Source organism: Azohydromonas sp. (genome assembly GCF_035325925.1).
Classification (GTDB): domain Bacteria; phylum Pseudomonadota; class Gammaproteobacteria; order Burkholderiales; family Burkholderiaceae_C; genus Calidifontimicrobium.
Genome location: NZ_DAOKZA010000011.1, coordinates 1 through 55,953, shown reverse-complemented (window position 1 = coordinate 55,953; position 55,953 = coordinate 1). Strand labels below are relative to the sequence as shown.

The 55,953-nt window shown below is 72.1% G+C and carries 54 protein-coding genes and 1 pseudogene (1 of these 55 only partly in view); 37 read left to right on the top strand and 18 right to left on the bottom strand.

From position 1 onward, the window contains the following. Positions 1-155 carry the end of a phosphatase PAP2 family protein gene (locus PKC53_RS06145; protein WP_324427359.1) on the top strand. 556 nt of this gene lie to the left of the window's left edge, so 155 of the gene's 711 nt are visible here — the last part of the coding sequence; its start codon lies off the left edge, out of view; it ends in the stop codon at positions 153-155. Between the two features lie 15 nt (positions 156-170). Here PKC53_RS06145 and PKC53_RS06140 read toward each other — a convergent pair whose 3' ends face one another. Further along, a complete protein-coding gene (locus tag PKC53_RS06140; protein ID WP_324427357.1) occupies positions 171-1,124 on the bottom strand; it encodes a DMT family transporter in 954 nt (317 codons plus the stop codon). Then, complete coding sequence (locus tag PKC53_RS06135; protein WP_324427356.1) at positions 1,121-1,987, bottom strand: 3',5'-nucleoside bisphosphate phosphatase; 867 nt, start codon at positions 1,985-1,987, stop codon at positions 1,121-1,123. Before PKC53_RS06135 ends, PKC53_RS06140 begins: the two co-directional genes overlap by 4 nt. 23 nt (positions 1,988-2,010) lie before the next feature. Here PKC53_RS06135 and PKC53_RS06130 point away from each other — a divergent pair, with 23 nt between their 5' ends. Then, the gene (locus PKC53_RS06130; protein WP_324427354.1) at positions 2,011-2,259 is read left to right on the top strand and encodes a hypothetical protein; all 249 of its coding nucleotides are present in this window, start codon (positions 2,011-2,013) and stop codon (positions 2,257-2,259) included. Positions 2,260-2,272: 13 nt separating this feature from the next. Here PKC53_RS06130 and PKC53_RS06125 read toward each other — a convergent pair whose 3' ends face one another. From PKC53_RS06125 to PKC53_RS06115, 3 genes are all read right to left on the bottom strand, one after another. Beyond that, positions 2,273-3,343 carry a PQQ-dependent sugar dehydrogenase gene (locus PKC53_RS06125; RefSeq protein ID WP_324427407.1) on the bottom strand — a complete coding sequence of 357 codons (1,071 nt, stop codon included), beginning with the start codon at positions 3,341-3,343 and terminating at the stop codon, positions 2,273-2,275. Between the two features lie 126 nt (positions 3,344-3,469). Then, positions 3,470-5,218 (bottom strand): single-stranded-DNA-specific exonuclease RecJ, encoded by a 1,749-nt coding sequence (gene recJ / locus PKC53_RS06120; RefSeq protein WP_324427352.1) that lies wholly within the window; start codon positions 5,216-5,218, stop codon positions 3,470-3,472. Between the two features lie 29 nt (positions 5,219-5,247). After that, a complete protein-coding gene (locus tag PKC53_RS06115) occupies positions 5,248-6,174 on the bottom strand; it encodes a hypothetical protein (RefSeq protein WP_324427350.1) in 927 nt (308 codons plus the stop codon). 62 nt (positions 6,175-6,236) lie between these two features. On the opposite strand from PKC53_RS06115, the gene PKC53_RS06110 reads away from it, so the two are divergent. After that, on the top strand, positions 6,237-7,493 hold the full coding sequence (locus PKC53_RS06110) for a lipoprotein-releasing ABC transporter permease subunit (protein ID WP_324427348.1): 1,257 nt from the start codon (positions 6,237-6,239) through the stop codon (positions 7,491-7,493). Continuing rightward, on the top strand, positions 7,486-8,175 hold the full coding sequence (locus PKC53_RS06105) for an ATP-binding cassette domain-containing protein (RefSeq protein ID WP_324427346.1): 690 nt from the start codon (positions 7,486-7,488) through the stop codon (positions 8,173-8,175). Before PKC53_RS06110 ends, PKC53_RS06105 begins: the two co-directional genes overlap by 8 nt. Before the next feature lie 29 nt (positions 8,176-8,204). Here the strand turns inward: PKC53_RS06105 and PKC53_RS06100 are convergent, their stop codons facing one another. The 4 genes and pseudogenes from PKC53_RS06100 to PKC53_RS06085 all read right to left on the bottom strand — a co-directional run bounded on the left by PKC53_RS06100 (position 8,205) and on the right by PKC53_RS06085 (position 12,356). Then, on the bottom strand, positions 8,205-9,236 hold the full coding sequence (locus PKC53_RS06100; protein ID WP_324427344.1) for a VWA domain-containing protein: 1,032 nt from the start codon (positions 9,234-9,236) through the stop codon (positions 8,205-8,207). A 3-nt stretch (positions 9,237-9,239) separates the two neighbouring features. After that, positions 9,240-10,213 (bottom strand): annotated as a pseudogene (locus tag PKC53_RS06095) (DUF58 domain-containing protein). A gap of 49 nt (positions 10,214-10,262) precedes the next feature. Continuing rightward, positions 10,263-11,279: a MoxR family ATPase gene (locus PKC53_RS06090; protein ID WP_324427342.1), complete on the bottom strand. Its 1,017-nt coding sequence runs from the start codon at positions 11,277-11,279 to the stop codon at positions 10,263-10,265. A gap of 24 nt (positions 11,280-11,303) precedes the next feature. Next, a complete protein-coding gene (locus PKC53_RS06085; RefSeq protein ID WP_324427340.1) occupies positions 11,304-12,356 on the bottom strand; it encodes a trypsin-like peptidase domain-containing protein in 1,053 nt (350 codons plus the stop codon). A gap of 68 nt (positions 12,357-12,424) precedes the next feature. On the opposite strand from PKC53_RS06085, the gene PKC53_RS06080 reads away from it, so the two are divergent. From PKC53_RS06080 to PKC53_RS06045, 8 genes are all read left to right on the top strand, one after another. Next, positions 12,425-13,285 (top strand): TatD family hydrolase, encoded by an 861-nt coding sequence (locus PKC53_RS06080; protein ID WP_324427338.1) that lies wholly within the window; start codon positions 12,425-12,427, stop codon positions 13,283-13,285. After that, entirely contained in the window at positions 13,282-13,791 is a 510-nt protein-coding gene (locus PKC53_RS06075) for a DNA-deoxyinosine glycosylase (protein ID WP_324427336.1), read from the top strand. Before PKC53_RS06080 ends, PKC53_RS06075 begins: the two co-directional genes overlap by 4 nt. Further along, positions 13,791-14,543: a spermidine synthase gene (locus tag PKC53_RS06070; RefSeq protein WP_324427334.1), complete on the top strand. Its 753-nt coding sequence runs from the start codon at positions 13,791-13,793 to the stop codon at positions 14,541-14,543. Before PKC53_RS06075 ends, PKC53_RS06070 begins: the two co-directional genes overlap by 1 nt. Before the next feature lie 70 nt (positions 14,544-14,613). Next, positions 14,614-16,398, top strand: coding sequence for a GspE/PulE family protein (locus tag PKC53_RS06065; RefSeq protein WP_324427332.1), 1,785 nt, complete (start codon positions 14,614-14,616; stop codon positions 16,396-16,398). Between the two features lie 132 nt (positions 16,399-16,530). Next, on the top strand, positions 16,531-16,992 hold the full coding sequence (locus PKC53_RS06060) for a tripartite tricarboxylate transporter TctB family protein (RefSeq protein ID WP_324427330.1): 462 nt from the start codon (positions 16,531-16,533) through the stop codon (positions 16,990-16,992). Between the two features lie 10 nt (positions 16,993-17,002). Beyond that, entirely contained in the window at positions 17,003-18,514 is a 1,512-nt protein-coding gene (locus PKC53_RS06055) for a tripartite tricarboxylate transporter permease (RefSeq protein WP_324427328.1), read from the top strand. Positions 18,515-18,771: 257 nt separating this feature from the next. Further along, entirely contained in the window at positions 18,772-19,479 is a 708-nt protein-coding gene (locus PKC53_RS06050) for a Crp/Fnr family transcriptional regulator (protein WP_324427326.1), read from the top strand. A gap of 46 nt (positions 19,480-19,525) precedes the next feature. Next, positions 19,526-21,136: a gamma-glutamyltransferase family protein gene (locus PKC53_RS06045; protein ID WP_324427324.1), complete on the top strand. Its 1,611-nt coding sequence runs from the start codon at positions 19,526-19,528 to the stop codon at positions 21,134-21,136. Positions 21,137-21,312: 176 nt separating this feature from the next. On the opposite strand, the gene PKC53_RS06040 is transcribed toward PKC53_RS06045, so the two are convergent. Continuing rightward, complete coding sequence (locus tag PKC53_RS06040) at positions 21,313-22,176, bottom strand: GNAT family N-acetyltransferase (RefSeq protein ID WP_324427322.1); 864 nt, start codon at positions 22,174-22,176, stop codon at positions 21,313-21,315. Further along, complete coding sequence (locus PKC53_RS06035) at positions 22,167-22,985, bottom strand: creatininase family protein (protein WP_324427320.1); 819 nt, start codon at positions 22,983-22,985, stop codon at positions 22,167-22,169. The genes PKC53_RS06040 and PKC53_RS06035 overlap by 10 nt, the downstream gene beginning before the upstream one ends. Positions 22,986-23,119: 134 nt before the next feature. Here PKC53_RS06035 and PKC53_RS06030 point away from each other — a divergent pair, with 134 nt between their 5' ends. Both PKC53_RS06030 and PKC53_RS06025 read left to right on the top strand, forming a co-directional pair. Continuing rightward, positions 23,120-24,049 carry a DMT family transporter gene (locus tag PKC53_RS06030; protein ID WP_324427318.1) on the top strand — a complete coding sequence of 310 codons (930 nt, stop codon included), beginning with the start codon at positions 23,120-23,122 and terminating at the stop codon, positions 24,047-24,049. Between the two features lie 15 nt (positions 24,050-24,064). Then, positions 24,065-24,853: an SDR family oxidoreductase gene (locus PKC53_RS06025; RefSeq protein ID WP_324427316.1), complete on the top strand. Its 789-nt coding sequence runs from the start codon at positions 24,065-24,067 to the stop codon at positions 24,851-24,853. Positions 24,854-25,011: 158 nt separating this feature from the next. Here PKC53_RS06025 and PKC53_RS06020 read toward each other — a convergent pair whose 3' ends face one another. The 4 genes from PKC53_RS06020 to PKC53_RS06005 all read right to left on the bottom strand — a co-directional run bounded on the left by PKC53_RS06020 (position 25,012) and on the right by PKC53_RS06005 (position 28,434). Then, positions 25,012-25,632: a hypothetical protein gene (locus PKC53_RS06020; RefSeq protein ID WP_324427314.1), complete on the bottom strand. Its 621-nt coding sequence runs from the start codon at positions 25,630-25,632 to the stop codon at positions 25,012-25,014. A 113-nt stretch (positions 25,633-25,745) separates the two neighbouring features. Beyond that, entirely contained in the window at positions 25,746-26,768 is a 1,023-nt protein-coding gene (locus PKC53_RS06015) for an aldolase/citrate lyase family protein (RefSeq protein ID WP_324427312.1), read from the bottom strand. A gap of 76 nt (positions 26,769-26,844) precedes the next feature. Continuing rightward, positions 26,845-27,246 (bottom strand): DUF3471 domain-containing protein, encoded by a 402-nt coding sequence (locus PKC53_RS06010; RefSeq protein WP_324427310.1) that lies wholly within the window; start codon positions 27,244-27,246, stop codon positions 26,845-26,847. Positions 27,247-27,447: 201 nt separating this feature from the next. Continuing rightward, a complete protein-coding gene (locus PKC53_RS06005; RefSeq protein WP_324427309.1) occupies positions 27,448-28,434 on the bottom strand; it encodes a malate dehydrogenase in 987 nt (328 codons plus the stop codon). A gap of 203 nt (positions 28,435-28,637) precedes the next feature. On the opposite strand from PKC53_RS06005, the gene PKC53_RS06000 reads away from it, so the two are divergent. From PKC53_RS06000 to PKC53_RS05965, 8 genes are all read left to right on the top strand, one after another. Continuing rightward, positions 28,638-29,396, top strand: a complete 759-nt coding sequence (locus tag PKC53_RS06000; protein ID WP_324427308.1) for a GntR family transcriptional regulator — start codon at positions 28,638-28,640, stop codon at positions 29,394-29,396. Positions 29,397-29,526: 130 nt separating this feature from the next. Then, entirely contained in the window at positions 29,527-29,955 is a 429-nt protein-coding gene (gene sdhC, locus PKC53_RS05995) for a succinate dehydrogenase, cytochrome b556 subunit (protein ID WP_324427307.1), read from the top strand. A gap of 15 nt (positions 29,956-29,970) precedes the next feature. Then, positions 29,971-30,333 carry a succinate dehydrogenase, hydrophobic membrane anchor protein gene (gene sdhD, locus PKC53_RS05990; RefSeq protein ID WP_324427306.1) on the top strand — a complete coding sequence of 121 codons (363 nt, stop codon included), beginning with the start codon at positions 29,971-29,973 and terminating at the stop codon, positions 30,331-30,333. Next, positions 30,333-32,141, top strand: coding sequence for a succinate dehydrogenase flavoprotein subunit (gene sdhA, locus PKC53_RS05985; RefSeq protein WP_324427305.1), 1,809 nt, complete (start codon positions 30,333-30,335; stop codon positions 32,139-32,141). The genes sdhD and sdhA overlap by 1 nt, the downstream gene beginning before the upstream one ends. 41 nt (positions 32,142-32,182) lie before the next feature. Further along, on the top strand, positions 32,183-32,887 hold the full coding sequence (locus tag PKC53_RS05980) for a succinate dehydrogenase iron-sulfur subunit (protein ID WP_324427304.1): 705 nt from the start codon (positions 32,183-32,185) through the stop codon (positions 32,885-32,887). Positions 32,888-32,970: 83 nt separating this feature from the next. Further along, entirely contained in the window at positions 32,971-33,273 is a 303-nt protein-coding gene (locus PKC53_RS05975) for a succinate dehydrogenase assembly factor 2 (RefSeq protein WP_324427406.1), read from the top strand. Further along, positions 33,270-34,583 carry a citrate synthase gene (locus PKC53_RS05970; RefSeq protein ID WP_324427303.1) on the top strand — a complete coding sequence of 438 codons (1,314 nt, stop codon included), beginning with the start codon at positions 33,270-33,272 and terminating at the stop codon, positions 34,581-34,583. Before PKC53_RS05975 ends, PKC53_RS05970 begins: the two co-directional genes overlap by 4 nt. A 91-nt stretch (positions 34,584-34,674) precedes the next feature. Beyond that, a complete protein-coding gene (locus PKC53_RS05965) occupies positions 34,675-34,908 on the top strand; it encodes a hypothetical protein (RefSeq protein WP_324427302.1) in 234 nt (77 codons plus the stop codon). A 76-nt stretch (positions 34,909-34,984) separates the two neighbouring features. Here the strand turns inward: PKC53_RS05965 and PKC53_RS05960 are convergent, their stop codons facing one another. Next, positions 34,985-35,656, bottom strand: coding sequence for a GntR family transcriptional regulator (locus tag PKC53_RS05960; protein ID WP_324427300.1), 672 nt, complete (start codon positions 35,654-35,656; stop codon positions 34,985-34,987). A gap of 175 nt (positions 35,657-35,831) precedes the next feature. Between PKC53_RS05960 and scpA the strand changes: the two genes are divergently transcribed. The 5 genes from scpA (at position 35,832) to PKC53_RS05935 (ending at position 43,440) form a co-directional block, all read left to right on the top strand. After that, positions 35,832-37,997 carry a methylmalonyl-CoA mutase gene (scpA, locus tag PKC53_RS05955; RefSeq protein ID WP_324427298.1) on the top strand — a complete coding sequence of 722 codons (2,166 nt, stop codon included), beginning with the start codon at positions 35,832-35,834 and terminating at the stop codon, positions 37,995-37,997. Between the two features lie 244 nt (positions 37,998-38,241). Beyond that, positions 38,242-39,243 carry a methylmalonyl Co-A mutase-associated GTPase MeaB gene (meaB, locus tag PKC53_RS05950; protein WP_324427405.1) on the top strand — a complete coding sequence of 334 codons (1,002 nt, stop codon included), beginning with the start codon at positions 38,242-38,244 and terminating at the stop codon, positions 39,241-39,243. Between the two features lie 33 nt (positions 39,244-39,276). Further along, positions 39,277-40,809, top strand: a complete 1,533-nt coding sequence (locus PKC53_RS05945) for an acyl-CoA carboxylase subunit beta (RefSeq protein WP_324427296.1) — start codon at positions 39,277-39,279, stop codon at positions 40,807-40,809. 133 nt (positions 40,810-40,942) lie between these two features. Continuing rightward, entirely contained in the window at positions 40,943-42,973 is a 2,031-nt protein-coding gene (locus PKC53_RS05940) for an acetyl/propionyl/methylcrotonyl-CoA carboxylase subunit alpha (RefSeq protein WP_324427294.1), read from the top strand. Next, a complete protein-coding gene (locus PKC53_RS05935; protein ID WP_324427292.1) occupies positions 42,970-43,440 on the top strand; it encodes a VOC family protein in 471 nt (156 codons plus the stop codon). Before PKC53_RS05940 ends, PKC53_RS05935 begins: the two co-directional genes overlap by 4 nt. Before the next feature lie 264 nt (positions 43,441-43,704). On the opposite strand, the gene PKC53_RS05930 is transcribed toward PKC53_RS05935, so the two are convergent. Then, the gene (locus PKC53_RS05930) at positions 43,705-44,058 is read right to left on the bottom strand and encodes a heavy metal-binding domain-containing protein (RefSeq protein ID WP_324427290.1); all 354 of its coding nucleotides are present in this window, start codon (positions 44,056-44,058) and stop codon (positions 43,705-43,707) included. Between the two features lie 161 nt (positions 44,059-44,219). On the opposite strand from PKC53_RS05930, the gene PKC53_RS05925 reads away from it, so the two are divergent. Then, positions 44,220-45,941 carry a carboxylesterase family protein gene (locus PKC53_RS05925; RefSeq protein ID WP_324427288.1) on the top strand — a complete coding sequence of 574 codons (1,722 nt, stop codon included), beginning with the start codon at positions 44,220-44,222 and terminating at the stop codon, positions 45,939-45,941. Positions 45,942-45,977: 36 nt separating this feature from the next. Here PKC53_RS05925 and PKC53_RS05920 read toward each other — a convergent pair whose 3' ends face one another. After that, complete coding sequence (locus tag PKC53_RS05920) at positions 45,978-46,685, bottom strand: SDR family NAD(P)-dependent oxidoreductase (protein WP_324427286.1); 708 nt, start codon at positions 46,683-46,685, stop codon at positions 45,978-45,980. Positions 46,686-46,771: 86 nt separating this feature from the next. Between PKC53_RS05920 and leuC the strand changes: the two genes are divergently transcribed. The 9 genes from leuC to PKC53_RS05875 form a co-directional block, all read left to right on the top strand. Continuing rightward, complete coding sequence (leuC, locus tag PKC53_RS05915) at positions 46,772-48,229, top strand: 3-isopropylmalate dehydratase large subunit (protein ID WP_324427284.1); 1,458 nt, start codon at positions 46,772-46,774, stop codon at positions 48,227-48,229. 17 nt (positions 48,230-48,246) lie between these two features. Beyond that, positions 48,247-48,378: an entericidin A/B family lipoprotein gene (locus PKC53_RS05910; protein WP_324427282.1), complete on the top strand. Its 132-nt coding sequence runs from the start codon at positions 48,247-48,249 to the stop codon at positions 48,376-48,378. Between the two features lie 9 nt (positions 48,379-48,387). Beyond that, positions 48,388-49,053, top strand: a complete 666-nt coding sequence (gene leuD / locus PKC53_RS05905; RefSeq protein ID WP_324427280.1) for a 3-isopropylmalate dehydratase small subunit — start codon at positions 48,388-48,390, stop codon at positions 49,051-49,053. Then, positions 49,050-50,141, top strand: coding sequence for a 3-isopropylmalate dehydrogenase (leuB, locus tag PKC53_RS05900; RefSeq protein ID WP_324427278.1), 1,092 nt, complete (start codon positions 49,050-49,052; stop codon positions 50,139-50,141). The genes leuD and leuB overlap by 4 nt, the downstream gene beginning before the upstream one ends. A 93-nt stretch (positions 50,142-50,234) precedes the next feature. Then, a complete protein-coding gene (gene asd, locus PKC53_RS05895) occupies positions 50,235-51,389 on the top strand; it encodes an aspartate-semialdehyde dehydrogenase (RefSeq protein WP_324427276.1) in 1,155 nt (384 codons plus the stop codon). 260 nt (positions 51,390-51,649) lie between these two features. Next, on the top strand, positions 51,650-54,106 hold the full coding sequence (locus tag PKC53_RS05890; RefSeq protein WP_324427274.1) for a FimV/HubP family polar landmark protein: 2,457 nt from the start codon (positions 51,650-51,652) through the stop codon (positions 54,104-54,106). Between the two features lie 19 nt (positions 54,107-54,125). Further along, entirely contained in the window at positions 54,126-54,926 is an 801-nt protein-coding gene (gene truA, locus PKC53_RS05885; RefSeq protein ID WP_324427272.1) for a tRNA pseudouridine(38-40) synthase TruA, read from the top strand. Beyond that, positions 54,883-55,572: a phosphoribosylanthranilate isomerase gene (locus PKC53_RS05880; protein ID WP_324427270.1), complete on the top strand. Its 690-nt coding sequence runs from the start codon at positions 54,883-54,885 to the stop codon at positions 55,570-55,572. Before truA ends, PKC53_RS05880 begins: the two co-directional genes overlap by 44 nt. 12 nt (positions 55,573-55,584) lie before the next feature. Continuing rightward, positions 55,585-55,953: pyridoxal-phosphate dependent enzyme (locus tag PKC53_RS05875; RefSeq protein WP_324427269.1), on the top strand; the 369-nt coding region annotated here is incomplete at its 3' end.

The window sequence follows — 55,953 nt, the reverse complement described above, 5'->3', positions numbered from 1 at the left end:
GCGTCGGGCGGGTGCTGCAGGGCGGCCACTTCGCCAGCGACGTGGTGTTCGCCGCGATCGTCGTCGGTGGCGTGTGCGCGCTGCTGCGCACGGCGTGGCTGCACGCGCGGCTGCGGCGCCGCCGCCGGCGCCTGGCGCCCCGGTGCGCGACCTGAAGGCGCGCGCCGCGGTCAGTCGCCGATCGTGTCGACGGTCACCGGCGACGGCGGGCGCTGCCCCGGCGCGCTGCGCACGTTCAGCCAGGCGCTGGTGGCGCCGCAGGCGGCGATGACCGCCATGCCCAGCGTCGCCCAGCCGTCGGGCACGTGGCCGAACGCGACCCATCCGGCGGCGGTGGCGAAGACGATCTGGAGGTAGGTGAACGGCATCAGCAGCCCCACCGGCGCGGTGCCCATCGCCAGGATCAGCAGCAGGTGGCCGACGGTGCCCAGCAGCCCGACCAGCAGCAGCAGCGCCAGCGTCGACGGGGCCGCGGCGGCCAGCGCCGGCCGGGCTTCGACGCCGGGCAGTGCGATCAGCACCGCCGAGCTCAGCGCGGCGCCGATCAGGCCGGTGTACAGGTGCGTCGTCAGCGGATGCTCGTGGCCGGCGAGCCGGCGCGTGAGCACCTGGAACGCCGCGTAGCACAGCGCGGCCAGCGCCGGGATCGCCGCCGCCCAGCCGAACAGCCCGCTGCCGGGGCGCAGCACGACGAGCACGCCGGCAAACCCGCCGGCCACCAGCACCCAGCGCAGGCGCGAGATGCGCTCGTGCAGCAGCGTCGCGGCGACCACCGTGACGATCACCGGGGTGACCATGATCACCGCGGTGAACTCGGCCACCGGCAGGTGCTGCAGGCCGACGAATCCCAGCGCGCTGACGCTGAGCAGCAGCACGCCGCGCAGCAGCTGGAAACGCGGGTGGGCGCTGCGCCACAGCGACCGCCGCGACGGCACTGCCAGCCACAGCGCCATCGCCAGCGCCTGGAACGCGTAGCGGGCCCACAGCACGACCAGCACCGACATCGTCGCGCCGATGACCTTGACGCTGGTGTCGAGCACGGCGAAGCAGGCCGCCATCAGCGCGATCAGCGTCACGCCCAGCAGCGGGCGCGGTGCCGGCAGCGTGCCGGCGTGCGCGGTCACGGACGGTCCACGCGCTGCGCCAGCGCCTGCCACACCGGCGTCAGGCGACCGGGCAGGTCGGGCAGGGCGCCGAGGTCGGTGCGGCTCTCGTCGGGGTCGTGGAAGTCGCTGCCGCGCGAGGCGAGCAGGCCGAACTCGATCGCAAGCTCGGCGTAGGCCGCGTACTCGGCGGTGCTGTGGCTGCCGGTCACGACCTCGACGCCGCGCCCGCCGTGGGCGACGAACTCGACGAACAGCGCGTACTCCTCGGTCGGCGTGAAGCGATAGCGCGCCGGGTGCGCGATCACCGCCACGCCGCCGGCGTCGGTGATCCAGCGCACCGCGTCGCCGAGCCGCGCCCAGCGGTGCGGCACGTACCCCGGCTTGTCTTCGACGAGGAAGCGGCGGAACACCTCGTGCGTGTCGGCGCAGTGGCCGGCCTCGACGAGGAAGCGCGCGAAGTGCGTGCGCGAGATCAGCTCGGGGTTGCCGACGTACTTCAGCGCGCCTTCGTAGGCGCCGCGGATGCCCACCTGCGCCAGGCCGGCAGCCATCTCGCGCGCGCGGCGCTCGCGTCCGCCGCGGGTGGCCGCGAGCCCGTCGCGCAGCCGGGCGTCGTCGGGGTCGAACCCCAGGCCGACGACGTGCACGGTGCGGTCGGCAAAGGTGACCGAGACCTCGCAGCCGGTGAGGTAAGGCAACCCCAGCGCCAGCGCCGCGTCACGGGCGCGACGCTGACCGCCGACCTCGTCGTGGTCGGTCAGCGACCACAGTTGCACGCCGTTGGCATGCGCCCGTGCGGCCAGCGCCTCGGGGCTGAGCGTGCCGTCCGACACGTCGGAGTGGCAATGCAGATCGGCATTCAGTAAGCTGGGGTCGTTCACCGACGGATTGTAGGGGGATACCCTTGGCCCCACACCCGCAAAGCCCGCCCGAGACGCCCGAGACGACGCGTCGCGCAAGCCGCTCGGCGCTGGTCGACACGTTGCTCGGCGCGATCGCGGCGCTGCCGGTGATCGCCGTGCTGATCGGCTCGGGCGACCTGTTCGTCGCCGTCGCCGCGCTGCTGCCGGTGGCGGTGATGGCGGTGTGCTCGCTCGACCCGCCCGACATCGCGCAGCTCGCGGCGCGGCTGCGCGACCAGCGCCGGCGTTGACGGGTTCTCGCGATCAGCCGTCGCTGCGCTCGAGGCGCACGATGCGCGCGTCGGCGCTGTCGGTGAGCACGTAGATCCAGCCGTCGGGGCCCTGTCGCACGTCGCGGATGCGCGCGTTGAGCGATCCCAGCAGCCGCTCCTCGCCGACCACGCGGGTGCCCTCCAGGCGCAGGCGCACCAGCACCTGCGAGCGCAGCGCGCCGAGCAGCACGCTGTCCTTCCACTCCGGGTAGCGCGGGCTGGTGACGAAGGCCAGGCCGCTCGGCGCGATCGAGGTCGGCAGCCACAGGTGCGCCGGCGCAACGACGTCGGCACGCTCGGTGCCCTCGCCGATCCTCGTGCCGGTGCCGTAGTTGCGCCCGTGGGTGATCACCGGCCAGCCGTGGTTCCTTCCGCCTTCGGTCAGGTTCAGCTCGTCGCCGCCCTGCGGGCCGTGTTCGTGCGTCCACAGCGCACCGGTGGCCGGGTGGATCGCCGCGCCCTGCACGTTGCGGTGGCCATAGCTCCAGATCTCGGGCCGCGCGCCGGCGCGGCCGACGAACGGGTTGTCGGCCGGCACCCGGCCGTCGGGCTCGATGCGCACCACCTTGCCGATGTGGTTGTCGAGCACCTGCGCATCGTCCTTGCGCGAGTTGCGGTCGCCCAGCGTGACGAACAGCCGACCGTCGCGCGCGAACGCCAGCCGCGAGCCGAAGTGGTGGCTGCCCGCGACCTTGGGGTGTTGGCGGAAGATCACCTGCACGTCGGCGAGGCGGCTGCCGTCGAGCCGGCCGCGCGCCACCGCCGTGCCGTTGGCGTCGCCCTCGGCGCCCGGTTCGCTGTAGGTCCAGTAGACGAGGCGGTTGTCGGCAAAGTTCGGATCGAGCGCGACGTCGAGCAGCCCGCCTTGCCCGCCCGCGGCCACCGGCGGCAGCCCGGCCAGGGGCGCGCCGAGGGTGCCGTCGCGTTCGACGATGCGCATGCGTCCCGGCCGCTCGGTGACCAGCATGCGGCCGTCGGGCAGGAACGCCAGGCCCCAGGGGTGCTGGAGGCCCCGCGCGACGGTGACGGGCTTCAGGTCGACGGCCGTCGCCAGGAACGGCATGAACAGCAGCAGGGCGAGGGCGAGCGTTTGCGGCAGGCGCATGGCAGCGGGGTGCAGAAGGTGACGACGACGCAGTTCGACGTCGTCCGCCGCGGGAAGTTCGCACGCGGGCGCGACGCGACGCGTTCAGTCGACGCCGGTGGCGGCCTCGAGCACCATCTGCACGCGCTGCTGACCCTGGTACTCGTCGAGCGCCAGCCGCCAAGCCACCCGTGCGCGCGCCGGCAGCGGCTCGGTGCGGCCGAACCAGATCGCCTCGCGCGGTGCGGCGCGCGCATCGCCCGCGCGCGCGAGGCGCAGCTTCAGGTGGCGCTCGCCGACCAGGCGCTGTGCCAGCACGTCGACGACCTCGCTGAACAGCGGCGGCTCGAACGACGGGCCCCAGACCTGCGCGTCGAGCACGCGCGCGGTCTCGGCGTTGTAGTACTCGACCGGCAGCGCGCCATCGGTGCGCCAGCGCCGCTGCAGCGTCGCGTCGTCGAGCCACTCGGCGGCGACGCGCACGAAGGCGTCGGCGAAGCGCGCGAACTCGGCTTCGGCGAGCGTGCAGCCGGCGGCCATCGCGTGGCCCCCGAAGCGCAGCAGCACGCCGCGCTCGCGCTTGGCGACCAGGTCCAGCGCGTCGCGCAGATGGAAGCCGGGGATCGAGCGGCCCGAGCCCTTGAGCAGCCCGTCGGCGCCGCGTGCGAAGACGAAGGTCGGGCGGTGCAGCCGGTCCTTCAGCCGCCCGGCGACGATGCCGACCACGCCCTCGTGGAACGACGCGTCGAACAGTGCCAGCGCCGGCGGCGGCGCACCGGCTGGCAGCAGCGCGTCGAGACGCAGCTGCGCCTGCTCGCGCATGCCGGCCTCGACCTCGCGACGCTCGCGGTTGATCGCGTCGAGCGCGCGTGCCAGCTCGGCGGCGCGCGCCGCGTCGTCGGTGAGCAGGCACTCGATGCCCAGCGTCATGTCGGCCAGCCGCCCGGCGGCGTTGACGCGCGGGCCCAGCGCGAAGCCGAAGTCGAAGGTCGCGGCGCGCGACGGGTCGCGCCCGGCCACCGTGAACAGCGCCGCCACGCCCGGCTGCATGCGCCCGGCGCGGATGCGCTTGAGGCCCTGCGCGACCAGCCGACGGTTGTTCGCGTCGAGGCGCACGACGTCGGCCACCGTGCCCAGCGCGACGAGGTCGAGCAGCGCGTCCAGCCGCGGCTGCGCGCTGCCGGCGAAGGCGTCCCGCTCGCGCAGCCGTGCGCGCAGCGCGAGCAGCACGTAGAACATCACGCCGACGCCGGCGATCGACTTGCTGGCGAAAGTGCAGCCGGGCTGGTTCGGGTTGACGATGACGTCGGCGTCGGGCAACACGACGCGGCCGTCGTCGACCGCCGGCAGGTGGTGGTCGGTGACCAGCACGCCGATGCCGTGAGCGCGCGCGTGGGCGACGCCGGCGACGCTGGCGATGCCGTTGTCGACCGTGACCAGCAGTTGCACGTCCGGCACGCGCTCGCGCGCGAGGTCGACGATGGCCGGCGTGAGGCCGTAGCCGTGGCGGGCGCGGTCGGGCACCACGTAGTGCAGCGTCGCCGGGTCGGCGCCGAGCAGGCGCAAGCCGCGCAGCGCGACCGCGCAGGCGGTGGCGCCGTCGCAGTCGTAGTCGGCGACGACGCACACCGGCGCGCGTGCGGCGATCGCATCGGCGAGCAGCGTTGCGGCGCGGTCGGCGCCGAGCAGCGTGCCCGGTGGCAGCAGGTGCTCGAACGCGTCGTCGAGTTCGTCGGCGCTGCGGATGCCGCGCGCCGCGAACAGCCGCGCGAGCAGCGGGTGCACGCCGGCCTGCTCGAGGGCGAAGGCCACGCGCGGCGGCACGTCGCGCACTTCGAAACTCGGCGGCGGCATGTCGTCGCGCCCTGGCCCAGACGGTGCGTTCACAGTGACTCCAGCAGTTCGGCCGCATCGGCGCGGCGCGGGCCGAACCAGCGCCGCCAGCGCCCGCGCGGCGCCGGCGCGCAGTGCAGGGCGCTGCGCTCACCGCACAGCGTCAGCGACACCGTGTCGCCGCGGCGCACCGCGGCGTGGATGGCGGCGACCGGGCCGGCGTCGATCGCGCGCCAGGCCTGCCGCCATGCATCCCAGTCCTCGGCCAGCGCGCCGGCGCGCAGCCGCGCATCGACCACCAGGCCGGGCGGCGTCGACGCTCGCTGCAGCGCGCCGCAGCCGCTGAGCCACAGCGCGTTGACGGTGTGCAACCCCTGCGCCTCGCGAGCGTCGTTGACCGGGTGCGTGTACAGCAGCATCTGCGCCTCGTTGAGCAGCCGGCCGAGCGGCGCGGCCGCGCGTGCGTCGAGCAGCCAGCGGTCGACCGGGCGGCCGATCACGCGGTCGGGCGACGCGGTGGGCAGTTCGCGCAGCGACCTGTGCGCCGCGAGCCAGGCGTCCGGGGCGAGCCACAGCATCGCGAACCCTTCGCTGGTGAACAGCGGCGCGACGGCGTCGAACAGCGCGCGCGATGCCGCCTCGTCGAGCGCCAGCGCCGCCGGGTCGAGCAGGCTGACCTGGTCACCCACGTGCAGGTGCACCGGGGTCAGCCGGCCCCAGGCGAGGTCGTCGGTGTCGACGCCGGACTGCGCCGCGGCGTGCGCGGCCCAGGGCAGGCACCCGTCGGCGCCGGCCAGCCCCAGCGCCCGCGCCAGCGCGCGCTCGTGCGGCGGCGACAGCGAGAACTCGTCGCCGTCGTCGCGCGTGCGCAGGCCCAGCAGCGGCAGCAGCGTGTCGAGCGCGGGCAGCGACAGCGAGCGCAGTGCCCGGCGCCCGGCGTCGGACAGCGGCGCGGCGAACGGGACGATCAGGTGCATCGGGCGCGATTATCCCGACGGCGCCGCGGCGCCGCGGAGGGGTCGGTTAGCATGCCGCCGCGATGAACCCCCTGTACGAGCTCCAGGTCGGCTGGCGCTACACGCGCGCCGGGCGCGCCGGCCGGCGCAACGGCTTCATCTCGTTCATCTCCGGGGTGTCGATGCTGGGCATCGCGCTGGGGGTGGCGGCGCTGATCATCGTGCTGTCGGTGATGAACGGCTTCCAGAAGGAGGTGCGCGACCGCATGCTCAGCGTGATCTCGCACATCGAGGTCTACGCCGCCGACGGCGCCGCGCTGGCCGACTGGCAGGCCACCGCCGACGAGGCGCGTCGTCACCCGCAGGTGCGCGGCGCGGCGCCCTTCGTCGCGGCGCAGGCGCTGGTGGCGCGCGGCGACACGATGCGCGGGGCGATCGTGCGCGGCATCGAGCCGGCGCAGGAGGCCACGGTGACCGACCTCGCGGCGCGGCTGCGCGACACCACGCTCGCGCCGCTGCGCGCCGGCGAGTGGAACGTCGTGCTCGGCGGCGAACTGGCGCGCCAGCTCGGTGTCGCGGTCGGCGACAAGGTCACGCTGATCGCGCCCAGCGGCCAGGTCACGCCGGCCGGCGTGGTGCCGCGGCTGCGCCAGTTCACGGTGGTGGGCACCTTCGACGCCGGGCACTACGAGTACGACAGCGCGCTGGCGCTGATCCACCTGCGCGACGCGGCGGCGCTGTTCCGCACCGAGGGGCCCACCGGCGTGCAGTTGCGACTCGGCGACGTGCACGCCGCGCGCAATGTGGCCTACGAACTGAGCGGCACGCTGGGCGGCGACGTGGTGGTGCGCGACTGGACGCGCACCAACCGCAACTGGTTCGACGCGGTGCAGATCGAGAAGCGGCTGATGGCGATCATCCTGACGCTGATCGTCGCGGTGGCGGCGTTCAACCTGGTGTCGACGCTGGTGATGACCGTGACCGACAAGCGCGCCGACATCGCGATCCTGCGCACGCTGGGGGCGAGCCCGCGATCGATCATGGGCATCTTCGTCGTGCAGGGCGCCACCGCGGGCATCGTCGGCACCGCGGCCGGCGTGGCGCTCGGCCTGCTGGTGGCGTTCAACGTCGACGTCATCGTGCCGGCGATCGAGCGGCTGCTCGGCGTCGCCTTCCTGCCGGGCAGCATCTACCTGATCAGCCGCATGCCCAGCGACCCGCAGGCGGGCGACATCGTGCCGATCGCCGTCGTGTCGCTGGTGCTCGCGTTCCTGGCCACGATCTACCCGAGTTGGCGCGCCAGCCGCGTCAACCCGGCCGAGGCGCTGCGTTATGAGTGACGCGCCGGCCGTGCTGCGCGCCGAAGGGTTGCGCAAGCGCTTCCACGAGGGGCCGCTCGACGTGCAGGTGCTGCGCGGCGTCGACCTGGCGGTGCACGCGGGGCAGACGCTGGCGGTGGTCGGCGCGTCGGGTTCGGGCAAGAGCACGTTGCTGCACCTGCTCGGCGGCCTCGACGCCCCCAGCGCCGGGCGCGTGTGGCTGCAGGGCGAGGAACTGTCGGCGATGGATGCCGCGGCGCAGGGCCGCTGGCGCAACCGGCACCTGGGCTTCGTCTACCAGTTCCACCACCTGCTGCCCGAGTTCAGCGCGCTCGACAACGTCGCGATGCCGCTGCGCATCCGCCGCCAGCCGCCGCGCGAGGCGCAGGCCGCCGCGCGCGAGGTGCTCGAGCGCGTCGGGCTGGGCGCGCGCGTGCAGCACCGTCCGTCGGAGCTGTCCGGCGGCGAGCGCCAGCGCGTGGCGCTGGCGCGAGCGTTGGTGACCCGGCCGGCCTGCGTGCTTGCCGACGAGCCCACCGGCAACCTCGACCGCGACACCGCCGACGCGGTGTTCGAGCTGATGCTGGGGCAATGCCGCGAGCGCGGCATGGCGCTGGTCGTCGTCACGCACGACTCGGCGCTGGCGGCGCGCTGCGCGAACGCGGTGCGGCTGGTGGCGGGGCGCATCGGCGGTGACGGCTGACCCGGGCGGGTGCGCCCGGGTCAGCCGCGTCACATGATGCGGTGGAACCACAGCACCGACAAGCCGGCGGCCAGCAGGGTCAGCAGTGCGCCGAGCGCGGCGAACAGGCCGCTGATCTCGGTTTCCTTCTTTTCCATCACCATGCGGCTGGACAGGCTCTCGTAGACCTTCTTCAGGTCCTGCGCGGTGCCGGCGTAGAAGTACTCGGCGCGCGTGATCTGCGAGATCTGCTTGAGCGTGTCCTCGTCGAGGCGAACGCGCATGGTCCAGCCCTCGAAGCCGATCGTGTCGCCCTCCTTGGTGCCGATGCCGACGGTGAACACCTTGACGCCACGCTCGGCGGCCATCATCGCGGCCTCGATCGGGTCGGGGCCGGTGGTGCGCTGGCCGTCGGTGAGCAGGATGATCGCCCCAGACGCGTAGGACCCCGGTTCGACCGGCGTGAACTCCTTCTTCGGCGGCTGCTGGCCCAGCGGCAACGGCATGTTGCGCTGGCCGGTGACCTGGCTCAGGTCGATGCCGGCGTCGGGGAACATCGCCGCCAGCGACAGGATCAGCCCGCTGCCGATCGCGGTGGCACGCTGCAGCTGGAAGCGGTCGATCGCGGCGACCACGTCCTCGCGGCTGAAGGTGGGCGGCTGCACGATCGCCGCAGTGCCGGCGAAGCTGACCACGCCCACGCGCACGCTGCGCGGCAGGTCGACGAGGAACGCCTTGGCGGCTTCCTGGGCGGCAACCAGGCGGTTCGGCTCGACGTCTGCGGCGCGCATGCTGCCCGAGACGTCCATGGCCAGGATGATCGTCTGCTCCTGCAGCGGCAGCGTGATGACGGCGGTCGGGCGCGCGGTGGCGATCAACATCGCCGTGATCGCCAGCAGCAGCAGCACCGGCGGCACGTGGCGGCGCCAGCCGGGGCCCCTGCCCATCGCCTCCTTGACCAGCGCCAGATGCGCGAACGGCAGCGCGACCTTCTTGCGCCGCCGCAGCAGCCACAGATACAGCAGCACCAACAGCGGCACCGCGACCAGCGTCCACAGCAAGGTGGGCCACAGGAACGACATGGCTCAGCCTCCTCGCACGTTCAGGTGGGCCGGCAACGCGCCGCCGGCGGCGAGCTGCGTGCGCCGCTTGCGCAGCTGCACGAAACGCGTCAGCGTGTCGGCGAGGTCGTCGTCGGTGGCGAGTTCGATCGCGTCGACGCCGGCGTGCGACAGGCCCTCGCGCAACTCGGCTTCGCGCCGTCGCGCGGCCGTCGCGAAACGGTGGCGGAAGCCCCGCGCCTGGGTGTCGACGACGATCTGCTCGCCGGTCTCGGGGTCCTGCATCACCAGCAGCCCGAGGTCGGGCAGGTCCATCTCGAGCGGGTCGTACAGCCGCACCGCGATCACCTCGTGGCGCGCGGCCAGCTGCCCCAGCGGCGCGTCCCAGCCGGGCGCGCTGATGAAGTCGGAGACGACGAACACGATCGAGCGGCGGCGCACCGTGTCCAGCGCGTGGCGAAGCAGCGTGGCCAGTTGCGTGCCCCCCGGCATCGGCTGGCGCCCCGCGGCCGGCGTCGCGCTCTAGCCCCTCGCGCGCCCCGCCGCCCGGGCGTCGGCTGGCGCGGCGGGCGGTGCAGCATGCGATGCGCCGGCTCGGGCCCGCGGATGCGCAGGCCGCGCGCCGGCACCACGGTGTCGACGCGGTCGCCGTACAGCAGCGCGCCGACGCGGTTGCCGCGCCGCGTCAGCAGCCGCGCCAGCAGCATCGTGAACTCGACCGCGACGTCGTGCTTGCTGCGGGTCGAGCCGAAGCCCACCGACGGGCTGAGGTCGACGAGGAACCACGCGGTGACGTCGCGGTCCTCGGTGTACTGGCGCACGTGCGGCACCTGCAGCCGCGCGGTGACGTTCCAGTCGATGTGTCGCGGGTCGTCGTGGTGCTGGTACTCGCGCAGGTCGGCCAGGTCCAGGCCAGTGCCGCGGAACAGGCTGCGGTAGTCGCCCTGCAGCGCGCCGTCCAGCCGGCGCAGCACGGTCCAGTCGAGGCGGTGCAGCATCGCCTCGGCGCGGCCGGGCGACCGCGCACGCTGCGCCGGCGCGGCGGCCTCAGGCCGCAACCTGGACATGCGCCTCCAGCGGCCGGTCGGGTGCCGGCACGCGCTGCATGATGCGCGCCACCAGCGCGTCGGCGTCGAGCCCGTCGGCCAGCGCCTCGTAGCTCAGCGACAGGCGGTGGCGCAGCACGTCGGGCGCGATGTCGAGCACGTCCTCGGGCAGCACGTAGCCGCGCCCGCGCAGGTAGGCCAGTGCGCGCCCGCCCTCGATGAGGCTGATCGTCGCGCGCGGGCTGGCGCCGAAGCTGAGGTACTTGTCGATCTCGCCCAGGCCGACCCTGGCCGGCTCGCGCGTGGCCGCGACCAGCCTCACCGCGTACTGCACCAGCGACGGATCGACGTAGACCTTGCGGCAGTCGCGCTGCAACTGCTGCAGCTGCAGCGTGTCGCACACCGGCACCACGTCGATCCTCGGGCCGGTAACCCGGTCGACGATGACGAACTCCTCGTCCTCGCTCGGGTAGCCGACCAGCACCTTCATCATGAAGCGGTCGACCTGCGCCTCGGGCAGCGGGTACGTGCCCTCGGTCTCGATCGGGTTCTGCGTGGCCATCACGAGGAACGGCTCGGGCACCTTGTGCGTCTCGCCGGCGATCGTCACCTGGCGTTCCTGCATCACCTCGAGCAGTGCGCTCTGCACCTTGGCCGGCGCGCGGTTGATCTCGTCGGCGAGCAGCAGGTTGGTGAACACCGGACCCAGCGTGGTGCTGAAGTCGCCGGTACGCTGGTTGTAGATGCGCGTGCCCACCAGGTCGGCGGGCACGAGGTCGGGCGTGAACTGGATGCGCTTGAACTGGCCGCGCAGCGCCTGCGCCAGCGTCTTCACGGTCAGCGTCTTCGCCAACCCCGGCACGCCCTCGACGAGCAGGTGGCCCTGCGCGAGCATCGCCACCAGCACGCGCTCGAGGAAGCGGTCCTGCCCGACGACGACGCGCTTGACCTCGTACAGCACGCGTTCCATCAGCGCGCCGGTCTCGGCGGCCTGGCCGGCCAGCGTGTTCGTGCTCATCGTCGTCAGTCTCCTGGTCGGGGGTCAGAACGGGGGCAGGCCGGCGCCCGCGGCGGCCGACTCGATCGGCACGGCAAAGCCGATGCCGACGAAGAAGCGCTCCTGCACCGGGTTGTAGATCGCGGTGACGATGCCGACCACCTCGCCGCCGTCGGTCACCAGCGGGCCGCCCGAACTGCCCGGGTTGGCCATCGCGTCGAACTGGATCAGGTTGGTCAGCAGGCGCTCGCCGTCGGGCGAGCGGAACTCGCGCTTGAGCCCGGAGACGACGCCGTGCGACACCGTCGGCCCGATGCCGAACGGGAAGCCCACCGCGGTGACGCGGTCGCCCGGCCGCAGGTCGCCGGTGCTGCGCATCGTCGCCGACTTCAGGTCGTCGGGGATGCGGTGCGCGCGCAGCACGGCCAGGTCGTTCTCGGGCATCACGTTGATCACCGACGCCGTCGACTCGAGTCCGTCGGCGAACACCACCTGAATGTGGCGCGCCCCGGCGACCACGTGCAGGTTGGTCAGGATCACGCCGCTGTCGACGATGACCACGCCGCTGCCGACGCTGCTGCCTTCCTCGTCGTCGTCGTGCTGGTCCTCGGTCTTGGGTCTGGCGCTGCCGCCCTTGCCCGGGGCCGGCTTGGCCGCGGCCGGCTTGTCGTCGGGCGCGTGGGCGCGCCCGACCACGCGCACCACCGACGGCGCGACCGCTTCGTACGACTTCGCCGCCGGCGCGGGCAGCGGCTGGGTGTTCAGCGTGTGCAGCACCGCCTGGTCGATGTGCTTCTGCGTGATGACCGGCGACGTGCCACGGACCGCGTCGGCCCACCAGCCGGGCAGCGCGACGGCGAGCGCGCCGACCACCGCCCACAGCCACGGCGGACGGCGCTGCAGCCAGGCGCGCCAGCGGCGCGCCGGCCGCGCGTCGGCAGGCGGGACCGCGCCCGCGGCAGGCGCAGGGGACGCAAGCGCACCCACCGCCGGCGCCTCGGTGGTCGCCGCCGGCGCGGCATCGGAGGTCGCGGCGCCGGGCGTGCGCGTCGGCGAACGGCTGTACAGCGGTGTGCGGTTCGTCCTGCGGATGGTCATCGGCGTCTTCCCGACCGAGGCTCGTGCCTACGGTAGCACGGGCGATGCCATCGTGCATCATCCGGGGCATGCCCGACCCGCAGCCACGGTGGATCGATTCGCACTGCCACCTCGACGCCGCCGAGTTCGCGCCCGACCGCGACACGGTCGTGGCGCGCGCGCGCGCCGCCGGCGTCGATACCATGGTGCTGCCGGCGGTCGACGTGGCGTCGTTCGAGGCCGTGCGCGCGCTGGCGCACCGCCACGGCCTGGCGTATGCGCTGGGCATCCACCCGCTGTACGTGCCGCGCGCCGCCGACGCCGACCTCGACCGTCTGCGCGACGCGCTGCGGCGCTGGCGCGACGACCCGCGGCTGGTGGCGGTCGGCGAGGTCGGGCTGGACCACTTCGTGCCGCCGCCGGCCGGCGACCCGCGCCGCGAACGCGAGACGCGCTTCTACGTCGAGCAACTGAGGATCGCGCGCGACGCGGCGTTGCCGGTGATCCTGCACGTGCGCCGCTCGGCCGACGCCCTGCTCGCCGGACTGCGCCGCATCGGGGTTCGCGGCGGCATCGCGCACGCCTTCAACGGCAGCGCGCAGCAGGCGCGCGGCTTCGTCGAGCTCGGCTTCGCGCTGGGCTTCGGCGGCGCGATGACCTTCGAGCGCGCGCTGCGGCTGCGCGAACTCGCCGCGACGCTGCCCGACGACGCGCTGGTGCTCGAGACCGACGCGCCCGACATCGCGCCGCAGTGGCTGTACCGCACCGCGGCCGAACGCGCCACCGGCGCCGTCGCGCGCAACGAGCCGGCCGAGCTGCCGCGCATCGGCGCCGCGCTGGCCGCGTTGCGCGACTGCAGCGTGGCGCACACCGCCGCGGTGACCGCCGCCAACGTGCGGCGCGTGCTGCCGCGCATGGCGGCGCTGCAGGCGGCAGGGGCCGCGGCGTGAGCCGGCGACGGCCGCCGCCGCTCGTCGGACTGCCGCCGGTGGTCGCCCCCGGCGCGCGGCTGCTCGTGCTCGGCAGCTTTCCGGGCGTTGCGTCGCTGGTCGCGCGGCAGTACTACGCGCACCCGCGCAACCACTTCTGGCCGATCCTCTCGGCCCTGTGGGGCGTCGACCTCGTCGCGATGCCGTATCCGCAGCGTCTCGACGAGGTGCGCCGGCGCGCGCTGGCGATCTGGGACGTCTACGCCGCGTGCCGTCGCGAAGGCAGCCTCGACAGTGCGATCGAGGACGCGCGGCTCAACGACCTGGCCGGTCTGGTCGGGCGCACGCCGACGCTGCGCGCGATCGCGCACAACGGCGGCGAGTCGGCACGCGCGATGCGCGTCACGCGCGCGCTCGGCGTGCCCGTGCTGCGGCTGCCGTCGACGAGCCCGGCCAACGCGAGCTGGTCGTTCGAGCGCAAGCTCGCGGCCTGGCGCGAGGCGCTGCAGGCCTGCGAGGTGGCGTGATGGGCCGCGTCGTGCTGGCCGAGGCCACGGTGTCCGAGCACGAGGGCGTGCGCTACCTGCACCTGGGCACGCCGTGGGTGCAGGGCGCGATGCGGCTGCGCACGCCGCTGCGCATCGAACTCGAGTACGTGCAGCGCATGATGGCGTGGATGCTGTGGCGCGATCCCGCCGAGCTGACCCGGGGCCACGCGGTGCAGCTCGGGCTGGGCGCCGGCGCGCTGACGCGCTACTGCCACCGCGTGCTGAAGATGCGCACCACGGCGGTCGAGCTCAACCCGAGCGTGATCGCCGCGTGCCGCCACTGCTTCCGCCTCGGCGACGACGACGACCGGCTGCAGGTGGTCGAAGGCGACGCGGCGCGCTGGCTCGCCGAGCCGGGCCACCGCGGCAGCGTGCAGGTGCTGCAGGTCGACCTCTACGACCACGATGCCGCCGCGCCGGTGCTCGACGACGCCGCGTTCTACGCCGCGTGCCACGCCGTGCTCGCCGACGGCGGCGTGATGACCGTCAACCTGTTCGGCCGCCGTGCCAGCCACGCGCAGAGCATGTCGCGCATCGCCGAGGCCTTCGGCGCCGACGTGCCGTGGTCGCTGCGCCCGACGCGCGAGGGCAACAGCATCGCGGTGGCCGCGCGCGGCGTGCCGCTGCCGGCGCGCGCGCAGCTGCTCGAACGCGCCGCGGCGATCGAGCAACGCTACGCGCTGCCGGCGCGCAAGTGGCTGAGGATGCTGCGGCCGTGGCCGCCGCCGTAGGCCGGGCGCTGCGGCCGCACGCGCGCACGGCCGATGGCACACTGCACGCGACCGACCCCCGCCCGCCACGATGACCGCCGCCGCCTCCCCGAAGCCGCGTGCCGGCGAGCGCCTCGACTGGCGCTCGCTGCTGCAGTGGCTGCACGACGACGGCCTGGTCGACGCCGACGCCGCGGCGCGCGTGCGTGCGCGCTTCGGCGCCGGCGACAGCCGCCTGCACGCGCTGGTGCGCCTGGGCGGCGCCGGGCTGGCGCACGCGCGCAGCGGCAAGCCGCTCGACGCCGAGGCGCTGACCGAGTGGCTGGCCGCGCGCGTGGGCATGCCGTACCTGCGCATCGACCCGCTGAAGGTCGATGTCGGCCGCATCGCCGACGTGATGAGCGTGCGTTACGCCGAGAGCCGCCACGTGCTGCCGGTGACCGTGGGCCCCGGCGAGATCACGGTGGCGACGTGCGAGCCGTTCGACACCGCCTGGGTCGCCGAGATCGAGTCGCACACCCGCCGCAGCGTGCGTCGCGTGCTCGCCAGCCCCGACGAGATCGCGCGCTACACGGCCGAGTTCTACACGCTGGCGCGCTCGGTGAAGGCGGCGAGCCGAAGCGGCGAGGTCTCGCCGATCGCCAGCTTCGAGCAGCTCGTCGAGCTCGGCCAGGGCAACAAGCAGCTCGACGCCAACGACGCCGGGGTGGTGCAGGTCGTCGACTGGCTGTGGCAGTACGCGTTCGACCAGCGCGCCAGCGACATCCACCTCGAGCCGCGCCGCGACATGGGCGCGATCCGCTTCCGCATCGACGGCGTGCTGCACACCGTCTACCAGGTGCCGATGCCGGTGCTCGGCGCGATGACCGCGCGCATCAAACTGCTTGGGCGCATGGACGTCGTCGAGCGCCGGCGGCCGCAGGACGGGCGCATCAAGACCAAGCGCCCCGACGGCGGCGGCGAGGTCGAGATGCGGCTGGCCACGCTGCCCACCGCGTTCGGCGAGAAGATGGTGATGCGCATCTTCGACCCCGACACCGCGGTCAAGGGCATCGAGGCGCTGGGCTTCTCGCCGCACGATGCGCAGCGCTGGCGCGAGCTGATCGCGCGGCCGCACGGCATCGTGCTCGTCACCGGGCCCACCGGCAGCGGCAAGACGACCACGCTGTACTCGACACTCAAGCAGCTGGCCACCGACGAGGTCAACGTGTGCACCGTCGAGGACCCGATCGAGATGGTCGAGCCGGCGTTCAACCAGACCCAGGTGCAGCCGGCGCTCGACCTGGGCTTCGCCGAGGGCCTGCGGGCGCTGATGCGACAGGACCCGGACGTCATCATGGTCGGCGAGATCCGCGACCTGCCCACCGCCGAGATGGCGATCCAGGCCGCGCTCACCGGCCACCTCGTGTTCAGCACGCTGCACACCAACGACGCGGCCGGCGCGATCACGCGACTGGCCGACCTGGGCGTGCCTTCGTACCTGATCGGCGCCACCGTGATCGGCGTGCTCGCGCAGCGGCTGGCTCGCACGCTGTGCCCGGCGTGCAAGAAGCGCGACGAGGCGACGACACGCGAGACGCTCGACGCGGTGATCAAGCCGTGGCGGCTCAAAGGCGGCGTGCGCCCGTGCCGTCCGGTGGGCTGCCTCGAGTGCCGCATGACCGGCTACCGCGGCCGCGCCGGGCTGTACGAGCTGCTGCTGATGAGCGACGCGGCGCGCGCCGCGGTGCACCCGACGATCGACGTCGCGGCGCTGCGGCGCGTCGCGCTCGCCGAAGGCATGCACCCGCTGCGCCTGGCCGGTGCGATGAAGGTGGCCGAGGGCGTGACCACGCTCGACGAGGTGCTGCGCACGACGCCTGCGTGGTCCGACTGACCCGACGTGGCGCTGCGCCGCGGCTCGCGCGCGAGCTGGGACACCGGCGGCGCGTAAGCGTAATCCACATTCGCCCGCAACAGGCCGCTGCCTAGAATCGTCCGCGATGTCGCAGGCTCAGCAGGGGGGGCGATGAAGATCAAGAGCCAGAAGGACTTCTGGTCGGGTGTGATGTTCATGGCGGTGGGAATCGCCTTCGCGTGGGGCGCCACGTCGTACAGCTTCGGCGCCTCGGCACGCCCCGGGCCCGGCTACTTCCCCTTCGGTCTGGGCGTGCTCCTCGCGCTGCTCGGCGCGCTGATCCTGTTCTCTGCGCTGACCATCGAGACCGACGACGGCGAACCGGTGGGCCGCATTGCGTGGCGGCCGCTGTCGATCCTCACGGCGGCCGTGGTGCTGTTCGGGCTGACGCTGCCGTCGCTGGGCATGGTGGTCGCGCTGCCGCTGATGATCGTCGTGTCGGCGCTCGCCGGCGACGAGTTCCACTGGGGCGAGGCCATCGCCAGCAGTGTCGTGCTGACGGTGGCGAGCTGGTTCATCTTCATCTGGGGTCTGGGCCTGACGATCCCGCTGTGGCCGAAGTTCATCGGCTGAGGGGCACGCCATGGACCTGATCGCCAACCTGTCGCTGGGCTTCCAGACGGCGCTGTCGTTCCAGAACCTCGCCTACGCCTTCCTCGGCTGCCTGCTCGGCACGCTGATCGGCGTGCTGCCCGGGCTGGGGCCGGTGGCGACGATCGCGATGCTGCTGCCCAGCATCTACGCGCTGGACGCGACGCCGGCGCTGATCATGCTGGCCGGCATCTACTACGGCTCGCAGTACGGCGGCTCGACGACCGCGATCCTGATCAACATCCCCGGCGAGTCGGCGTCGGTGGTCACCGCGATCGACGGCTACCAGATGGCGCGCCAGGGGCGCGCCGGTCCGGCGCTGGCCACCGCGGCGCTGGGCTCGTTCTTCGCCGGCACCGTGGGCACGATGATCATCGCCGCCTTCGCGCCGCCGCTGACCGAGGTCGCGTTCAAGTTCGGCCCGGCCGAGTACTTCTCGCTGATGGTGCTCGGCCTGATCGGCGCGGTGGTGCTGGCGTCGGGCTCGCTGATCAAGGCCATCGCGATGATCATCCTCGGGCTGCTGCTCGGGCAGATCAACACCGACGTGATCTCCGGCGTGCCGCGCTTCTCGTTCGACATCCCCGAACTCACCGACGGCATCAACTTCGTCGCCATCGCGATGGGCGTGTTCGGCTTCGGCGAGATCCTGGCCAACCTCAGCCGTCCGTCCGAGCACCGCGAGGTGTTCACGAAGGACGTCAAGGGCCTGTGGCCGACCAAGGAGGACTTTAAGGAGGCGGCGCCCGCCGTGCTGCGCGGCACCGCGCTCGGCTCGATGCTGGGCATCCTGCCCGGCGGCGGCGCGCTGCTGTCGTCGTTCGCCGCCTACACGCTCGAGAAGAAGATCACGCGCAACCCGCGCGTGCCGTTCGGCAAGGGCGCGATCCAGGGCGTCGCCGGCCCGGAGAGCGCGAACAACGCCGGTTCGCAGACCTCGTTCATCCCGATGCTCACGCTGGGCATCCCGCCCAACGCGGTGATGGCGCTGATGGTCGGCGCGATGACGATCAAGGGCATTCAGCCCGGCCCGCAGGTGATGACCAGCAACCCCGACCTGTTCTGGGGGCTGATCGCGTCGATGTGGGTCGGCAACCTGATGCTGGTGGTGCTGAACCTGCCGCTGATCGGCATCTGGATCAAGCTGCTGACGGTGCCGTACCGGTTCCTGTTCCCGGCCATCATGACGTTCTGCTGCATCGGGCTGTACACGCTGAACAACAACAACTTCGACGTGTTCATGGCCGCCGGCTTCGGCATCGTCGGCTACGCGTTCTGGAAGCTCGGCTGCGAGCCGGCGCCGCTGCTGCTGGGCTTCATCCTCGGGCCGATGATGGAGGAGAACCTGCGCCGTGCGCTGCTGCTGTCGCGCGGCGACTGGAGCACCTTCATGACGCGTCCGCTGTCGGCGTCGCTGCTGATCGCCGCGGCGCTGATGGTGGTCATCGTCGCGCTGCCGTCGATCCGCCGCAAGCGCGAGGTCGCGTTCCAGGAAGCCGACTGACGCGACGCAGGCGTTCGGTCGTCGACGCCGCCGCGCGGGCGGCGTCGGTTCGCCTGCCACGGCGCCGCCGCGCGCGCAGCGTGTCCACCGTGCAGCGGCAGCCCCGGACCACGACCGCCATCGACGCGTCGACGCCGCTCAACTCGACGGCGGCTTCGCGTGCCCACGGGGCCGCCGGAGCGCCGATCTCGACGCGGTGGCGCGCCGGCGATGTCCGCCCGGGCGTCGCGGTCGGACCTGCGCCCGATAATCGCCCGATGATTCCGATCAAGACCGCCTCCGCGTGGCGGGGCACGGCCGACTGCCGCAACTGCGGCATCCGCGAGTCGGTGCTGTTCGCCGACCTGCGCGAGGAGGACTTCGCACTGATCCACGCGCCGATCGACGACCTCGCGTTCGACGCCGGTGCGACGCTGGTGCATGCCGGCGAGCCGGTCAGGGGCGTGATGACGCTGCGCACCGGCATGGTCAAGCTGGTGCGCATGGCCAACGACGGGCGCGCGCGCATCGTGCGCGTGCTGCGCACCGGCGACGTGATCGGGCTCGAGGCGCTGGCCGCCGAGGTCTACGAGAGCGACGCCGTCGCGCTGACGCCGGTGGGCGTGTGCCGCATCCCGGCGGCGGTGATCCACCGCCTGAACCAGGACACGCCGCGGCTGCACCACCAGTTGATGCAGAAGTGGCACCGCTCGCTGCGCGAGGCCGACGACTGGCTCGCCGAGCTGAACTTCGGCAGCGCGCGCCACCGCGTCGCCCAACTGGTGCTGAGGATGCGCCACGACGCCGACCCGACGCTGACCACGCTGTTCGCCCGCGACGACATGGGCGCGATGCTCGACCTCGAGCTCGAGACCGTCAGCCGCGCGATCAACCACTTCGTCCGCCAGGGCTGGATCACGGCGCTAGACCGCACCGGCCGCAGCTACCGCGTGCTCGACGCGCAAGCGCTGGCCCTGCTCGAGTGACCGCCGCATGTCCGGCCCACCACCCCGCGCCCGCGGGGCCCCCGCGATGTTCCGCTACGACAACCCCTACCCCAGCGTGCGCGTGCCGGTGTTCGCGCGCAACCTCGTCGCCACCTCGCATCCGCTGGCCGCGCAGGCCGGGCTGCGCATGATCGCCGCGGGCGGCAACGCGGTCGACGCGGCGATCGCCGCCGCGGCCGTGATGGCCATCGTCGAGCCGTGCAGCAACGGGCTGGGCGGCGACGCGTTCTGCATCCTCTGGGACGGATCGCGGCTGCACGGCCTGAACGCCTCGGGCGGCGCGCCGGCGGCATGGACGCCCGACTACTTCCGCTCGAGGCACGGCGCCGCGGCCACCACCCCGCCCAAGCACGGCTGGGACTCGGTGACGGTGCCCGGTGCGGTGGCCGGCTGGTGCGAGCTGTCGCAGCGCTTCGGCAAGCTGCCGTTCGCCGACCTGCTGGCACCGGCGATCGACGTGGCCGAGCGCGGCTACGCGGTGCCGGTGGTCGTGCAGCACAAGTGGGCCGCGGCGGCACGGTCCGAACTGGCCGGCCAGCCGGGCTTCGCCGAAGCCTTCCTTCCGCACGGCCGGGCGCCGCAGGTGGGCGAGCGCTTCGCCTTTCCCGCTGCCGCGCGCACGCTGCGCCTGATCGCCGACACGCGCGGCGAGGCCTTCTATCGCGGCGAGGTCGCCGCCGCGATCGCCGCGCACGCACGTGCGCACGGCGGCGCGCTCACCGAAGCCGACCTCGCGGCCTGCCGCGCCGACTGGGTCGAGCCGCTGGCGCTCGAGTACCGCGGCCACACGCTGCACGAGATCCCGCCGAACGGGCAGGGCATCGCGGCGCAGATGGCGCTGGGCATCGTGCGCCACTTCGACCTCGCGTCGCTGCCGGTCGACGGCGTCGCCTCGCAGCACCTGCAGATCGAGGCGATGAAGCTCGCCTTCGCCGACGCGTACCGCCACGTCGCCGACCCGCGCGCGATGCGCGTCGCGCCGGCGCGGCTGCTCGACGCCGACTACCTTGCGTCGCGCGCCAGGCTGATCGACCCGACACGCGCGCAGGACTTCGGCTCCGGCCTCCTGCCGCGCGGCGGCACGATCTACCTCGCGGCGGCCGACGAAAGCGGCATGATGGTCAGCTTCATCCAGAGCAACTACATGGGGTTCGGCTCGGGCGTCGTCGTGCCGGGTTACGGCGTGAGCCTGCAAAACCGCGGACACGGCTTCACGCTCGACGCCGCGCACGTCAACGTCGTCGCGCCGGGCAAGCGTGCGTTCCACACCATCATCCCCGGCTTCCTGAGCCGCGACGGTGCGCCGGTGATGAGCTTCGGCGTGATGGGCGGCGACATGCAGCCGCAGGGTCACCTGCAGACGCTGGTGCGCATGCTCGACCACCGCCAGAACCCTCAGACCGCCTGCGACGCGCCGCGCTGGCGCTGGGCCGACGGCACGCTGCTGGTCGAGCCGGGGTTCGACGCTGGCGTCGTCGACGGGCTGCGTGCGCTCGGCCACGAGGTGCGGTTGTCGACCGACAGCTACCAGGACTTCGGCGCCGGCCAGTTCATCTGGCGTCTCGGCGACCCGGCGGTCGACGGCTGCGTCGGCGCCAGCGACGCGCGCCGCGACGGGCTCGTCGCCGGCTACTGACCGGGGCGCTCGAGCGTCGGGGCACGGCGCATCCGCCGGCGGGCGTGCACGGCCACGAGCACGCGGCGTCGCACCCGGCGCACGCACCCGGCCCGTCACGACCGCGCGTTCGCGCAGGGCATCGCGCTCAACGTCGGCTTCGTCGCCGTCGGGGCCCGCCGGCGCCGTAGGCGCGCTCACAACGGGCGGGTCACGGTCACCGTGCCGGGCTCGTCGGCCTCGTGCGCGACGCTGAAGCCGAGCTGGCGCGCGAGCCGCAGCATGCGGCGGTTGCCCGACAGCACCACGCCGCGCATCGTCTTCAGCCCGCGCGCGCGCGCGGCGGCGATCAGCGAGCGCATCAGCACCCCGGCCAGCCCGCTGCGCTGCCACGGGTCGGCAACGGTCACCGCGAACTCGCACGCGTCGCCGCCGGGGTCGGCGACGCAGCGCGCGACGCCGATCCAGTCGCGGCGGCGCTGGCCGCTCTCGCTGGCGGCCAGCGCGATGTGGCGCACCTGGTCGACGTCGGTGAAGTACTTCAGCTTGGCCGGCGTGAGTTCGCGCAGGCTGCTCATGAAGCGCTTGTAGCGCGAGGCGGTCGACAGATTGCGCACGAAGTCGGCCTCGAGCGCGGTGTCGGCGGCGACGATCGGGCGCACCCGCACGCGCCGCCCGTCGTCGAGCCGGTGCACGCGCGCGCGCAGCGCCGACGCCGGCGCGCGTCGGCGTGCGACGCGGCGCGGCTGCCCCAGCGCCGCGACGAGGTCGTCGAGGCTGGCCGCCGCGCCCAGCTTGCCCGGCGGCAGCGCGGTGCCCAGGCGTTCGCCGAGCGCATCGAGCAGGCTCAACCAGTCCATCGAGTCGAGGTCGACCTGGTCGCGCAGCGGCTGTGCCGGCGCGATCGCCGCGAGGTCGGCCTCGGGGGCGATGTCGCGCAGCGCGTCGAGCACGCGCGTGCGCAGGTCGGTGGCGGGGTCCGTCGGCGGCGGCCCGGCGTCCTGGCCGCGACGCGGGCGATCGCCCGGCGCCGCGGCGACGGCGACGGGCTTCAGCGCCATGCCGGGGCGCGGTCGAGCCGGGCCAGGTCGAAGCGGTCGACCTCGCGCAGCAGTTCGACGAAGCGGTCGCTGACGTGGTCGATCACCGCACGGCCCTTGTCGGCGCTGGCGCGCGACGCGTCGCCGCACGCGCCGAGCGGGTTCAGGTCCTGCGTCTGCCAGCCGATCTTGCCGCTGCGCGTGATCGACAGGAAGCGGTGGCCCTCGGCGGCGAGTTCCTCGGTCAGCGAGCCGAAGCGCTGCGCGCGCTCCATGCGCACGTGCTGCGGCGCGAGCGCGAGCATCGCCGAGGTCTCGAGTTCGCCGCCGTGGATGCCGTGCTGCAGCTCGTGCTCGTCGAACAGCCCCGGGGGCAGCCCGAGCGTGAACCAGCTGCTGGCGACGACGAGGATGCCGTGGCGCTCGCGCAGGTCACGCGTGACGATGTCCATCGCGTTCGTCTGGCCGCCGTGGCCGTTGAAGAACACGAACTTGCGCACGCCGGCGCGCACCACGCTGTCGGCAATCTCGGTCCACAGCGCGGCCAGCGTGGGCAGCGACAGCGTCACCGTGCCCGGGTAGCGCGCGTGTTCGTTGCTCTTGCCGTAGGCGACGCCGGGCAGGAACAGCACCGGCAGTTCGGGCGGCAGCCGCGCGACGGTGGCGGCGACGACGCCGTCGACGATCGCCTGGTCGGTCGAGATCGGCAGGTGCGGACCGTGTTGCTCGACCGCGCCGATCGGCAGCACGGCGATCAGCCGCTCGCGGTCGAGCGCGGCGAACTGCTCGGTCGTCAGGTCCGACCAGCGGCGGCTGTGCGGCAGGGGCATGGCGGATCGGGTGGTGTCGCTGCGGCGGGCGCGTCGGCGGCATTGTGGCCTGCCCGGGCACCGGCCGGGCGGGCGAGGCGCCGCGCATGCCCCGCGACGGCGCGACGTCGCGCGCGCCGCTACCATCTCGGCCGATGTCTGCGACCCCCTCCGCGGCTGCGGCCGCCGCTGCGCCCGCGCCGCTGTGGCCCGGGCTGGCGCTGGCCGGCGTCGGCGCGGTGGCGTTCTCGGGCAAGGCGATCATCGTCAAGCTCGCGTACCGCCACGGCGTCGACGCAGTGACGCTGATCATGCTGCGCATGCTGTTCGCGCTGCCGTTGTTCGTGCTGCTGGCCTGGTGGGCCGGGCGTGGCAAGCCGCCGCTGACGGCGCGCGACTGGCGCGTCGTCGGCCTGCTCGGGTTCTGCGGCTACTACCTCGCGAGCTTTCTCGACTTCGCGGGGCTGCAGTACATCAGCGCCAGCTTCGAGCGGCTGATCCTGTACCTCAACCCGACGCTGGTCCTGCTGCTCGGCGCGCTGCTGTACGGGCGGCGCGTCGGTGCGCGCGAGTTCGTCGCGCTCGGCGTGAGCTACGCCGGCGTCGCGCTGGTGTTCGGGCAGGAGGCGCGGCTGGAGGGCGCGAACGTCGCGCTCGGCGCGGGGCTGGTGTTCGCCAGCGCGGTGAGCTACGCGGTGTACCTGGTGTACAGCGGCGAGGAGGTGCGGCGCCTGGGCTCGCTGCGCCTGACGGGCCTGGCGACCACCGTGGCGTGCGTGCTGTGCATCGCGCAGTTCGTGGTGCTTCGCCCGCTCGAGGTGGCGTGGAGCGTGGCGCCGGCGGTGCTTTGGCTGTCGCTGCTCAACGCGGTGGCGTGCACCTTCGCGCCGGTGCTGATGGTGATGATGGCCATCGAGCGCATCGGCGCCGCGCTGACTTCGCAGACCGGCATGATCGGGCCGATGAGCACGATCGCGATGGGCGTGCTGCTGCTCGGCGAACCGCTGACGCCGTGGCTCGCGATCGGCACCGCGCTGGTGCTGCTGGGGGTGTGGCTGCTGACGTGGCGGCGCACCGCGACCTGACGACGAGGAGCGACGATGGATCTGGGACTGCAGGGCAAATGGGCGCTGGTGTGCGCCGCGAGCAAGGGTCTGGGCAGAGGCTGCGCCGAGGCGCTGGTGCGCGAGGGCGCGAACGTGGTCGTCAACGCGCGCGGGCGCGACGCGCTCGAGGCCACGGCGGCCGGCCTGCGTGCGCTGAACCCCGCGGTCGAGGTGCGCGCGGTGGCCGCCGACATCACCAGCGCCGACGGCCGCGCCGCCGCGCTGGCCGCGTGCCCGCAGGTCGACATCCTGGTGAACAACGCCGGCGGCCCGCCGCCCGGCGACTTCCGCGACTGGGACCGCGCCGCGTGGATCGCCGCGCTCGACGCCAACATGCTCACGCCGATCGAGCTGATCAAGGCCACCGTCGACGGCATGGCCGAGCGCGGCTTCGGCCGCGTGGTCAACATCACCTCGGGCGCGGTGAAGGCGCCGATCGACGTGCTCGGGCTGTCCAACGGCGCGCGCAGCGGTCTGACCGGCTTCGTCGCCGGGCTGGCGCGCCAGCCGCGGCTGGCCTCGCGCAACGTGACCATCAACAACCTGCTGCCGGGCCCGTTCGACACCGACAGGCTGCGCGCGACGATGGTCGGCGCGGCCGCGAAGAGCGGACGCAGCGTCGATGCGGTGATGGACGAGCGCCGCGCACAGAACCCGACGCGGCGCTTCGGCGCGCCCGACGAGTTCGGCGCGCTGTGCGCCTTCGTCTGCAGCGTGCACGCCGGCTACCTGAACGGGCAGAACCTGCTGCTCGACGGCGGGGCTTTTCCCGGCACGTTCTGAGGCCTGCGGCACGGCCGGGCGAGCGCCGCGGACGGCCCGACGGGGGCGGCGGGTCGTCGCCCCCGCGGTCGTGGAACGATCGAACGCGCCGTCGCGGCAACGGGTCGGCCCGCGACGCCGCGAGACGTCGCGGCGTCGCGCAGGGCGGCGGGCGCCGGTCAGCGCGCGGCGGTGGTCGCCGGCTCGGCGGCGGGCGATGCGGCGGGCCCGGCGGCGGTGGTCGCCTCCGGCGTCTTCGCGGCCGCGCGGTCGGGGTCGATGCCGATGCCTTCGCCACTGGGCGGCGCCGCGGCGGCCACGCGCTGCTTCTCGTGCATGCAGGCGTCGACGATGCGCTGGCCGAGCTTGGTGTCGATCATCATCGACTTGGTCGCGATCTGCACCAGCAGCATCTGGCCGCGCACGTCCTCCAGCCGCACCGCGCCGGTGTGCGACAGCACGGGCTTCATCGTGTAGGTGCGGTTGCGGAAGCTCACGTCGAGGTACGCGTCGTGCTTCGGGTTCATCGCGACGAGCAGCTTCTGGTCGAACTCGCACTGGTACTCGCCGAAGTGCGCCAGCGAGGCGGCGGCCACCTGCTCGCCCGCGGCCACGGGCAGGTCGATCTCGGCCGGCGTGGCCGGCGGCGCGGCGTGCCGGCGCGGCTGCTCGGCGATGCGCTTGACCTTGGCCTGCGGCTTGGTGCTCTTGGCCGACGCGCTCGACTGGGCGTGCACCGGGCCCGCGGCTGCGAGACACAGGGCGACGGCGCTGGCGAGCAGGGCGGGACGCATCATCATGGCGAGGGCTCCGGTGGCGCGGCGACAGGCCCGTATTGTGGCCGCACGCGTTGCCGCGGGTGAATCCGGATGTTGCCGCGCGGGCACAGTTCTCGTTCTGCCGCCGCGCGGCCTCACGCCGCGGGCTCGAAGTAGGCGCGGCGCACCTCGGCGGGCAGCTGCGGGCCGCCGGTGTACGACGTGCGCCGGGCGCGTTCGAGCACCTGCCAGAAGTAGCGGTAGCTGGCGCGGTCGTGCAGCGTGTCGCGGTGGCTGATCGGTGCCCAGTGCGCGGCCTGCGCCTTGGCGATGATCTCGATCGCCAGGTCGACCTCGGCGGCGGTGGGCGTGAACGCGTCGATGATCGGGCGCACCTGCGCCGGGTGGATGCTCCACATGCGCGTGTAGCCCAGCTCGCGCGCCGCACGCGTGGCCGCCTCCTGCAGCTTGGCCGGGTGCTTGAACTCGGTAACCACGCAGTGCGACGGCGTCTTGCCGTGCGCGTGGCAGGCGGCGGCGACCTCGAGCTTGGCACGCAGCACCAGCGGGTGCTCGAACTGGCCGGCGGCGCTCATCGCGGTGTGCGGAATCGCCCCGCGGTGCGCCGAGACGAAGTCCATCAGCCCGAACGACAGCGACTCGATGCGCGGGTGCGCCGCCAGCGCGAACGCCTCGTGCAGCGCGCCGTGCGTCTCGACCAGCGCGTGCAGCGGGATCGTGCGCCCGACGCCGGCGGCGGCGGCGACACGGTCGATGCACTCGGCCGCGGCGCGCAGGTCGGTCGCGCCGTGCACCTTGGGCACCATCAGGTACGCCAGCCGCGCGCCGGCGCGCCGCACGACGGCCTCGACCATGCCCGGGAACGCCGGGTGCGACACCGGCACCACGCGGGCGCCGACGCGCCCGTGCACGTTCAGCGGCGAGTCGATCAGCTCGGCGATCAGCTGCGCGTGTTCGACCTCGCCGCCCACCGGTGCGCCGTCCTCGCCGTCGAGCGTGACGTCGAACACCGGGCCGAGTTCGGCCTGCAGCTCGAGGCTCTTGCGCATGCGCGGCTCGACGCCGGCATAGTGGTCGCACACCGGCAGCGGCGCGGCGGCGGGCTCGCCGGGCTCGAACAGGGCCTGGCGGGGATGGACGGGTGGGCTCGCGGGCATGGCTCGGGCTTCGGGATGGCGATGCCCGCGAGCGTAGCGCCATCGCACCGGCGGCGCGCCCGGCGCGACGGCGCGGTCAGTCGAGCGTCGCCTGCGCGACGCGTGCCGCCGACCCGGCCCGCGTTTCGGTCAGGCGCAGCCGCTCGACACGCCCGTCGGCCATCGGCTCGAAAGCGAGCGTGACGCGGCCGTCGACGCTGGCGAAGCGGTGGCCGCCGGCGTCGTCCAGACGCTGCGAGCGCGCACGGCCGACCTGCGCGTACAGGTGCAGGCCATGGCGGTCGACGCGCAGCTCGCGTCCGTCGGACAGGCGGTAGCGCCCGGTGAGTTCGCGCAGCGCGTGGGTGGGCAGCGTCGCCGGCGCGGTGACCTCGACGCTCGACGCGGCCGGTGGCTCGGCGGCCGCGCCCGACGCCGACATCGTCGCGGCGACGAGACCTGCGAGCAGGGGGATCGGGGTGATGGGGTTGCGCTTCATGGGGGGCCTCTCTTGCGGTGGTGTGACGCCGACCGCGGCGACCACGAGGCCGGCGGGCGGGCAAGGCCATTGGGCGCCGGCACCGGCACCGCGTCATCGGCCGCCGGGGGGATGCGGCAGTCGCGCCCCGCACCGCGGGCGGCACGAAACGAAGAGCCGGCCCGCGGGCCGGCTCTGGGCGTCAGCGCCGCGAGGCCGCGGTCACAACAGGTGCTTGACGCCGTCGCGCTCGCTGACCAGCTCGGCCAGCGTCTTGTCGATGCAACCCTGGCTGAACTCGTCGATCGGCAGCCCCTTGACGATCTCGTACCTGCCGCCGGCGCAGGTCACCGGGAAGCCGAACATCACGTCCTTCGGGATGCCGTAATCGCCGTTGCTGGGCACGCCCATCGTCACCCACTCGCCGGCGGTGCCCAGCGCCCAGTCGCGCATGTGGTCGATCGCGGCGTTGGCCGCCGACGCCGCCGACGACAGCCCGCGCGCCTCGATGATCGCGGCGCCGCGCTTGCCGACGGTGGGCAGGAACACGTCCTTGTTCCAGACCTGGTCGTTGATCATGTCCTTCACGCTGGCGCCGTCGATGGTGGCGAAGCGGTAGTCGGCGTACATCGTCGGGCTGTGGTTGCCCCACACGCACAGCTTGCGGATGCTGGCCACCGGCTTGCCGGTCTTGGCGGCGACCTGGCTGAGCGCGCGGTTGTGGTCCAGGCGCAGCATCGCGGTGAAGTTCTCGCGCGGCAGGTCGGGCGCGCTGTTCATCGCGATCCAGGCGTTGGTGTTCGCCGGGTTGCCGACCACCAGCACCTTGACGTCGCGGCTGGCCACCGCGTTGAGCGCCTTGCCCTGGCCGATGAAGATCTGGCCGTTGATGCTGAGCAGCTCGGCGCGCTCCATGCCGGCCTTGCGCGGCATCGAGCCGACGAGCAGCGCGTAGTCGGTGTCCTTGAAGGCGCTCATCGGGTCGGCGTGCGCCTGCATGCCGTGCAGCAGCGGGAAGGCGCAGTCCTCGAGTTCCATCATCACGCCCTTGAGCGCCTTCTGCGGGCCCTCGGCCGGCACCTCGAGCAGTTGCAGGATCACCGGCTGGTCCTTGCCCAGCATCTCGCCGCTGGCGATGCGGAACAGCAGGGCGTAACCGATCTGGCCGGCGGCACCGGTGACGGCCACGCGGACGGGCTTCTTGCTCATGGGGAGGCTCCGGATGAGTGGGGACAAGGGGGCGGTGGCGCCGACGCCGTCGGTGCCACCCCCGGTGCCCCGGAGTTTAGGCCAACGCACCTGACGCGGAGCTTGACGGCGCGCAGGGCATGGCACGAGCCTCTATATCTGCTGTCTTATATAAGAGATGGCTTTTGATGGACGCGGGCGGTCGCTTGTGCTGCAATCGCGGCATGCCCGCCACCACCGCCTCCGCCGCCGACGCGGGCGCCGCGACCCCGGCATTCAGCCCGCTGTACCAGCAGATCAAGGCGCTGATCACCCAGGGGCTGCAGGCCGGCGACTGGAAGCCCGGCGAGGCGATCCCCAGCGAGACCGAGCTCGCGCAGCGCTTCAAGGTCAGCCAGGGCACGGTGCGCAAGGCCATCGACGAGCTGGCCACCGAAAACTTGCTGGTGCGCCGCCAGGGCAAGGGCACCTTCGTCGCCACGCACGCCGAGGCGCACGTGCAGTACCGCTTCCTGCGCCTGGTCCCCGACGACGGCGGCAGCGAGCGTCTCGAGCGGCGCTTCCTCGACTGCCGCCGGCTGCGCGCGCCGGCCGAGGTGGCGCGCGCGCTCGAGCTGCGCAGCGGCGACGCGGTGGTGCAGATCCGCCGCTTGCTGTCGCTGGGCGCGCGGGCGATCGTGCTCGACGACCTGTGGCTGCCCGGTGCGCTGTTCAAGGGCCTGACCGCCGAGCGGCTGGGCGAGTGGCGCGGTCCCCTGTACCGCCTGTTCGAGAGCGAGTTCGGCGTGCACATGATCCGCGCCGAGGAGAAGATCCGCGCCGTCGCCGCCGACGACGGCGCCGCCGCGCTGCTCGGCCGTCCACCCGGCGCGCCGCTGCTCAGCGTCGAGCGGCTGGCCTTCACCTACGGCGATCGCCCGGTGGAACTGCGCCGCGGGCTGTACGACACACGTGACCACCACTACCGCAATGAACTGAGCTGAGCGCCGGGCCGGTGCGCGTCAGGCCCGTGTCGGGCGTCGCGGCTACGCTGCTGCGTTGCAATAAACTTCGAAGGTTTCACGTCGGTTGCTTCCGAGCCGGATGCGGCTCGCTCCCCCCACAGGGTCGGACATGTCAGACACCACCACGCCACGCCCGGTCTACCGCAACATCCACGTCACGCAGATCGTCAGGTACCGGCTGCCGCCGGCAGGCATCGTGTCGATCCTGCACCGCGTCAGCGGCGCGCTGATGTTCGTGCTGCTGCCGTTCGTGATCTGGATGTTCGACGCCAGCGTCAGCTCAGAGGCCTCGTACGACGCCTTCACCAGCGCGTTCACCGCCGGACTCGGCCCGTTCGCCGGCTGGTTCCTCAAGCTGGTCGTGCTGGCACTGATCTGGGCCTACCTGCACCACGCGATCGCCGGCGTGCGCCACCTGTGGATGGACATGACGCACAGCGTGAGCAAGGCGCAGGGCCACAGCTCGGCGCTGGTCACGCTGGTGGCGAGCGTCGCGCTGACGCTGGTGCTCGGCGCCAAGCTGTTCGGCCTGTACTGATCGGGGAGCGAAGCGATGGCAGTCAACTACGGTTCGAAGCGCCTGGTCGTCGGCGCGCACTACGGGTTCCGCGACTGGCTCAGCCAGCGCGTCACCGCGGCACTGATGGCGCTGTTCACGCTGGCGCTGCTGGCGCAGGTGCTGATGCCCGGCGAACTCGGCTACGACCGCTGGAGCGGCATCTTCGCCGCGCAGTGGATGAAGCTGCTGACCTTCGTGGTCATCGTTTCGCTGCTGTACCACGTGTGGGTCGGCATGCGCGACATCTGGATGGACTACGTCAAGCCCGTCGGCGTGAAGCTGGTGCTGCAGGTGTTCACGCTGGCGTGGCTGCTCGGCTGCGCCGGGTGGGCGGTTCAAGTGCTGTGGAGGCTGTGATGCACGTGGCGACTTCTCTTCCCCGCCGGCGCTTCGACGTCGTGATCGTCGGCGCCGGTGGCTCGGGCATGCGCGCGTCGCTGCAGCTGGCGCTGGCCGGCCTCAACGTCGCCGTGCTGACCAAGGTCTTCCCGACGCGTTCGCACACGGTGGCGGCGCAGGGCGGCATCGGCGCCAGCCTCGGCAACATGAGCGAGGACAACTGGCACTACCACTTCTACGACACCGTCAAGGGCAGCGACTGGCTGGGCGACCAGGACGCGATCGAGTTCATGTGCCGCGAGGCGCCGAAGGTGGTCTACGAGCTCGAGCACTTCGGCATGCCGTTCGACCGCAATCCCGACGGCACCATCTACCAGCGCCCGTTCGGCGGGCACACCGCCAACTTCGGCGAGAAACCGGTGCAGCGCGCCTGCGCCGCTGCCGACCGCACCGGCCATGCGCTGCTGCACACGCTGTACCAGCGCAACGTGAGGGCGCGCACGCAGTTCTTCGTCGAGTGGATGGCGCTCGACATCCTGCGCGACTCCGACGGCGACTGCGTCGGCGTGGTCGCGCTCGAGATGGAAACCGGCGAATTGCTGGTGCTCGAGTCGAAGGTCACCGTGATCGCCACCGGCGGGGCCGGGCGCATCTTCGCGGCCTCGACCAACGCGTTCATCAATACCGGCGACGGCCTCGGCATGGCCGCGCGCGCCGGCATCCCGCTCGAGGACATGGAGTTCTGGCAGTTCCACCCGACCGGCGTGGCCGGCGCGGGCGTGCTGCTCACCGAAGGCTGCCGCGGCGAGGGCGCGATCCTGCGCAACGCCAACGGCGAGCGCTTCATGGAGCGCTACGCGCCGACGCTGAAGGACCTGGCGCCGCGCGACTTCGTCAGCCGCTGCATGGACCAGGAGATCAAGGAAGGGCGCGGCTGCGGTCCGAACAAGGACTACATCCACCTCGACATGACGCACCTGGGCGCCGACACGATCATGAAGCGGCTGCCCAGCGTGTTCGAGATCGGCCACAACTTCGCCAACGTCGACATCACCAAGGAACCCATCCCGGTGGTGCCGACCATCCACTACCAGATGGGCGGCATCCCGACCAACGTGAACGGGCAGGTGGTGGTGCCCAAGGACGGCAGCCCGAACGCGGTGGTCCATGGCCTGTACGCGGTGGGCGAGTGCTCGTGCGTCAGCGTGCACGGCGCCAACCGGCTGGGCACCAACTCGCTGCTCGACCTGCTGGTGTTCGGCAAGTCCGCCGGCAACCACATCGTCGACAGCTTCCGGCGCGCCGACCAGGCGCACAAGCCGCTGCCGAAGGACGCGGCCGATGCGTCGCTGGCGCGGCTGGCGCGCCTCGACGCCAGCGACGCCGGCGAGTACGCGCAGGACGTGGCCAACGACATCCGCAAGACGATGCAGCAGCACGCCGGCGTGTTCCGCACCCAGGCGAGCATGGACGAAGGCGTGCACAAGATCGCCGCGCTGCGCGAGCGCGTGAAGGCGATCGGCCTGAAGGACCGCAGCAAGGTGTTCAACACCGCGCGCGTCGAGGCGCTCGAGGTGGAGAACCTGATCGAGGCGGCTCAGGCGACGATGGTCTCTGCGGCGGCGCGCCGGGAGTGCCGCGGTGCGCACACCGTCAAGGACTACGAGCGCGGCGCCGACGACGCCGACTGCCCGCTGGGCCGCAACGACCGCGAGTGGCTGAGGCACACGCTGTGGTACGCCGAGGGCAGCCGCCTCGACTACAAGCCGGTGCAACTCAAGCCGCTGACCGTCGAATCCGTGCCGCCGAAGGTGCGAACCTTCTGACGCCCGCCCCGCGCGCCGAACCGACCCGAGAGCAAGCCGACATGTCCCAGCGAACGTTCCAGATCTACCGCTACGATCCCGACAAGGACGCCAAGCCGTACATGCAGACGCTGCATGTCGAGCTCGACGGCAGCGAGCGCATGCTGCTCGACGCGCTGATGAAGCTCAAGTCGGTCGATCCGACGCTGAGCTTCCGCCGTTCGTGCCGCGAGGGCGTGTGCGGCTCGGACGCGATGAACATCAACGGCAAGAACGGGCTCGCCTGCCTGACCAACATGCGCAGCCTTCCCGGCACCGTGGTGCTCAAGCCGCTGCCCGGGCTGCCGGTGATCCGCGACCTGATCGTCGACATGACGCAGTTCTTCAAGCAGTACCACTCGATCAAGCCGTACCTCGTCAACGACACGCCCCCGCCCGAGAAGGAGCGCCTGCAGTCGCCCGAGGAGCGCGACGAGCTCAACGGCCTGTACGAGTGCATCCTGTGCGCGAGCTGCAGCACCTCGTGCCCGAGCTTCTGGTGGAACCCGGACAAGTTCGTCGGCCCGGCCGGCCTGCTGCAGGCCTACCGCTTCATCGCCGACAGCCGCGACCAGGCCACCAGCGAGCGCCTCGACAACCTCGAGGATCCGTACCGGCTGTTCCGCTGCCACACGATCATGAACTGCGTCGACGTCTGCCCGAAGGGGCTCAACCCGACGAAGGCGATCGGCAAGATCAAGGAGCTGATGGTGCGTCGGGCGGTATGAAGACCCCCCTCGAAGCGCCTTCGGCGCCTCCCCCCCAGGGGGGCGCCCCCAGCGGACCGGCGAAGCCGGATCCGCGGGGGCCGCTGTGTCCCCCGGCGACGCTCGAGACGCGCGAGCTCTCCAGACTCAAGTGGCGCTGCCGCCGCGGCCTGCTCGAGAACGACCTCTTTCTGGAGCGCTTCTTCCGAGATCACGAGGAGACGATCACCACAAGGCAGGCCAGCGGCCTCGAGGCCCTGATGGACCTGTCGGACAACGACCTGCTGGACCTGCTGCTGGCGCGCGTCGAGCCTCGGGATGCGCTCGACCGGCCCGAAGTGCACGAGGTGCTGGCGCTGCTGCGGCGCCGCACCCCAACGAAGACTGACGAAAGGACCCCGCGATGACGCCTTCCGACGTGAAAGCCACCCTGTCGTTCTCCGACGGCAGTCCGAGCATGGAGCTGCCGATCTACAAGGGCACGATCGGCCCGGACGTGATCGACATCCGCAAGCTCTACGCGCAGACCGGCAAGTTCACCTACGATCCGGGGTTCCTGTCGACCGCGTCGTGCCAGTCGGCGATCACCTACATCGACGGCGACAAGGGCGAACTGCTGTACCGCGGCTACCCGATCGAGCAGCTCGCCGAGCACTGCGACTTCCTCGACGTGTGTCACCTGCTGCTGTACGGCGAGCTGCCGAACGCGCAGCAGCAGAAGGACTTCGACTCGCTCGTGACGCGCCACACGATGGTCAACGAGCAGATGCAGTTCTTCCTGCGCGGCTTCCGCCGCGACGCGCACCCGATGGCGGTGCTGACCGGGCTGGTCGGCGCGCTGTCGGCCTTCTACCACGACAGCACCGACATCAACAACCCGCGCCACCGCGAGATCGCGGCGATCCGCCTGATCGCCAAGATGCCCACGCTGGTGGCGATGGCCTACAAGTACGGCGTCGGCCAGCCCTACGTGTACCCGAAGAACGACCTGTCGTACTCGGCGAACTTCATGCGCATGATGTTCGCCACGCCGTGCGAGGAGTACAAGCCCAACGACGTGCTGGTGCGCGCGATCGACCGCATCTTCATCCTGCACGCCGACCACGAGCAGAACGCCAGCACCTCCACGGTGCGGCTGTGCGGCTCGTCGGGCACCAACCCGTTCGCCGCCATCGCCGCCGGCGTGGCCTGCCTGTGGGGCCCGGCGCACGGCGGCGCGAACGAAGCGGCGCTGAACATGCTCGAGGACATCCAGCGCAACGGCGGCGTCGAGAAGATCGGCGAGTTCATCAAGCAGGTCAAGGACAAGAACTCGAACGTGCGCCTGATGGGCTTCGGCCACCGCGTGTACAAGAACTACGACCCGCGGGCCAAGCTGATGCGCGAGACCTGCCACGAGGTGCTGAGCGAGCTGGGGCTGGGCAACGACCCGCTGTTCAAGCTGGCGATGGCACTCGAGAAGATCGCGCTCGAGGACGAGTACTTCGTCGCGCGCAAGCTGTACCCGAACGTGGACTTCTACTCCGGCATCGTGCAGCGTGCGCTGGGCATCCCGGTGAGCCTGTTCACCGCCATCTTCGCGCTGGCGCGCACGGTGGGCTGGATCGCGCAGCTCAACGAGATGATCGGCGACCCCGAGTACAAGATCGGCCGCCCGCGTCAGCTGTTCGTCGGCTCGATGCCGCGCCAGGTCAAGCCGCTGGCCGAGCGTGCCTGAGGTGGACAGAGACCCTGCGCCAGCACGCTGGGGGTATGTACAGTATCCTTGCGGCTGTCGCAGGGACCGCACGCCTGCCTAGGAGCAATGGATGGCCAAGGACGAGATCAAGACGCTGGTGGAACCCGATGGCTTGCGCTACAAGTCGAAGGCGCCGGGGTCACCGTTTTCGGTGGCGGGTGCCTTCGGCGCGGGCACCATGTCGTGCTTCCTGTGCGGCAAGCACCGCCCCCGCTCGATGCTGAAGACGCGCAAGCTGCTCGGGCGTTCGCAGACGGTGTGCGCGCCGACCTGCAAGGAACTCGAGGAGCAGCTCAAGTCCTGAGCGCTGCCCGCGCCGCGATCCCCTGAGACGCCCCGCCCCGTGCGGGGCGTCGCACTTTGAGCCCCGACCGACACGCTCAGCCGGCCGCGGCCTCGAGCCCGCCGGCGAAGTGGGCGCGCATCAGCCGGGTCGCCGCGTCAGCGTCGCGCGCCTCGAACGCGGCCATGATCGCGCGGTGCTCGGCCAGCGAGTCGGCCAGCCGACCCTGCTTGAACAGCGAGTGGTGGCGGTTGAGCTTCATCACCTTGCGCAGGTCGGCGACGATCTGCGCGCTCCAGCGGTTGCCGGCGATCTCGAGCAGCGCCATGTGCCAGCGCTCGTTGGTGGCGAAAAACGCGTCGCGCTGGCGCACCTCGCGCTCGAGCTGATCGTGCAGTGCGCGCAGCCGTGCGCGCTGCGCGTCGTCGGCGTGGCGCGCCACCGAGCCGGCGGCGTCGCTCTCGAGCAGCGCCAGCAGGTGGTAGACCTGCGTCACGTCGTTGCGGCTCATCTCGGTGACGTAGGCGCCGCGGCGCAGCTTCATCGTCACCAGGCCCTCGACGGCGAGCACCTTCAGCGCCTCGCGCAGCGGGGTGCGGCTGATGCCGTAGTCGGCGGCGAGGCGCTGTTCGTCGATCCAGCTGCCAGGCTCGAGCTCGCGCGCGAAGATCTGCTGGCGCAACCGGTCGGCGACGTCCTCGTACAGCGCGCGACGCGCCAGCGGGCGCGGCGAGGGCGCCTCGGTGGGAGGGGTGTCGACGGCGGCCACGGCGGGTGCGACAGTGTGCGAAGGCAAGCCAGCTGGGTGTTGGTTTTGCATTCATAATTATGCATAATCAAGAACCCTCGGCAAGCGGCGACCGCGAACACGGCGCCGGGCAGCCCGCGGCACCGGCGCCGCTCGGCCGCCGGTGCCCGCCCCGCGCCGAGGCCAAGGAGAGCGCATGAGCCAGGGTGACCATCCGTCGGAGTCCACCGCCGCGACGATCGAGCAATGGACGCGCGCCGCCGCCAAGTCGGCCGGCGGCGAAGTGAGCACATTGAACTGGCTGACGCCCGAGGGGCTCAACGTCAAGCCGCTGTACACCGCAGCCGACACCCGGACGCTGCCGTACGCCGACACGCTGCCCGGCTTCGAGCCGTTCGTGCGCGGGCCGCAGGCGACGATGTACGCGGTGCGGCCGTGGACGATCCGCCAGTACGCCGGCTTCTCCACCGCCGAGGACAGCAACGCCTTCTACCGCAAGGCGCTGGCCGCCGGCGCGCAGGGCGTCAGCGTCGCGTTCGACCTGGCCACGCACCGCGGCTACGACAGCGACCACCCGCGCGTGACAGGCGACGTCGGCAAGGCGGGCGTCGCGATCGACAGCGTCGAGGACATGAAGATCCTGTTCGACGGCATCCCGCTCGACAAGGTCAGCGTGAGCATGACGATGAACGGCGCGGTGCTGCCGGTGCTCGCCGGCTACGTCGTCGCGGCCGAGGAGCAGGGCGTCGCGCAGGCGCAGTTGTCGGGGACCATCCAGAACGACATCCTCAAGGAGTTCATGGTCCGCAACACGTACATCTACCCGCCGCAGCCCTCGATGCGCATCGTCGGCGACATCATCGAGTACACGGCGAGGCAAATGCCGCGCTTCAACTCGATCAGCATCTCCGGCTACCACATGCAGGAGGCGGGAGCGAACCAGGCGCTGGAGCTGGCGTTCACGCTGGCCGACGGCAAGGAGTACGTGAAGACGGCGCTGGCCAAGGGCCTCGACGTCGACGCCTTCGCCGGACGGCTGTCGTTCTTCTGGGCGATCGGGATGAACTTCTATCTCGAGATCGCCAAGATGCGCGCGGCGCGGCTGCTGTGGTGCCGCATCATGAAGGGCTTCGGCGCGAAGAACCCGAAGAGCCTGATGCTGCGCACGCACTGCCAGACCTCGGGCTGGAGCCTCACCGAGCAGGACCCGTACAACAACATCGTGCGCACGACGATCGAGGCGATGGCCGCGGTGTTCGGCGGCACGCAGAGCCTGCACACCAACAGCTTCGACGAGGCCATCGCGCTGCCCACCGAGTTCAGCGCGCGCATCGCGCGCAACACGCAACTCATCATCCAGGAGGAGACGCACATCACGAACGTCATCGACCCCTGGGCCGGCAGCTACATGATGGAGACGCTGACCCAGCAGATGGCCGACGCCGCGTGGGCGATCATCGAGGAGGTCGATGCGATGGGCGGCATGACCAAGGCCGTGGACAGCGGCTGGGCCAAGCTCAAGATCGAGGCCAGCGCCGCCGAGAAGCAGGCGCGCATCGACAGCGGCCGCGACGTCATCGTCGGCGTCAACAAGTACCGCCTGCCGAAGGAGGAGCCGGTCGAGATCCTCGAGGTCGACAACCACCGGGTGCGCGAACAGCAGATCGCGCGCCTGCGCCAGATCAAGGCACAGCGCGACGGCGCGAAGGTGCGCGCAGCGCTGGCCGCACTGACCGACGGCGCGCGCACCGGGCAGGGCAACCTGCTCGACCTGAGCATCCAGGCCATGCGTGCGCGTGCCACCGTGGGAGAAGTCAGCGATGCCCTCGAACAGGTCTTCGGCCGCCACCGCGCCGACATCCAGAAGGTGACCGGCGTGTACGCCGCCGCCTACGACAGCGCCGAGGGCTGGGACAGGCTCAAGGCCGAGATCGCCCAGTTCGCGCGCGAGCAGGGCCGCCGCCCGCGCGTGATGGTCGCCAAGCTGGGCCAGGACGGCCACGACCGCGGCGCCAAGGTCGTGGCCACCGCGTTCGCCGACCTCGGCTTCGACATCGACATCGGCGCGCTGTTCCAGACGCCCGAGGAGTGCGCCCGCCAGGCGATCGAGAACGACGTGCACGCGATCGGCGTGTCGACGCTGGCCGCGGGGCACAAGACGCTGGTACCGGCGATCATCGACGAGCTGAACAAGCAGGGCGGCGGCGACATCGTCGTGTTCGTCGGCGGCGTGATCCCGCAGCAGGACTACGACTTCCTCTACGACGCCGGCGTCAGGGGCATCTACGGCCCGGGCACGCCGATCCCGGTGAGCGCCAAGGACGTGCTCGAGCAGATCAAGAAGGCCGTGGGGGCGGGGTGAGCGTCGTGCGGCGGACGGGTCTGTCGCGGGCGCCGGCGCCATCGTCGGCCGTCGGTCGGTTGCGGACACGCATCGAAGTCGGTCGTTCGCCTGTCCCGGCGTCCTCGGCCCGCTCGGCCATGGAGGGCGCTGCGAAGGACGGCGACGCAGTGAGTGGCTGTCGCGGCCCGCGTACGTCCGGTCAACGCCACGGCCCGAGGAACGTGCGGTGACCGACGTCGACGCGACGCGGGGCCCCGACGCCGTGGACGTGCGGCTCAGGGACGCCGTACTCGGGCACCCCGGCCCAGCACAGCGCCGCGCGATCGCCAAGGCGATCACGCTGCTCGAGTCGACGCGCGCCGACCATCGCGAACGCGCCGACGCGCTGCTGACCGCGCTGCTGCCGCACGCCGGCGGCTCGCTGCGCCTGGGCATCTCGGGCGTGCCCGGCGTCGGCAAGAGCACCTTCATCGAGGTGCTCGGGCTGTTCCTGATCGCACGCGGGCACCGCGTCGCGGTGCTGGCGGTGGACCCTTCGTCGACGGTCTCGGGCGGCTCGATCCTCGGCGACAAGACGCGCATGGAGCGCCTGTCGCGCGACGATCGCGCCTTCATCCGCCCGAGCCCGTCGGCCGGCACGCTCGGCGGCGTGGCCGAGAAGACGCGCGAGGCGATGCTGGTGCTCGAAGCCGCCGGTCACGACATCGTGATCGTCGAGACGGTCGGCGTCGGGCAGAGCGAGACGGCGGTGGCCGGCATGACCGACCTGTTCGTGCTGCTGCAGCTGCCGAACGCCGGCGACGACCTGCAGGCGATCAAGAAGGGCGTGATGGAGCTCGCCGACCTGGTCGCGATCAACAAGGCCGACCTCGACGAGGCGGCGGCGACACGCGCGCGGGCACAGATCACGTCGGCGCTGCGCATCTTCGGGCTGCACGGCCATCCCGACCACGGCCATCACGACACCCGCGTGTGGCACCCGCGCGTGCTGCAGCTCAGCGCCGTCACCGGCCAGGGCCTGGCCGACTTCTGGGACGCCGTCGAACACTTCCGCGACCTGCAGACCGCGAGCGGGCGCCTGGCCGAACGACGCGAGCGCCAGACCGTGGCCTGGCTGTGGGAGCGCCTCGACGCCGGTCTGAAGGAGCGCTTCCGCCGGCACCCCGCGGTGGCCGCCGCGCTGCCCGCGACGACGGCCGACGTGCGCGCCGGGCGCGTCGCCGCATCGGTGGCCGCGCGCCGGCTGCTCGACCTGTTCCACTGACTCCCCTCGACATCCCCCAGCGGAGACGCGTCCATGCACGACATCATCGAACAACTGGAGAACAAGCGCGCCGCGGCGCGTCTGGGCGGCGGACGCAAGCGCATCGACGCGCAGCACGCCAAGGGCAAGCTGACCGCGCGCGAACGACTGTCGCTGCTGCTCGACGAGGGCACGTTCGAGGAGTGGGACATGTTCGTCGAGCACCGCTGCGCCGACTTCGGCATGGCCGACAACAAGGTCCCGGGCGACGGCGTGGTCACCGGCTACGGGATGATCAACGGCCGGCTGGTGTTCGTCTTCAGCCAGGACTTCACGGTGTTCGGCGGCGCGCTCAGCGAAGCGCACGCCGAGAAGATCTGCAAGGTCATGGACCAGGCAATGAAGGTCGGCGCACCGGTGATCGGCCTGAACGACTCGGGTGGCGCGCGCATCCAGGAAGGCGTCGCGTCGCTGGGCGGCTACGCCGACGTGTTCCAGCGCAACGTGATGGCCTCGGGGGTGATCCCGCAGATCAGCATGATCATGGGCCCGTGCGCGGGCGGCGCGGTGTACAGCCCGGCAATGACCGACTTCATCTTCATGGTCAGGGACAGCTCGTACATGTTCGTCACCGGCCCCGAGGTCGTGAAGACGGTGACGCACGAGGAGGTCACGGCCGAGGAACTCGGCGGCGCGGCCACGCACACCACGAAGAGCGGCGTGGCCGACCTCGCGTTCGAGAACGACGTCGAGGCGATCCTGATGCTGCGCCGCTTCTTCAACTACCTGCCGCTGAACAACCGCGAGAAGCCGCCGGTGCGCGCCAGCGGCGACCCCGCCGAGCGGCTCGACTTCAGCCTCGACACGCTGGTGCCCGACAACCCGAACAAGCCGTACGACATCAAGGAGCTGATCGTCAAGGTGCTCGACGACGGCGACTTCTTCGAACTGCAGCCCGACCACGCGAAGAACATCGTCGTCGGCTTCGGCCGCATGGAGGGGCACACGGTGGGCGTCGTCGCGAACAACCCGATGGTGCTCGCCGGCTGCCTGGACATCAAGTCGAGCATCAAGGCGGCGCGTTTCGTGCGCTTCTGCGACGCGTTCAACATCCCGGTGATCACCTTCGTCGACGTGCCCGGCTTCATGCCCGGCACCAGCCAGGAGTACGGCGGCATCATCAAGCACGGGGCCAAGCTGCTGTACGCGTACGCCGAGTGCACGGTGCCCAAGGTCACCGTGATCACGCGCAAGGCCTACGGCGGCGCCTACGACGTCATGAGCTCCAAGCACCTTCGCGGCGACGTCAATCTCGCGTGGCCGAACGCCGAGATCGCGGTGATGGGGGCCAAGGGCGCGGTGGAGATCATCTTCCGCGACGACAAGGGCGACCCCGACAAGCTCAGCCGCCGCGAGGCCGAGTACAAGGCGCGCTTCGCCAACCCCTTCGTCGCCGGCGCGCGCGGCTTCATCGACGACGTGATCCAGCCGCACGAGACGCGCAAGCGCATCTGCCGCTCGCTGGTGATGCTGCGCGACAAGAAGCTCGACAACCCCTGGCGCAAGCACGGGAACATCCCGTTGTGACCCGCTCCCGGAGCGCCTTCGGCGCCTCCCCCTCGAGGGGGGACGCCGGCGGACCGGCAAGGCCGGATCCACGGCGCGCGCTTGCAAGCGCGCGGCGCTTCGCGCGCCCACTCTTGATCACCCAAGGCTCGACATGTTCAACAAGATCCTGATCGCCAACCGGGGCGAAATCGCCTGCCGCGTCATCAAGACGGCGAAGAAGATGGGCATCGCCACGGTGGCCGTCTACTCCGAGGCCGACCGCGACGCGCGCCACGTCGAGCTGGCCGACGAGGCGGTGTTCATCGGCGCGGCACCGAGCCGCGAGTCGTACCTGGCGATGGACAAGATCATCGCCGCGTGCCGGGCCACCGGGGCGCAGGCGGTGCACCCGGGCTACGGCTTCCTCAGCGAGAACGAGCAGTTCGCGCGGCGCGTCGAGGACGAGGGCATCGTCTTCATCGGCCCGAAGCACCACAGCATCGCGGCGATGGGCGACAAGATCGCATCGAAGAGGCTCGCCCACGAGGCGAAGGTCAACACCATCCCCGGCTGGAACGACGCGATCGACTCGCCCGAGCAGGCGGTGCGCATCGCGCGCGACATCGGCTACCCGGTGATGATCAAGGCCAGCGCCGGCGGTGGCGGCAAGGGCCTGCGCGTCGCGTTCGACGACAAGGAGGCGGCGGACGGCTTCACGTCGTGCCGCAACGAGGCCCGCGCCAGCTTCGGCGACGACCGCGTGTTCATCGAGAAGTTCGTCGAGAGCCCGCGCCACATCGAGATCCAGGTGCTCGGCGACGCGCACGGCCACGTGGTGTACCTGTGGGAGCGCGAGTGCAGCATCCAGCGCCGCCACCAGAAGGTCATCGAGGAGGCCCCGTCGCCGTTCATCAGCGAGGCGACGCGCCGCGCGATGGGCGAGCAGGCCGTCGCGCTGGCGAAGGCGGTGAACTACCAGAGCGCGGGAACGGTCGAGTTCGTCGTCGGCCGCGACCAGAGCTTCTACTTCCTCGAGATGAACACGCGCCTGCAGGTCGAGCACCCGGTGACCGAGTGCATCACCGGGCTGGACCTCGTCGAGCAGATGATCCGCGTGGCCGCCGGCGAGCCGCTGGGATTCACGCAGGACCGAGTGCGCCGCCGCGGCTGGGCCATCGAGTGCCGCATCAACGCCGAGGACCCGCTGCGCGGCTTCCTGCCGTCGACCGGGCGCCTGGTTCGCTACCAGCCGCCGCCCACGACGATGGAGGCCTCGCTGCCGGTGCCCGAGGGCGGCGGCGTGCGCGTCGACACCGGCGTCTACGAGGGCGGCGAGATCCCGATGCACTACGACTCGATGATCGCCAAGCTGATCGTGCACGGCCTCGACCGCGACGACGCGATCTGCCGCATGCGCGAGGCGCTGAACGCGTTCGTGATCCGCGGCATCAGCAGCAACATCCCGTTCCAGTCGGCGCTGCTGGCGCACCCGAAGTTCGTCGCCGGCGACTTCACGACCGGCTTCATCGCCGAGCAGTACCCGCAGGGCTTCTCGGCGGCCGACGTGCCGCACGACGACCCGGGGTTCCTGGTCGCGCTGGCCGCCGCGGTCAACCGCACCTACCGCAAGCGCGCGGCGATGATCACCGGCCAGCTGCCCGGTCACGGGCTGAAGATCGGTCACGAGTACGTGGTCGTGCTGCGCGGGCGCGACGGGGCGCAGGAGCACCACCCGGTGCAGGTGCACCTGGTCGAAGGCGCGATGCACGTGCAGGTCGGCGAGCGCGCCTACGTGATCGCCAAGGACTGGGCGTTTCGCGACATCCGCGCCAGCGGCACCTGCAACGGCGTGCCGTTCACCGCGCAGGTCGAGCGTCACGGGCTGTGGATTCGCGTCGCGCACAACGGCCGCGCGATCGACGCGATGGTGCTGCTGCCCCAGGCCGCCGAACTGCTGCGCGTGATGCCGCACAAGCCGCCGGCCGACACGAGCAAGCTGCTGCTCTCGCCGATGCCCGGGCTGCTGGTCGACGTCGCGGTGCAGCCGGGGCAGGCGGTGCAGGCCGGCGAACGGCTCGCGGTGATCGAGGCGATGAAGATGGAGAACATCCTGACCGCGTCGCAGGACGGCACGGTGGCCGAGTTGCTGGCCGCGCGCGGCGAGAGCCTGGTGGTCGACCAGCCGATCATGAGGTTCGCATGAGCGCCGGCGGCAAGCCGTTCCGCATCCTGGGCATCCAGCAGATTGCCATCGGCGGCGCCGACAAGCAGCGGCTGAGGTCGCTGTGGGTCGACGTGCTCGGGCTCGAGGTGAGGAGCACCTACGTGTCCGAGCGCGAGAACGTCGACGAGGACGTCTGCGCGCTCGGTCGCGGACCGACCGCCGTCGAGGTCGACCTGATGCAGCCGCTCGATCCGGCCAAGAAGCCCGCGGTGCACGCGACGCCGCTGAACCACGTCGGGCTGTGGGTCGACGATCTGCCCAAGGCCGTCGAGTGGATGACCGCGCACGGCGTGCGCTTCGCGCCCGGTGGCATCCGCAGGGGCGCCGCGGGTCACGACATCTGCTTCATCCATCCGAAGGGCAGCGACGAGTTCCCGATCGGCGGCGAGGGCGTGCTGATCGAACTGGTGCAGGCACCGCCGGAGGTGGTGGCGGCGCTGGGATGACGGGCGGCGCGCCGGCCGCCCGCGGTGACCGCCGCCGCGTGGGGGCGGCGGCGCGCCGACGCACGGTCGACGCTGCGCGGGTCCATCGACGATCCGACACATCGCCGCGTCGGACCATCGGCACGCCGCCATCGGGCAGCAGCGACTGGGCGGCCATGCCGCCGGACCCGTCGCTTGCAGCGCGGCGTCGACCATCGCGGCGACGTCGGCGCGTCGGTCCTGGCCGAGTCCTCGGGGTCGACGCGGCGTTCGTGTGCCCGGCGCTCAGGCCATCTTCACCGCGGTCCCGCTGACGGCGACCATCATCATCCCGTTGGCCTCGCCCAGCACCTCGTAGTCGAAGTCGATGCCGACCACGCCGTCGGCGCCGAGTTCGCGCGCGGCATCGATCATGTCCTGCACGGCGGCGTCGCGTGCGCCCGACAGCGCACGCTCGTAACCGCCGGCGCGTCCACCGACGACGTCGCGGATCGAGCTGAACATGTCGCGGAAGATGTTGGCACCGATGATCGCCTCGCCGTGCACGACGCCGAGGAACTTCGCGACGCGGGCGCCGTCCTGGTCGGGCACCACGGTGGCGAGGAAGAAACCGTCGTCGCTGCTCGAGAACCAGCCCATCGCGCGCTCCTTGCCGAACGGCGGCCAGCTTATCCGATGGCGCCGCGTCCGGCACCGCGGTCGGGGGGCGGGCGCGCGTTTCAGGGTTTTTCCGGTCGGCTGCCGCGGCTGGGGCCGGTAGCGTTTGCGCACACCACGACGCGACGCAGGAGGCGAGGACCATGGGCAAGCTGATGCTGCTGTTCACCGCTGCGGTGCTGACCTGGCAGGCGCAGGCGGCGCCGCCCGGCCAGACCGACCTCGAGCGTCGCACGCGCTTCGGGCCGGTGGTCGGCGTCGACGATTCCGCGGTCAACGGCACCCACGCGTGGAAAGGCGTGCCGTTCGCGCGGCCGCCGGTGGGCGAGTGGCGCTGGCGCGCGCCGGTCGACCCCGTGCCGTGGAAGGCGCCGCGCGCGGCGCAGCAGTTCGGCCCGGCCTGCGTGCAGTACGGCCGCATCTACGGCCCCGGCGCGAACAACCGCTACGACGAGACGATCGGCCAGACGCTGAACCAGGCCGTGGGCAGCGAGGACTGCCTGTACCTGAACGTCTGGCGCCCGTCCGACCGCCGCGGCAACCTGCCGGTGATCGTGTTCGTGCACGGCGGCAGCAACGTCTCGGGCTACACCGCCGACCCGGTGTACGACGGTGCCGCGCTCGCGAAGGCGGCCGACGCGGTCGTGGTCACCGTCAACTACCGGCTCGGCATCTTCGGCTTCTTCAGCCTGCCGCAGCTGAAGTCCGGCGCCGACGCGCAGGAGGACTCCGGCAACTTCGCGCTGCTCGACATCGTCAAGGCGCTGCAGTGGGTGCGCCACGACATCGCGAAGTTCGGCGGCAACCCGACCAACGTCACGCTGATGGGCCAGTCGGCCGGCGCGATCAACGTCTACGCGCTGCTGACGACGCCGGCCACGGTCGACGCGCGACCGCGCCTGTTCCACCGCGCGGTACCGCTGAGCGGCGGCATCTCGCTGGCCACGAACCTGCCGGCCGGGCGCATCCCGACGCTGAACCCGGCCGCGATCTACGAGGCGCAGGGCCAGCAGCTGCTGCTGCAGCAGCTCGTCGTCGACGGTCTCGCTGCCGATGCGGCCGGTGCCGCCGCGTGGGTCGCGAGCCGCAGCCCCGAGCAGGTGGCGGCGTACCTGCGCTCGCGCAGTCCGGCGTCGCTGCTGTTCACGCTGCTCACGCGGCTGGCACCGCAGGGCCTGGCCGGTTCGGGGCCGATCCCCGACGGCGCGATGATGCCCATCGACCCGATCGGCGCGATCGCCGCCGGACAGTACCTGCGCGTGCCGGTGCTGGCCGGCAACACGCGCGACGAGGGCAAGCTGTTCCCGACCTTCCTCGCGCTGTTCGGCACCGGCAGCGGGCGGCTGGTGAGCGACCAGCAGCTGTTCGACCTCCAGTTCGACTACGACCCGGACGCGCCGCCGCAGGTCACGATCGAGCAGTGGATCCCGTCGCAGTACCTGCCGGTCACCAAGCCGGGCGGCTTCAACGCGATGACCGAACTGCTCGACACGCTGTTCATGCAGGCCGCGGCCGACAACGTGCTCGGCACGCTCAAGTCGCGGCAGGACGCGGTGTGGTACTACCGCTTCGACTGGGACGAGGAGCCGGCGCCCTTCGACGACATCTACGGCGCCGCGCACGCCTTCGACCTGCCGTTCGTGTTCGGCAACTTCGGGCCGTCGCTGTTCTCGAACGTCGCCAACTCGACCGCGAACCGCCCCGGGCGGCTGGCGCTGTCGAAGGCGATGATGGCCGCGCTCGCCGCGTTCGCCCGCCACGGCGACCCGAACGTCCCGCAGGCCCTCGGCACGCCCTGGCCCACCTGGCCGGCGAAGCTGATCTTCGACGCCACGCCGACCGACCTGGCGATCTCGGTGCAGTAGCCGCCGCGGGCCCGGCCGGCCCGGCCCCGAGGGCGCTCAGACCAGCCCGGCCACCGGCAGCGCCGCGCCGTGCACGGCGCGCGCGGCGTCGCCGGCGAGGAAGGCGATCGCGTCGGCCAGCGCGTCGGGTGCGACCCAGCGCGACGGGTCGGCGTCGGGCATCGCGGCGCGGTTGTCGGGCGTGTCGATGATCGTCGGCAGCACGCAGTTGACGCCGACGCCGCGCTCGCGCAGTTCGGCCGACATCGACTCGGTGAGCCGGATCACGCTGGACTTCGACGCCGCGTAGGCACCCATCAGCGCGCCGCCGCGCAGCGCGCCGTAGGCGCCGACGTTGACGATGCGCCCGCCGCCGGCGGCCAGCATCGCCGGCACGACGGCGCGGCACATGTTCAGCAGCGTGCGCGTGTTCAGGTCGAACAGCAGGTCCCAGGTGTCGTCGCCGACCTCGTGCACCGGCTCGCCCATGCGGAAGCCGCCGGCCAGGTTGAGCAGCGCGTCGATGCGCCCGAAGCGCTGCAGCGCGGCCTGCGCCGCGGCGGCGGCCTGCGCGGCGTCGCGCAGGTCGGCGGCGGCGAACAGCAGTCGGGCGTGTTCGTCGCCGTGGGCGGCGGCCAGGCGGCTGCGGTCGACGTCGACCAGCACCAGCGCCGCGCCGCGTGCCGCGAAGCGGCGCGCCACCGCGCGCCCCAGGTGCCCGGCGGCGCCGGTGACCAGCACCACCTTGTGCTCGAAGTCGTTCATCGCATCCCCGTCGATCGGCCCCGTGATCGCCGTGCGCTGCGCGCGCGCCGGCGTGCTGCGAGAATACGCGCTCTGCGGAACCAGCCATGAACCACGCACGCACGCTCTACGACAAGCTCTGGGACGAGCATGTCGTCCACGCCGAGGACGACGGCACCGCCATCCTCTACATCGACCGCCACCTGGTGCACGAGGTGACGAGCCCGCAGGCCTTCGAAGGGCTGCGGCTGGCCGGCCGACGGCCCTGGCGCGTGAGCTCGATCGTCGCCACCGCCGACCACAACACACCCACCACCGGCTGGGCCCTCGGCTACGACGGCATCGCCGACCCGGTCAGCCGGCAGCAGATCGTCACGCTCGACGCCAACATCAAGGCCTTCGGCGCGGCAGCCTACTTTCCGTTCCTCGACCGGCGCCAGGGCATCGTGCACGTGATCGGGCCCGAGAGCGGCGCGACGTTGCCGGGCATGACGGTGGTCTGCGGTGACAGCCACACCAGCACGCACGGCGCCTTCGGCGCGCTGGCGCACGGCATCGGCACCAGCGAGGTCGAGCACGTGCTGGCCACGCAGACGCTGCTGGCGAAGAAGGCGAAGAACATGCTGGTGCGCGTCGACGGCACGCTGCCGCGCGGCTGCACGGCGAAGGACATCGTGCTGGCGATCATCGGCCGCATCGGCACCGCCGGCGGCACCGGCTACACGATCGAGTTCGGCGGCAGCGCAATCCGCGCGCTGAGCATGGAAGGGCGCATGACGGTGTGCAACATGGCCATCGAGGCCGGGGCGCGCGCCGGGCTGGTGGCGGTCGACGACAAGACCATCGACTACGTCAAGGGCCGGCCCTTCGCCCCGGGCACCGATGCGCGAACCGGCCGCTTCGTCGGCGGCGTCGAGTGGGAGCAGGCGGTGGCGCACTGGCGCACGCTGGTGTCCGACCCCGACGCGCGCTGGGACGCGGTGGTCGAGCTCGACGCGTCGCGGATCCGGCCGCAGGTCACCTGGGGCACCAGCCCCGAGATGGTGCTTTCGATCGACGAGCGCGTGCCCGACCCCGACAAGGAGAAGGACGCCGGCAGGCGCCAGGCCATCGAGGCGGCGCTGCGTTACATGGGGCTGGAGCCGAACAAGCCGATCGCCGACGTGCGCGTCGACAAGGTGTTCATCGGCTCGTGCACGAACAGCCGCATCGAGGACCTGCGCGACGCCGCCGCGGTGGTGCGCAAGGTCGGCGGGCGCGTCGCCGCGAATGTCAAGTTGGCGATGGTCGTGCCCGGGTCCGGGCGGGTGAAGGCGCAGGCCGAGCGCGAGGGGTTGCACGAGGTGTTCAAGGCAGCCGGCTTCGAGTGGCGCGAGCCCGGCTGCAGCATGTGCCTGGCGATGAACGCCGACCGGCTGGAACCCGGCGAGCGCTGCGCCAGCACCAGCAACCGCAACTTCGAGGGCCGCCAGGGCGCGGGCGGCCGCACCCACCTCGTCAGCCCGGCGATGGCCGCCGCGGCGGCGCTGGCCGGGCACTTCGTCGACGTGCGCCGCATCGCTTGAACCGCAGGAGTCTGAAGATGCCGAACCGGACGTGGATCGCGCTCGTCGCCGCGCTGTGGCTGCTGGCCGGGTGCAACACGGTGCAGGGCCTAGGGCAGGACATCCAGAAGGCCGGCGAGACGCTCGAGGGCGCCGCGAGGAAGAAGTGAGCCGCTGACATGGACGCCTTCACCGTGCACCAGGGGCTGGTGGCCCCGATCGACCGCGAGAACGTCGACACCGACGCGATCATCCCCAAGCAGTTCCTGAAGTCGATCCGGCGCTCGGGCTTCGGCCCGAACCTGTTCGACGAGTGGCGCTATCTCGACCGCGGCGAGCCGGGGCAGGACCCGGCCGCGCGCAAGCCCAACCCCGACTTCGTGCTCAACCAGCCGCGCTACCAGGGCGCGTCGATCCTGCTCGCGCGGCGCAACTTCGGCTGCGGCTCGAGCCGCGAGCACGCGCCGTGGGCGATCCAGCAGTACGGGTTCCGCGCGCTGATCGCGCCGAGCTACGCCGACATCTTCTTCAACAACTGCTTCAAGAACGGGCTGCTGCCGGTGGTGCTGACCGAGTCGCAGGTGTCGACGCTGTTCGACGAGGTCGCCGCGTTCCCCGGCTACACGCTGACCATCGACCTGCCGCGCCAGGTCGTCGTCAAGCCCGACGGCAGCGAGCTGCCGTTCGAGGTCCAGCCCTTTCGCAAGCAGTGCCTGCTCAACGGCTGGGACGACATCGGCCTGACGCTGCGCCACGCCGACAAGATCCGCGCCTTCGAGGCGCAGCGGCTGGCGCGCTTGCCGTGGCTCGCGAACGCGATGGCCGGCGACGAGGGCGCGCGATGAAGGTCGCCGTCCTGCCCGGCGACGGCATCGGCACCGAGATCGTCGCCGAGGCGGTCAAGGTGCTGCGCGCGCTCGAACTGCCGCTCGAGCTGGAGACGGCGCCGGTCGGCGGCACCGCCTACGAGGTGCACGGCCACCCGCTGCCCGAGTCGACGCTGAAGCTGGCGCAGGCGGCCGACGCCGTGCTGTTCGGCGCCGTCGGCGATTGGAAGTTCGACCGGCTCGAGCGGGCCCTGCGCCCGGAGCAGGCGATCCTCGGGCTGCGCAAGCACCTGGGGCTGTTCGCCAACCTGCGTCCGGCGATCTGCTACCCGCAGCTGACGCACGCGTCGAGCCTGAAGCCCGAGCTGGTCGCCGGGCTGGACATCCTGATCATCCGCGAGCTCACCGGCGACATCTACTTCGGCCAGCCGCGCGGGCGCCGCAGCGCGCCCGACGGCGCGTTCGCCGGCGCGCCGGAGGCGTTCGACACGATGCGCTACGCGCGCCCCGAGATCGAGCGCATCGCGCACGTCGCGTTCCAGGCGGCGAAGAAGCGCGGCAACAAGGTGACCAGCGTCGACAAGGCCAACGTGCTCGAGACCTTCCAGTTCTGGAGGGACGTCGTCACCGAGGTGCACGCGCAGTACCCCGACGTCGTGCTCGAGCACATGTACGTCGACAACGCCGCGATGCAGCTGGTCAAGGCGCCGAAGGCCTTCGACGTGATCGTCACCGGCAACATGTTCGGCGACATCCTGTCCGACGAGGCGGCGATGCTGACCGGCTCGATCGGCATGCTGCCGTCGGCGTCGCTGGATGCGAACGACAAGGGGCTGTACGAGCCCAGCCACGGCAGCGCGCCGGACATCGCCGGCCAGGGCGTCGCCAACCCGCTGGCTACAATCCTTTCCGCAGCCATGATGCTCCGCTACTCGCTCGCCCAGCCCGAAGCCGCCGACCGCGTCGAGCGCGCGGTGCAGGCCGTGCTCGCGGCCGGACTGCGCACCGGCGACATCTGGAGCGAGGGCACGACGAAGGTCGGCACGCGCGAGATGGGCGACGCGGTCGTCGCCGCGATCACCGGCAAAACCATCACCAAGAGCTAGCCGCTCTCGGATCGTCTCGCCCCCACCTCCTGGACCCCGGCGATGCGACCCGGGGCAGGCAGGGGTCCGGATCACTGGAAAGGCAAGACTGACATGGCTACACCGCAACAACCGCTGGTCGGCATCGTCGGCTGGCGCGGCATGGTCGGCTCGGTGCTGATGGATCGCATGCGCGCCGAGCGCGACTTCGACCTGATCGAGCCGCTGTTCTTCTCGACGTCGAACGCCGGCGGTGCGTTGCCGGCGTCGATCGCCGGCCTCGCGAAGCACGAGACGACGCTGGCCGACGCGCGCGACCTCGGCGCGCTGAAGCGCTGCGACATCGTGATCACCTGCCAGGGCGGCGACTACACGAGCGAGATGTTCCCGAAGCTGCGCGCCGCGGGCTGGAACGGGCACTGGATCGACGCCGCGAGCACGCTGCGCATGACCGACGACGCCGTCATCGTGCTCGACCCGGTCAACCTGCCGGTGATCAAGAGTGCGCTGGCCCGCGGCGGGCGCAACTGGATCGGCGGCAACTGCACCGTCAGCTGCATGCTGATGGGCGTCGGCGCGCTGTACAAGGCCGGCCTGGTCGAGTGGATGAGCACGATGACCTACCAGGCGGCCTCGGGCGGCGGCGCGCAGCACATGCGCGAGTTGCTGACGCAGTTCGGCACCCTGCACGCCGAGGTCAAGTCTCTGCTCGACGACCCGGCCAGCGCGATCCTCGAGATCGACCGTCGCGTGCTGGCGCGCCAGCAGGCACTCAGCGCCGAGGAGACGGCGAACTTTGGTGTGCCGCTGGGCGGCTCGCTGATCCCGTGGATCGACAAGGACCTGGGCAACGGCGTGAGCCGCGAGGAGTGGAAGGGCATGGCCGAGACGAACAAGATCCTCGGCCAGGGCGAAGGGTTCGGCGGCGCCGCGGTGCCGGTCGACGGGTTCTGCGTGCGCGTCGGCGCGATGCGCTGCCACAGCCAGGCCCTGACCTTCAAGCTGAAGAAGGACGTCCCGGTGGCCGACCTCGAGGCGATGATCGCCGCCGACAACGCCTGGGTGAAGGTGGTGCCGAACACGCGCGAGGCCACGATGCGCGACCTCACGCCGGTGGCCGTGACCGGCACGATGACGATCCCCGTGGGCCGCATCCGCAAGCTGGCGATGGGGCCCGAGTACGTCGGCGCGTTCACGATCGGCGACCAGCTGCTGTGGGGCGCCGCCGAGCCGCTGCGGCGCATGCTGCGCATCCTGCTCGAGGCCTGATCCGGCGCGCAAGAGCCGCGCACGACCCCGCCGCGTCGGCGGCGGACGGCGCCCGGTGGTGCGTTGCGCGGCGACCACAGGCGGGAGCGGGCGCGAGAAGCGTGACAAATGCGGCCCGAAATCGGGCTTTGCATGAGCTTTGCAACCTATATGCTCGAGTCCGCGTCGGTTTCGACCGATCGACACTCGGTGGCAGGCGACTAGACTTGCCGGCGGCGGGCCCCCGGGGCCCGACCTGATCGTTGGGAGAGGCTTTGAACGTGAGTCCAGTCAAAGCGGGGCGCTTCGCCCTCAGGAGCGTGGCGGCTGCGGCCCTGTGCGTGCTGGCCTCCGGGTCGTGGGCGCTGGGGCTCGGCCGACTGCAGGTGCAATCGGCGCTGGGCGAGGCGCTGCGCGCGGAGATCGAAGTCGCCAGCATGACCCCCGACGAGGCGGCCACGCTGCAGGTCCGCGTGGCGCCCCCCGAGGCGTACCGCGCCGCCGGCCTCGACTACAACGCCGTGCTGCCCGGGCTGCGCGCCACGCTGGTGCGCCGCCCCGACGGCCGCGCGGTGCTGCGCCTGGCCAGCGAGCGCGCGGTGCAGGAGCCGTTCGTCGACGTGATCCTCGAGCTGAACTGGGCCAGCGGGCGGCTCGTGCGCGAGTACACCCTGCTGCTCGATCCGCCGCGCATCCAGCCCGCGCCGCCGGCACAGGCCGCCGCGCCGGTGACGTCGCCGGTGACCACGCCGGCGCCGCCCGCACCTGCGCCGCTGGCCGCGGGCCGTCCCCCGGTGCCTGCGCCGGTCGCGTCGCCTCCGCGCGCTGCCGCGCCCGTGGTCGCGGCCGCGCCGGCTCCGCGCCCGGCGCCGGTCGACGCCGACCAGGTCACGGTGCGCCGCGGCGACACGCTCAGCCGCATCGCGACGCGCACCGCGCCGCAGGGCGTGTCGCTCGAACAGATGCTGGTGTCGCTGTACCGTGCCAACCCGCACGCGTTCATCGAGAACAACATGAACCTGCTGCGCGCAGGCTCGGTGCTCGCCGTGCCACGCGGCGACGCGGCGACGCAGGTGCCGCGCGACGAGGCGCTGCAGGTGATCCGCGCGCAGAGCGAGGACTTCAACGCGTATCGCCAGCGCCTCGCGGGCGTGGCTCCGTCGTTGCGCACCGACGAGCCGGCGCGACGCGCCACCGGCACGGTGCAGGCGTCGGTCGAGGAGCGCACGCCGTCGGCCGCAGCGCCCGACCAGCTGAAGCTGTCGCAGGGCACGGTGCAACCCGGTGCCGCGGAAGCGCGGCTGTCGCGCGAGGCCGAACAGCGCGACGCGTCGACGCGAGTGGCCGAGCTGTCACGCAACGTCGAGGAACTCGCACGGCTGCAACAGGCCGCGCGCCCGGACGCTGGCGCGTCGCAACCGGCAGCGCCCGCGGTGAGCGCGTCGGCGGCGTCGGCGGCGGTCCTCGTGCCGGCCGCGCCGGCGATCGCTGCGGCACCGGCACCCGCACCGGCACCCGCACCGGCACCCGCACCGGCCGCCGCGCCGCCTGCTGCCGAGCCCGGTTTCGTCGAGACGCTGCTCGACAACCCGCTGGTGCTGCCGGCCGCCGGCGTGCTGATCGCGCTGCTCGCCGGCCTGGGCATCTACCGCCTGCGCCGCAAGTCGCCGGTGGACAGCGGCGAGACGTCGTTCCTCGAGAGCAAGATCCAGCCCGACTCGTTCTTCGGCGCCACCGGTGGCCAGCGCGTCGACACGCGCGAGGCAGCCGCCACCGGCGCACCGTCGTCGATGAGCTACTCGCTGAGCCAGCTCGACGCGATCGGCGACGTCGACCCGGTCGCCGAGGCCGACGTCTACCTCGCCTACGGTCGCGACCTGCAGGCCGAGGAGATCCTGAAGGAGGCGATGCGCGCCAACCCGGAACGGCTGGCGATCCGCAGCAAGCTGCTCGAGGTTTACGCGAAGCGCCGTGACACCAAGGGCTTCGAAGCGCTGGCGACCCAGTTGTACGGGCTCACGCGCGGCGAGGGCGAGGACTGGCTCAAGGCGCAGGAGCTCGGCCGCCAGATCGACCCCGACAACGCGCTGTACCGCTCGGGCGGCAAGCCGGCCGGCGGCGTGGCCGCGGCGACGACGGCCGCCGCCGCGCTCGGCGCGACGACGATGCCGCAGTCGGTGCTGCCGACGCCGTCGGCCTACGCCGCGCCGGACTCGCGCCAACCGCTGGAGCCGCTGGCACCGATGGACGTCGAGCTCGACCTCGACCTGAACGCACCGCCGCCCCCCGGCGAGCCGCTGTCGGCGCCGATGCCGCTGATGGAGACGACGCAGCCGCTGACGCCGGCGAGCGCCCCCGACTCGCAGCTCGACTTCGAGATCCCGGTCGACGACACGCCGCCGCCGCGCACCGAAGCGCCGTCGCCCGCGGCCGCGCCGTTCGACCTGGGTTCGCTGTCGCTCGACCTCGACGCGCCGGGGCCGGCGAACACGCTGCCGGGTGCGCTCGAACCGCCGATGCTCGACTTCGGCACGCTCGCCGGCGCGAAGCCGGTCGAGCTGCCGCCCGAGGACGACGACGAGCTCACCGACCCGCTGCAGCGCAAGCTCGAACTCGCCGAAGAGTTCCGCCAGATCGGCGACGTCGAGGGCGCGCGCGACCTGCTCGAGGAGGTCGTCGCCAAGGGCGGCGACGCGCTGAAGGCCAAGGCGCAGGCGATGCTCGACGACCTCGCCTGACGGCGCGGCGGCGGCGGCAGTGGCGTCGCGCCTCGCGCTGGGCGTCGCCTACCGCGGCGCCGCCTACCATGGCTGGCAGAGCCAGCCAGATGGCCGCACCGTACAGGATCACCTCGAGCAGGCGCTGTCGGCGTTCGCCGATGCGCCGGTCGCCACCGTCTGCGCCGGTCGCACCGACGCCGGCGTGCACGCGCTGAATCAGGTCGTGCACGTGGACCCACCGGTTGAGCGCGAGCCGTTCTCGTGGGTGCGAGGCACCAACCGCTTCCTGCCCGCCGACATCGCGGTGCAGTGGTGCCGCCCGGTCGGCGGCGACTTCCACGCCCGCAACAGCGCGCGGGGGCGGCGCTACGTCTACCTGGTGCTCGAGTCGCCGGTGCGCCCGGCACTGGAGGCCGGGCTGGCCGGCTGGGTGTTCCGCCCGCTCGACGGCGACTCGATGCGCGCCGCGGCCGACCTGCTGGTCGGCACGCACGACTTCAGTGCGTTCCGTGCTGCCGCGTGCCAGGCCGCGAGCACGGTGAAGGAACTGCGCGCGATCGCCATCTCGCGCCGCGGCGCGCGCACCGGGGCCTATTGGCGTTTCGACTTCGACGCCAGCGCGTTCCTGCACCACATGGTGCGCAACATCATGGGCTGCCTGCTGGCGGTGGGACAGGGGCGGCACCCGCCGGGTTGGGTCGGCGAGGTGCTGGCGTCGCGCCGGCGCGAGGCGGCGGCACCGACGTTCGCGCCCGACGGGCTGTACTTCGCCGGCGCGTACTACGATGCGCGGCATGGACTGCCCGCCGCGACGCCCGCCTTCGACTGGATACCCTGAATCGGCGCGGCGCACGCGCATCAAGGTCTGCGGCCTGACCCGCGAGGCCGACGTCGACGCCGCGGTCGACGCCGGCGCCGACGCGGTCGGCTTCGTGCTGTGGACGGGCAGCGCGCGTGCCGTCGGCGCGGCGCGGGCGGGGACGCTGTCGCGGCGGCTGCCGCCTTTCGTGACGCCGGTGCTGCTGTTCGTCAACGCCACGCCGGCCGAGGTCGGCGCCGGTGTCGCCGAGGTGCCGCACGCGCTGCTGCAGTTCCACGGCGACGAGACGCCGGCGCAGTGCGACGCCGCAGGCCGGCCGTACCTGCGCGCCGCACGCATGGCGCCGGGTTTCGATTTGTTAGACTTCGCAGCCCGCTTCGGCAACGCCCGCGCGCTGCTGCTCGACGCGCACGTCGAGGGATACGGCGGCGGCGGAAAGGTCTTCGATTGGTGCTCGATTCCCCCCGGCGTGCCCTGTCCGGTCGTTTTGTCTGGTGGGTTGAATCCTGCCAACGTGACCGATGGCGTGCTGCGCGTGCGGCCCTGGGCCGTTGACGTGAGCTCCGGCGTCGAGAGCGCGAGAGGCATCAAGGATGCCGCGCTGATGCGCCGGTTCTGCCTGGCGGTGCGCGAAGCCGACGAACGGCTCGCCGCCGCGACCTGAGACCCCGTTTCGATGCTGAACTACTCCCAACCCGACGCGCGCGGGCACTTCGGGCCGTACGGCGGCACCTTCGTCGCCGAGACGCTGATCCACGCGCTCGAGGAACTGAAGGCCGCCTACGGCCGCTACCGCGCCGACCCCGAGTTCGTCGCCGAATTCCAGTCCGAACTGAAGCACTTCGTCGGGCGCCCCAGTCCCGTGTACCACGCGGCGCGGCTGAGCCGCGAACTCGGCGGCGCGCAGATCTACCTCAAGCGCGAGGACCTCAACCACACCGGCGCGCACAAGGTCAACAACACGATCGGCCAGGCGCTGCTGGCGCGCCGCATGGGCAAGCCGCGCGTGATCGCCGAGACCGGCGCCGGCCAGCACGGCGTGGCC

Bases quoted from the DNA above. Each gene is read 5' to 3' on its own strand.
- PKC53_RS05930 (WP_324427290.1), bottom strand. From the start codon at position 44,058: ATGGGCTGGTTCTCGAGCAGCGACGACGGTTTCTTCCTCGCCACCGTG.
- PKC53_RS06005 (WP_324427309.1), bottom strand. From the start codon at position 28,434: ATGAGCAAGAAGCCCGTCCGCGTGGCCGTCACCGGTGCCGCCGGCCAG.
- PKC53_RS05965 (WP_324427302.1), top strand. From the start codon at position 34,675: ATGGCCAAGGACGAGATCAAGACGCTGGTGGAACCCGATGGCTTGCGC.
- recJ (WP_324427352.1), bottom strand. From the start codon at position 5,218: ATGCCGCCGCCGAGTTTCGAAGTGCGCGACGTGCCGCCGCGCGTGGCC.
- sdhA (WP_324427305.1), top strand. From the start codon at position 30,333: ATGCACGTGGCGACTTCTCTTCCCCGCCGGCGCTTCGACGTCGTGATC.
- PKC53_RS06045 (WP_324427324.1), top strand. From the start codon at position 19,526: ATGTTCCGCTACGACAACCCCTACCCCAGCGTGCGCGTGCCGGTGTTC.
- PKC53_RS06030 (WP_324427318.1), top strand. From the start codon at position 23,120: ATGTCTGCGACCCCCTCCGCGGCTGCGGCCGCCGCTGCGCCCGCGCCG.
- PKC53_RS05935 (WP_324427292.1), top strand. From the start codon at position 42,970: ATGAGCGCCGGCGGCAAGCCGTTCCGCATCCTGGGCATCCAGCAGATT.
- PKC53_RS06090 (WP_324427342.1), bottom strand. From the start codon at position 11,279: ATGAGCACGAACACGCTGGCCGGCCAGGCCGCCGAGACCGGCGCGCTG.
- sdhC (WP_324427307.1), top strand. From the start codon at position 29,527: ATGTCAGACACCACCACGCCACGCCCGGTCTACCGCAACATCCACGTC.
- leuB (WP_324427278.1), top strand. From the start codon at position 49,050: ATGAAGGTCGCCGTCCTGCCCGGCGACGGCATCGGCACCGAGATCGTC.
- asd (WP_324427276.1), top strand. From the start codon at position 50,235: ATGGCTACACCGCAACAACCGCTGGTCGGCATCGTCGGCTGGCGCGGC.
- PKC53_RS05940 (WP_324427294.1), top strand. From the start codon at position 40,943: ATGTTCAACAAGATCCTGATCGCCAACCGGGGCGAAATCGCCTGCCGC.
- PKC53_RS06020 (WP_324427314.1), bottom strand. From the start codon at position 25,632: ATGATGATGCGTCCCGCCCTGCTCGCCAGCGCCGTCGCCCTGTGTCTC.
- PKC53_RS06000 (WP_324427308.1), top strand. From the start codon at position 28,638: ATGCCCGCCACCACCGCCTCCGCCGCCGACGCGGGCGCCGCGACCCCG.
- PKC53_RS05970 (WP_324427303.1), top strand. From the start codon at position 33,270: ATGACGCCTTCCGACGTGAAAGCCACCCTGTCGTTCTCCGACGGCAGT.
- leuC (WP_324427284.1), top strand. From the start codon at position 46,772: ATGAACCACGCACGCACGCTCTACGACAAGCTCTGGGACGAGCATGTC.
- PKC53_RS06080 (WP_324427338.1), top strand. From the start codon at position 12,425: ATGCCCGACCCGCAGCCACGGTGGATCGATTCGCACTGCCACCTCGAC.
- PKC53_RS06010 (WP_324427310.1), bottom strand. From the start codon at position 27,246: ATGAAGCGCAACCCCATCACCCCGATCCCCCTGCTCGCAGGTCTCGTC.
- PKC53_RS06055 (WP_324427328.1), top strand. From the start codon at position 17,003: ATGGACCTGATCGCCAACCTGTCGCTGGGCTTCCAGACGGCGCTGTCG.
- PKC53_RS06115 (WP_324427350.1), bottom strand. From the start codon at position 6,174: ATGCACCTGATCGTCCCGTTCGCCGCGCCGCTGTCCGACGCCGGGCGC.
- PKC53_RS06085 (WP_324427340.1), bottom strand. From the start codon at position 12,356: ATGACCATCCGCAGGACGAACCGCACACCGCTGTACAGCCGTTCGCCG.
- PKC53_RS06050 (WP_324427326.1), top strand. From the start codon at position 18,772: ATGATTCCGATCAAGACCGCCTCCGCGTGGCGGGGCACGGCCGACTGC.
- PKC53_RS06040 (WP_324427322.1), bottom strand. From the start codon at position 22,176: ATGGCGCTGAAGCCCGTCGCCGTCGCCGCGGCGCCGGGCGATCGCCCG.
- PKC53_RS06100 (WP_324427344.1), bottom strand. From the start codon at position 9,236: ATGTCGTTCCTGTGGCCCACCTTGCTGTGGACGCTGGTCGCGGTGCCG.
- PKC53_RS05910 (WP_324427282.1), top strand. From the start codon at position 48,247: ATGCCGAACCGGACGTGGATCGCGCTCGTCGCCGCGCTGTGGCTGCTG.
- sdhD (WP_324427306.1), top strand. From the start codon at position 29,971: ATGGCAGTCAACTACGGTTCGAAGCGCCTGGTCGTCGGCGCGCACTAC.
- scpA (WP_324427298.1), top strand. From the start codon at position 35,832: ATGAGCCAGGGTGACCATCCGTCGGAGTCCACCGCCGCGACGATCGAG.
- PKC53_RS05920 (WP_324427286.1), bottom strand. From the start codon at position 46,685: ATGAACGACTTCGAGCACAAGGTGGTGCTGGTCACCGGCGCCGCCGGG.
- PKC53_RS06065 (WP_324427332.1), top strand. From the start codon at position 14,614: ATGACCGCCGCCGCCTCCCCGAAGCCGCGTGCCGGCGAGCGCCTCGAC.
- PKC53_RS05880 (WP_324427270.1), top strand. From the start codon at position 54,883: ATGGACTGCCCGCCGCGACGCCCGCCTTCGACTGGATACCCTGAATCG.
- PKC53_RS06070 (WP_324427334.1), top strand. From the start codon at position 13,791: ATGGGCCGCGTCGTGCTGGCCGAGGCCACGGTGTCCGAGCACGAGGGC.
- PKC53_RS06035 (WP_324427320.1), bottom strand. From the start codon at position 22,985: ATGCCCCTGCCGCACAGCCGCCGCTGGTCGGACCTGACGACCGAGCAG.
- PKC53_RS06060 (WP_324427330.1), top strand. From the start codon at position 16,531: ATGAAGATCAAGAGCCAGAAGGACTTCTGGTCGGGTGTGATGTTCATG.
- PKC53_RS05980 (WP_324427304.1), top strand. From the start codon at position 32,183: ATGTCCCAGCGAACGTTCCAGATCTACCGCTACGATCCCGACAAGGAC.
- PKC53_RS06025 (WP_324427316.1), top strand. From the start codon at position 24,065: ATGGATCTGGGACTGCAGGGCAAATGGGCGCTGGTGTGCGCCGCGAGC.
- PKC53_RS06015 (WP_324427312.1), bottom strand. From the start codon at position 26,768: ATGCCCGCGAGCCCACCCGTCCATCCCCGCCAGGCCCTGTTCGAGCCC.
- PKC53_RS06125 (WP_324427407.1), bottom strand. From the start codon at position 3,343: ATGCCGTTCCTGGCGACGGCCGTCGACCTGAAGCCCGTCACCGTCGCG.
- PKC53_RS06105 (WP_324427346.1), top strand. From the start codon at position 7,486: ATGAGTGACGCGCCGGCCGTGCTGCGCGCCGAAGGGTTGCGCAAGCGC.
- PKC53_RS06110 (WP_324427348.1), top strand. From the start codon at position 6,237: ATGAACCCCCTGTACGAGCTCCAGGTCGGCTGGCGCTACACGCGCGCC.
- PKC53_RS05925 (WP_324427288.1), top strand. From the start codon at position 44,220: ATGGGCAAGCTGATGCTGCTGTTCACCGCTGCGGTGCTGACCTGGCAG.
- PKC53_RS05945 (WP_324427296.1), top strand. From the start codon at position 39,277: ATGCACGACATCATCGAACAACTGGAGAACAAGCGCGCCGCGGCGCGT.
- leuD (WP_324427280.1), top strand. From the start codon at position 48,388: ATGGACGCCTTCACCGTGCACCAGGGGCTGGTGGCCCCGATCGACCGC.